The organism is Aeromicrobium sp. PE09-221 (genome assembly GCF_002174305.1).
Lineage (GTDB): Bacteria > Actinomycetota > Actinomycetes > Propionibacteriales > Nocardioidaceae > Aeromicrobium.
In genome coordinates, this window is the sequence record NZ_MIJB01000003.1 from 1 (window position 1) to 56,662 (window position 56,662).

Below are 56,662 nucleotides of genomic sequence, written 5' to 3' on the forward strand. Positions count from 1 at the left end.
AGCGCCGCCTGTCCGGGGGCGGGAGCATGATCGGGGGCCGGGGCGGTGCCGCCCCCGGACAGGCGGCGCTCGATGCGCTCGAGACGCGCTTGGAATCCCTCGACCGAATTGTCCGCCCCGGGCACGAGGATCCGCGCGCACATCAGCTCCAGCATCAGCCGCGGGGCGGTGGCCCCCCGGAAGTCCACGAGGGCGGTGCTGACGATATCCGCGGCACGGGTGAGCTCGGACGGCCCGAATCCCGAGGCCTGCTGCGCGAGACGCTCGCCACGATCCCCCGGGACATCGAGCAGGCCGGTCTCGATCGCCGTGGGAACAGCCGCCAGGATCACCAGATCACGCAGTCGCTGCAGGAGATCCTCGGCGAAACGGCGTGGATCCTGGCCGGACTCGATCACCTTGTCGACCACCGAGAACACCGTGCCGCCGTCACGAGCGGCGAAGGCGGAGACCGCTTCGTCGAGCAGCGAGTCCGGCGTGTAGCCGAGCAGCTGGACGGCCAGCTCGTAGGTGACCCCCTCGGGTCCGGCACCACCGAGCAGCTGATCGAGCACGCTCAGGGTGTCGCGCACCGAGCCCGCGCCCGCACGCACCACCAGCGGAAGGGCACGCGGGTCGAGGGTCACGCCCTCCGCGGAGCACAGCTGCATCAGATACTCGCCCAACTGCTTGGGCGGGACCAGACGGAAGGGGTAATGATGGGTCCGCGACCGGATCGTACCGATGACCTTGTCCGGCTCGGTGGTGGCGAAGATGAACTTCAAGTGGGGCGGCGGTTCCTCGACCAGCTTGAGCAGCGCATTGAAGCCCTGCGGCGAGACCATGTGGGCCTCGTCGATGATGTACACCTTGTACCGGCTGTTGACGGGCGCGAAGAACGCGCGCTCGCGCAGATCGCGGGCATCGTCGACACCGCCGTGGCTCGCAGCGTCGATCTCGATGACGTCGACACTGCCCGGTCCTCCGCGAGCGAGGTCCCGGCAGCTCTGGCACTCCCCGCACGGGTCGGCGATGGGTGCCTGCTCACAGTTGAGCGCGCGGGCCAGGATGCGCGCGCTCGTGGTCTTGCCGCATCCGCGCGGTCCGGAGAACAGATAGGCATGGTTGACCCGATTGGCCGCGAGGGCGTGACGCAGGGGGTCGGTGACGTGCTCTTGGCCGATGACCTCGGCGAATGTCTCGGGCCGGTAGCGACGGTACAGAGCCAGGGGTGCGTCCACGCCACGAGCCTAACCGCCCCCGGGGACACGTCCGGCGTGGACCGAGGCCGGCTCAGGGCAGGTGACGATCGAGCCAGTCGCCGAGGACCTCATAGGCGTGGTCGCGAGCCTCCTTGCGGGAGAGGAAGACATCGTGGCGGGCGCCCGGGATCGGCACTGAGGTGACCTCGTCGCCGAGGCAGCCGGCCCAGCGGGCGATCTGACGCACGTCGAGTACGGCATCCGCGGTCTCGACCTCCTCGGTGTACCGGCTCACGATGCGCGAGCGGTCCGAACGCAGGACGAGGGACGGCACCCCGATGTCGAGCCCGCGGTGCAACCGGGCCTGACCCCGGCGGACCGCGTTGAGCCAGCCGACGGTCACCGGGAAGCCGCCAAGGGGCTTCCACGCCAGCTCATAGTCCCACTCGCCGCCCCGGGACGTGTGCAGACTCGATCCGTAAGCCTCCGCCTCGGGCAGCTGGAGGACGAGTCCCGGACGCACCCGCGCGGCGAGCCGAATCGCCTGCGTGCCCACGCTCCGCATCCACGGCGCCCCCTGCAGGTCGAACCACGGACTGTTGAGCATGACCCCGGCGACCGGCGGGTCAACCCTGCCCGCGCGGCGGCGGCGATCCAGCCACAGCGGGACGATGAGCCCACCGGTCGAATGCGCCGCGAGGTACACCGGGAGGCCCGTCTCCTCGTGGACGATGCGCAGCGACTCGTCGAGCTCGGCATCGTAGTACGCGAGATCGGAGACATAGTGCGCGGTGTGCCCGTCGCGCAGCGAGCGGCCGCACTTGCGCAGATCCAGCGAGTAGAAGGCGACCCCCCGCTCGGCATAGAACTCGGCCATCTCGGTCTGGAAGAAGTAGTCGCTGAAGCCGTGCACGTATATCACCGCGGCGCGTGGCGAACCCGTGAACACCCGCCGTACCAGAGTCGCCGTGATCGTGCCCTCGCCGTCGGGATCGTCGCCGAGCTCGATGATGTGCCGCTCGTACGGCTTCCCGAGCAGGTCGGTGGTCCAGTCGACGCGCATGTCCGTTCCTTTCGCCGTCGCCAGGATAGGCTTCCGCGCCTCACTGCGGCGGCACTTCGTGGAACCGATGACGATGCATCGGGGTCGCTATAGCCGCCGTAACGCATCGGCTTCGGTCTCGTAGCGAACCGATGACGATGCATCGGGGTCGCCATGGCCGCCACGATGCATCGGCTTCGGTCCCGCCCCGCGCCGTCATGAGGACGGTGCCCGGGGAAGGGTTAGGGTGCGGACTGTGGCTGCCGTCGACATCGTCGTGCCCTACTGGGGCGACCCGGACCTGCTCGCGCTCACCGTGGACTCGGTGCTGGCGCAAGATGACGACGACTGGACGCTGACGATCCTCGACGACCACTACCCCGATCTCACCGCCTACGAGCGTTACCGCGAGCATCCGCGGATCAGCTATGTCCGCCACGAGGAGAACATCGGGATCACCGCCAACTTCGCCCAGGCGGCACAGCGGGCGACCGCCGACTATGTCTGCATCCCCGGCAGCGACGACCTCCTCGACCCCGGCTTCGTGCGCATCGTCAAGGGCGCGATCGAGCGACACCCGGGTGTCGACGTGGTGCAGCCCGGCGTGCGCGTAGTCGACGAGCACGGGGACCCCTCGCGGCCGCTCGTCGACCGGGTCAAGCGGCAGTTGCTCGCGCCGCGCGGGGAGACCGTGCTCGCCGGCCAGGATCTCGCGACGAGCCTGATCCGCGGCAACTGGCTGTACTGGCCCTCCTTGACCTTCCGGACCGAGACCCTGCGTCGTCATGAGTTCCGCGACGGGTTCCCGGTGATCCAGGATCTCGCGCTGCTGATGGACATCGCCTTCGCCGGCGGCTCGCTCGTCTATGTCCCCGAGCAGGCCTTCGTCTACCGACGCCATGAGGGGAGCGCCTCGATGGCCGCGCTCACGGGAGGATCGCGGTTCCGCGACGAGAGGCGCTATTACCGCCTCGCACGCCGACTGGCCGTCGAGCACGGGTGGAGACGCACCGCGCGGGCGGCCCGGGTGCGGATCTTCTCGCGACTGCATGCCGCGACAGTGCTGCCGGGGGCGTTGCTGCGCCGTGACCGCGCCGGCATCGCCTCCGCGGTCGCACACCTCGCGGGTCCGTGACCGGCGAGCGCGAGTGGGCGCGGTGGATCACGCACCTCTCGACACCCGCTGACACGTGCGTAGGTCACCGCCGGCCCGGACGTGGGGTGCGTAGGTCACCGCCGGCGACGGGCCTCGAGGGCGAGCCGGAGGAGCATGAGCCGGGCTCGCAACACCGGGACGATCGAGCGCGGCCGCGAGGTCGAGGCATTCGTCTCGTGGAGGCGGCGCCACACCACCACATCGTCGAGATGGCGGATCGAGCCGTCGACATTGGCGACCGTGGCGATCCACAGATCGTGGGACTCCGACAGATAGGGGGGCAACGGCAGCACCCGTTCCAGCACCTCACGGCGCAAGGCCATCGCCGAGCCGAAATAGGGGATCACGCCCGCCCAGATGCGCAGCAGATTCCTCCGGTGCTGCCCAGACGTGCGCGACCGCAGCAGCCAGGGGCGACGGCGTACCGGTGACGGCAGCGGCCGGTGACCGTCGAGGTCGACGACATTGCCCACCGCGACCTCGGCATCGGTCAGCGCCGCGACGAGCGCCTCGACACGCCCCGGAGGCCATACATCGTCCTGATCGCTCAGCACCAGATAGGCGCCGCGAGCCATCCCCATCGCCTGCCCGAAAGCGCCGACATAGCCGAGATTGCGTTCGGTCCGCCGGACCGCGATGCGGGGGTCGTCGCGCCGCGCGAGCAGTTCCAGGGTCCCGTCCGTGCTGCCGTCGTCGACCACGACGACCTCGTCGGCATCCCCCAGCTGCGCGAGGATCGAGTCCAGCTGTTCGTCGAGATAAGCCTCGCCGTTGTAGGTGGCCAGGCAGACGCTCACGCGAATCCGGTCATCCGCTCGCTCACCCATCGGTCCCCTCTCGCTGCGATGCCCCACCGTAGACTCCTCGATCATGGGACGGTCGATCACCACGAGGCTAGCGGCTTTCACCGGCGGCCCGGTCCTCGCGGCGATCGCACCGCTGCTGATCATCCCCGTCATCACCCGCGCTACGGGCACCGGCGGGTGGGCGAGCTTCGCTGCCGGGCAGAGCGTCGGCCTGATCGCCATGATCGTCCTGACCTTCGGCTGGGGCATCGTCGGACCCGTCCGGATCGCCCAGCACCCCGATCCCGCGGACCGGGCGCGGATCCTGCTCGAGAGCCTGGTGACGCGTGGCGTCGCCGCCGTGGTCGTCCTGCCCGCGTCCGCGCTCGTGGCCTCATGGGTGGCGACCCCGGACTACCGTCTCGCCGCCGCCGCGATCGCCGTGGCGACCGCCGTGGCGGGGTTCACTCCGGCCTGGTTCTGCATCGGTGCCGGCCAGCCGGGGCTGCTGACGGTCTACGACGTGCTGCCGCGGCTCGGTGCCGCCGCCGCGGGCGCGGCGCTCATCCTGGTGACCGGCGAGATCGCCTGGTACGCGGTGGTGCTCACCCTCAGCTGCGTCATCGCCTTCGGCTGGCACGCCTGGGCGACCCTGCGCGGCCACGATCTCAGGCGGCTCGAGGCCGGCGAGATCCGCGTCGCCTTGCGCCGACAGGTGCCGACCGCGGCGATCGACACCGTCTCGAACAGCTACGGCTCGACACCCACCCCGATCGCGACCGGCAGTCTGGCGACCTCCGCCGCCGACAGCTTCGCGTCCGCGAACACGATGTACCGCTTCGGGCTGATCGCCGTCGTCGCCTTCGGGAACGCCTTCCAGGGCTGGGTACTGGAACCCGATGCGGAGGATCCGCGGGCCCGGCACAGACTGGCGATCATCGCGCACGGTGCGCTCGGGGCGGCCGGAGGCATCGGACTTGCTGCACTGGGCCCATGGGCGAGCTCGATCGTCATGGGCGCCGACAATGCGGCGACCTGGACGGCCTCGGCGCTGTTCGGTGCCGCCTTCTTCGCGATCTCATCGACGACGCCGTTCATCCGCAATGTCATGATCCCGCACGGGCGGTATCGCTATGTCTTCGTCGTGACGTGCGTGTCCTCGCTGGTGGGTCTCTCGATCATGCTGGTCGGTGCCGCGATGAGCGCCATGGAGATCATCGCGGGGGGCATGGTGGCCGCCGAGCTGGTCATCATGGTCGCGATCGTCATCCCGGCGTGGCGCCTGCTCGCCGACAGCACTCGCGCCGCATAGGGCTTGACTCGCACAGGGCGGCGGCACGGCGTCCTTCACCCGATCGCGGCCGGTGCGGGTCAGGGGCGGCCGGTCGGCTCGAGGGCCCAGCGAACGTCTCGCAGGCCGGGTTCCAGCTCCGCGGGGATGCGGCCCATCGCCGACCCTTTGCGTCCGTCGCGCCATCCGCGCCGCGTCGCGGCCCAGACCGGGCCGCGAGGACGCGCATAGCGCAGCACCTCGACGAGGTGCAGGATCTCCATGACGGTCTCGACCGCGAGCCGGACGGGGAACCGCCGCCAGTACATACGATTGACGACCCGCCGGTTCCGCACCCGGTAGTAGTAGCGGAAGGGCGTGCTCAGTGTGATGATCGGCGGCAGCGGAGACCCGCGGAAGCCTCCCGAGAGGACCGGCCGGCGGTAGGCCGCGCCGAGGTGGTGGTGCAGCGCCACCCCGGGCGCCGCGATGGGCACCATCCCGGAGCTCAGCGCCCGCAGCTCCAGCTCCTCGTCGACGAGGTCGATGAAGAACTCCTCGCGCATCGCCCCGATATGCTCCCAGGTAGAACGAGGAAGCAGCATGCCGGACTGGATCGTGCGGATGGCGACGAGCGTGCCGTCCTCGGCCGTCCGGCTCACCTGCCGGATCGTCGCCCAGAACTCCGGCACGACGAAAGCAGGATCGACTGCGCCCCGTGCCGTGGCCCGGTCGAGCTCCGCCGACAGGCCGGCGACGAAGTCCGGCGAGGGCAGCGAGTCCTGATCGAAGGTCACGACCCGATCGGCGCCGCCGTCGAAGGCGGCCTGGATGCCGCGGTTCAATGCCGCCGCGATGCCCGCGTTGCGCGGCTGCCGGAGAAGCTCGACATCATCTCGACCCTCGAGGGCGGCGAAGACCTCGAGATCCGGTACGGGCGTGCCATCGTCCACCACGACGACACGGACGGTCTGGGCCGCGATCGCGTCGAGGTGCGTGAGCAGCGACGGGTCGGGGCCGAACACCGAGACCACGGCCCACGTGGCCTCATTCGTCATCGGGAACCGCCTCCGGATCGTCGGTGGGTGCGACCCCGTCGGTGCGCCGCTCGAACTCGGCGCGCAGCAAGGTGACCTCCTCGGCGACCCGCCGGATCTCATCCTCGGCCCGCGACAGCTCCCAGGAGAGATGGAGGCAGACCCCGAGCAGCATCGCGATACCCATCGCGAAGAGCAGATTCGACGGCACCTGCACGCCGGCGACGGAGGAGAGCCAGCCGAGCAGACCCGGCACGAGCTCCAGGATCAGCATGGCGACGCCGATGACGATCCAGAGGACCGCGTACTTCTCCTGCAGCTGCCGCCGCAGCAGCATCGTGACGACCGCGGCGATGAACAGCACTGTGAGCGCGGTGATGGCGAGGAGCATCAGAGGGTTTCCTCCCGAGCGCCCATGGGCTGACGCAGGACCGCGAACACCAGCGCGAAGACCGAGCGGAACAGGTAGACCATCGCCCCGATCGGATGCTGGCTGGGATTGCCGTGGCGCCGCTGGCGCATCTCGACGGGCACCTGGGTCACTTTCAATCCGACCCCGAGGGCCGCGACGAGTGAGTCGATCGTGTCACCGAGATACTCGGCCGGGTAGTAGGTGACGTATTGCCGGATCGCGCGTCGATTGGCCGCCCGGAATCCGGAGGTGACATCGGTGAGCCGCGTGCGCGCGAGCCGTGACAGAACCCACGCGAGCAGGACCATGGCCCATCGCCGAGGTCCCCGGACCGTGTATCCGCCGCGATCGGCGAAGCGCGCTCCGATCGAGATATCGGCCACCTCCAGGCCCTCGAGAACCCTCGCGATTTCGGTCGGATCGTGCTGCCCGTCCGCGTCGACCTGGATCGCGCGGTCGTAGTCGTGGCGCTCGGCGTAACGGAAGCCCGTCCGCATGGCGCCACCGACACCGAGATTGAAGGGGAGCTGGAGCACCACCGCCCCCGCGGCACGCGCCTCGCGCGCCGTGTGGTCGGTGGATCCGTCGTCGACGACGACGACGTCGAAATCGGGCGTCGCCCGGAGGATCTCGCGCACGGTGCTGCCGATATTGGCCTCTTCGTTCCAGGCCGGGACGATCACCAGCGTGCGCGGCACGGCTGAGGCTGTCATGTCGCATTAGAGCCTAACGGCGTCGCTCCACCGGCGCTGGACCGCCACCGATGAATCGTTCGATACTCTTCAGCGCTCGCAGATCGTGACTCGCTCGAGGGTGACATCGCCCTCACGCGCGATCTCCTCCACCACCGGCGGGCCGAGCCGGTTGAGCCCGCGGTACATCCAGGGATAGCGACCACGCTGGAAGTTCAGGACGTAGACATCGCCACCAAGGTCGTCGACGGCCTCACACACCCGATCGCGCACGCCTTCGTTGGCATCCGAACGGTTGAGCTGTGTGCGGATCGTCTCCTCGGACTCGTTGGCGATCACATACATGTACGCGGGAGCGACGCGGATACCGGTCAGCGCGTAGACGAAGGGGGTGCCCGAGCGGGGCTCACCCATCAAGAGGGCGTCCTCGGGTACCAGTTCTGGGAGGCGCTGGAGCATCGCCCACTCGTCAGCATCGAGCAGGTACGAACGGTCGGTGATCGTGTAGGCCTCGCGAGCCCAGTGCAGCGCCGGGTTCACGGCACGGCTGTAGGCGACCAACATCCCGAGCACGATGATGACCGCCAGCGCGACCCGCGCGACCCGTCCGCGGGTCCGAGCCGAGTCCACACCGAGGCGACGCGCTGCCCAGGTGACTGCCGCCATCCACCAGCGCGCCAGCGCGACGAAGCCGATGATCGCCGGGGCCATCGCGCTCACGGCGGTGAGGGCCACCACGCGCAGGTTGTCCTGGAAGAAGACCCCGGAGACGAACCAGCGGAGATCACCATCGGGCCCTCCCACCGTGATCACGAACATCGCGCCGATGACGGCCCAGACCGCGACGAAGGCGAACCGCCGCTTGAGCACGAGCAGGACGAGCCCCACGATGATCGCCACCGACACCGAGACGGGGATCGGGCTGAACACCTGAGAGTTGGTGACCAGCTCCCAGGCCGCACCCGGCAGCTCGCGATAGGGCGCCCAGGGCGACTCGTCGCGCGGCGGCCGCATCACGGACCACGCCGCCGCTGTGACGGCGACCAGCGCGAGGGTCACCACAGCGGCGGTCACCAGCGCACGACCCCGCTGCGAGGACCGGACCGCCCATTCGAAGGCCGAGACGGACGCGAGGATCACGGTCAGGAGAGCCCATACGAGGGCGGTGTTGGGGTGCGCCAGCAGGAGTCCGGGTAGCGACGCGCCCAGTACGAGGAGGGCGGTGCCGCGCGTGACCTCGGGCTGGACCCCGCGTACGCGCAGGAGGATGGCCGTGAGTCCCAGCATCACGGGCAGCAGCGACACACCGAGGAAGTTCGGATACAGCGTGCCGTAGTTGAGCAGGAGGAACGGGAAGGTGTGGAAGCAGCAGGCGAGTGCCGCACCTGCGACGACCGCCAGGATCCGGTGCCGGCTCACCACGAGCCCCAGGAACACGCAACCGCTCACCCAGCCGACCGTGGCGACGGCGATCATCAGCGCATTCGAGGCCTCGGGCAGGGTCACACCCGTGGTCTGGACGACGAGGGACAGGAAGCCGTGCCAGGCCGCCGGGTAGAGGCTCGCGACACCGTCGAGGCTCGCGAAGCCGGAGACGTGGAAGGCCGAGGCATTGCCGGTCTCGAGCGCGTAGCGGGTCGCGCCGAGGTGGAAAGCGTTGTCGAAGCGGATCGAGAAGGCCGACGGGGTTCCGGGGATCCGCGCCACCAGATAGGTCATGTAGAGCGATCCGAGGACCCAGGCGACCAGACCCGGCCAGGGCGAGGCTGGGCGACGGCGCCACGCCGGCGGACGCTCGAAGGCCCGCAGCCGCCGGACGAGGCGGTGCAGCGCCCACGCGACCAGGAGGAGGGCGGCCCAGGTCAACCCGACCGGCACGAGGCTCCAGCGCAGACCCACCCATGGCGCGAGGATGGCGGATCCGGCGACGACGGTCACGCTGATCGGCACGCCGGCCGCGAGGATGCCGAAACCGCGCACGCCGAGGACGGCCGCGAGCGTGGCACCGGGGAGCACCAGGAGGGCCGCCGCCACGATGACGGCCGGCCCCAGCATGATCCAGTCGAGCACGCGGGCGTCCTTTCGATGAGTGCCGGGTCCCCGGCAGGCGGCCCGGACCCGGCTCGCCGGCCCGCCCCGCCTGTCGAAGGTAGCCGACGCCGCCACAATGGAAGCCGTGGACACACCGAGGCGGACTCTGCGCATCATGGACCTCGCGCTCCGCGTCGGGGAGACACTCCTGGCCAATGGTGCGGGCACGGCCGATGTCCAGGCCACGATGTCCTCGATCTGCCACCATTTCGGCCTCCGTGGCGCCTATGTGGATGTCACCTATGTGATGCTCACGGTGATGCATCAGGAGAGCATCGATGACGTCCCCCTCGCGCTGCGCCGCAATGTGAATCACCGGGAGACCGACTTCGAGGACCTCACCGATGTCGATCACCTCGTCCGGCGGCTGCTCTCCGATCACGTCGACCTGGACGAGGCACGCCGTGAGATCGCCACCATCTCCACGCGCGGTCATACCCGTCCTCGCTGGTCCGTGATCACCAGCGGCGGCCTGCTGAGCGCCGGCGTCGCGTTCATGATCGGCGGAGACTGGATCGTCGCCCTCATCGCGACCCTCGCGGCCTGGCTCATCGAGCTGACACGCTGGCGACTCGCGCGCTATCGGCTGCCCGACTTCTACGTGCAGATCGCGGGAGGACTCTGCGCCTCGCTGCTCGCGGTCGGCACGGCGGCGCTGCATGTGCCCGTCAACCCCTCGCTCGTGATCTCGGCCAATATCGTCGTGCTGCTCGCGGGACTCGGCTTCATCGGCGCGATCCAGGACGCGTTGACCGGCTACTACCTCACCGCGGGGGCCCGGATCTTCGAGGTGATGCTGTCGACCGCGGGCATCATCGTCGGGGTCAGCGGCGGCATCATGGTGGGCGGCTGGCTGGGCGTCGACATCTCCAACTCGACGACCCTGCCTCCGCTGTCCCAGCTACTGGCGGTGACCCTCGGCGGTGCCGTCGCCGCGATGACCTTCGCCCATTCGACCCACGCCCCGTGGCGGACTCTGCTGCCCATCGGGTTGATCGCCGGTATCGCCGCGTCGATCTTCGTGGCGGGTGTCAATGCCGATGTCGACCGCGCCTTCCTCGCAGCGGTGGCGGCGGTGCTGATCGGCATCGTGAGCTACCCGGTCTCCCGCTGGTGCCGCGTGCCGGCGCTCGTCGTGGTGGTCTCCGCGATCGTCCCGCTGCTCCCGGGTCTGACGATCTACCGCGCACTCTCGCAGTTGGCGGAGAACAACCTGTCGGGCATCTTCCAGGGCATCACGGCCACAGCCATCGCGGTGGCCCTGGCCGCCGGGGTCATCTTCGGGGAGTATCTGGCGCAGCCGCTGGCCCGCGAGACTCGTCGGCTGGAGCGCCGGCTGGCCGGTCCGCGCCTCGTCGGGCCGTTCCGGGACAAGGGGCGCCGCCGCCCCCGCCGCGCCGAGCAGAAGGGCGGCCCACGGCTCCGCCGGCGCCCCCGTTGAGCGCACCCGACCACCGCGCTTTCGCGTGTCCGGAGCATCGGCTACCGTTCAGTAGCAAGCGCTCAGCCACGAGGGAGCACCACCATGAGATTGCAGTTGTCGCCCGAGGACGAGAAGTTCGCCGCGGAGCTCCGGGAGTTCTTCACGACTCAGATTCCCGAGGAGATCCGCGAGACGGTCCGGGCCCGCCGCGAGCTGTCCAAGGAGCAGATGGTCGAGAGCCAGCGCATCCTCAACGACGCCGGGCTCGCGGTGCCGCATTGGCCCGCCGAGTGGGGTGGCAAGGACTGGACCCAGCTCCAGCGTCACCTGTGGCATGAGGAGATGGCCCTCGCGTGCGTTCCCGCGCCGCTGACCTTCAACACCAATATGGTGGGCCCCGTCATCGCGGCCTTCGGCTCGCAGGAGCAGAAGGAGCGCTTTCTGCCCGCGACGGCCAGTCTCGACATCTGGTGGTCGCAGGGCTTCTCCGAGCCCGATGCCGGCTCCGACCTCGCCTCGCTGCGCACGGTCGCGGTCCGCGACGGCGACGAGTACGTGGTCAACGGGCAGAAGACCTGGACCACCCTCGGCCAGTACGGCGACTGGATCTTCACCCTGGTGCGCACCGACCCCGAGGCGCCGAAGAAGCAGCAGGGCATCAGCTTCCTGCTCATCGACATGACCACCCCCGGCCTCACGGTCCGCCCGATCGAGCTTCTGGACGGCGGACACGAGGTCAACGAGGTCTTCTTCGAGAATGTCCGCGTGCCGGCCGAGAACCTCGTGGGCGAGGAGAACAAGGGCTGGACGTACGCCAAGTTCCTCCTCGGCAATGAGCGCACGGGCATCGCCTCGGTGGGTGCCACCAAGCGCAATCTCGCGACGGTCAAGGAGCACGCGATCGCGCTCGGACTGCTGGAGGATCCCGCCTATGCCGGGCGGATCGCCGATCTGGAGAACGAGCTGCTGGCCCTTGAGCTGACGGCACTGCGTGTCGCGGGCAATTCCGCCGACGGCAAGCCCGATCCGGCCTCGTCGATCCTGAAGCTGCAGGGTTCTGTGCTGCAGCAGGCGGTCACCGAGCTCGCGGTCGACGTGGCCGGTCCCGCCTCGATCTCCTCGGGCGCAGGCGACGACAGCACCGTGCCCGAGTGGGCACGACTCGCCACACCGACCTACCTGAACTACCGCAAGACCTCCATCTACGGCGGGTCCAATGAGGTGCAGCGCACCATCATCGCCGGCACGATCCTAGGACTGTGATCTGACATGGACTTCAGCATCGACTCCGAACAAGAGGCTCTGCAGGGCGCCGTTCGTGGCCTCATCACCAAGGCCTATGACTCCTCGGAGACCCGCCGCGAGGTGGTCAAGGCCGAGCCCGGCTACGGCGAGGGGACCTGGCGCAAGCTCGCCGAGATGGGCATCCTCGGCCTTCCCTTCGACGAGAAGCTCGGTGGTATGGGCGCCGGCCCGGTGGAGGTCTCCCTGGTCGCCGAGGAGCTCGGGCGCGTGCTCGCCCCCGAGCCCTTCGTCGAGTCCGTCGTGCTCGCGGGCGGTCTGATCGCCGCAGCCGCCGACGAAGCACAGGCAGCCGAGCTGCTCACACCCCTCGCTGAGGGTGCCAGCCTGCCGATCCTCGCCTGGTTCGAGGCCGGGCGTCGTTGGGACGCCACGCCGGCCGCGGTGACGGCGGCCTCCTCGGGCGACGCCTGGACCCTGTCCGGAGTCAAGGAGCCGGTCCCGTGGGGCGCCAGTGCCGATGTGCTCATCGTCAGCGCCGCGACTGAGGCGGGCACCGGCTTGTTCCTGGTCTCCGCCGATGCCGACGGTCTCGAGCGAGGCGGCTACACGACCCACGACGGCCTTCGCGCGGCTCGCGTGAGCTTCGACGGCACGCCGGCCACACCGCTCGGCGATGTGAGCGCCGACCAGTCCGCGCTGCTGGGCCGGGCACTCGACGCCGCTCGGATCGCCTACGCCCACGAGGCCGTGGGCGCGATGGAGACCGCGCTGCAGACGACGGTGGGCTACCTCAAGACCCGCAAGCAGTTCGGCGTCACGCTCAATAGCTTCCAAGCGCTCACCTTCCGGGCAGCCGACATGTACACGGCGCTCGAGCTGGCGCGCAGCACCGCCGCATGGGCGACGATGGTCCTCGATGCCGCCACAGAGGGTGCCGAGGTCGATGTCACGGCGGCAGCGTCGCAGGCGGCCCTGCAGATCAGTCGCGCGGGACGTCACCTCGGCCAGGAGGCGATCCAGTTGCACGGCGGCATCGGCGTGACCGCCGAGTACAGCGTCGGTCACTACACCAGCCGCCTCACGGCGATCGAGCACCTCATCGGCGACGGCGCCTACCACCGGGCCCGGCTGGCAGCGGCCGTGTCCGATCACGAGGTGCTCGACCCGATCGGCTGAGCCCGCACCGCACTCCCGGAACTCGCGTGGGCGGTGAGCTGTCAACCACCCCGGCACTCCAGCCCTGGTTGATCACTCACCGTCTCGCCTGCCCTGCGACGCATCGGTGAGCAGTCAACTTATCGCCGCCAGCTCCCCGGTTGACCAGTTACCGCCCTGCCATGGGACCGGGCGACGGTGAGGAGTCAACCACCTCGCTGACCGGTTGATGCTTGACTGCTCACCGCCCGCGGAGCGGCAGGTTCAGTGGCGGTTGCGGCGGGCGAGGAGGAGCACCACGAGTCCGAGAACCAGTAGAGCGACCGCCACCAGCACGGCGATGAGGCCGACCTGAGTACCGGTGCCGGGCAGCCCAGCACCATCCACCGACATGGACGGACCGATATCGGCGGAGGCCGGAAGGGCTCCGCCGATCACCGCGAATGCGGCCATGAGGACGGCCATCAACCATCGCAGCGAACTGCGAGCCGAGAGCCGGCGAGGCACCGACGGATGGACGATCTGACCCACGGCGACCCCTGGGGAGCTAGAGCGGGACCGGTACATCGCCCCAGGCTACCTCGAACCTGCCGGGGTGGTTGCTTCATCCGCAGCACGGGAGACGACGAAGGGCCGCGCGCCCCCGGCACGGCCCTTCAGTCAGGGAGCGATCAGCTCAGGCTGAGCGGATCCTCATCGTCACCTCGGCGTCCGAGGAGGAGGTAGCCGATCCCCAGCAGCACGAGTCCGCCGAAGAACACGGGCGCGAGCAGCTCAGCGCCCGTCCTCGGCAGCAGGCCGCCGGGACCGGCTCCATCGTCGCCGCCGGGTTCGCCATCGCCGCCGTCGCAGTCCGTCGTGCACGCCGGGACCTGAGTGGCCGCGGTGTCGACGAGGCTGTTGCCGAGCAGCAGATCGGCGAGCTGCCCCTCCTCGCCCATCACGGCGAGCAGCTTCACCCGCAGCGCCGAGATCGACGCGGCGTGGTCGCTGAGCTGAACATCCCCGTTGTAGCGGGCAGCGTACTCGTTCGGGACGTTGACGAGGATCTGGGCGATACTCGCGAGCGCCTCGGTGAGCTGGTCGAGCGCACCCGCGAGCGGGGCGGCGAGCTGCTCGAGCGCGTTCTCGAGGTTCTCGCTGAGCAGGCCGAGCGCCTCGGCCAGCGGGCCGGTGAGCTGATCCAACGGGAGCTCAACGGGCGCGCCGCCGGGGGGTGTGACCGTGACCGTGAGCTGGCCGATGAGGTTCTCGACCGTGGTGACCAGCTGCCCCACCAGCTCGGGGAGCTTCTCCGCGAGCGCAGGGAGGATCGTGTTCAGCAGGTCGGTGTTCTCGGGCAGGTTGTTCAGGTCCATCCCGAGGCTCTTCAGCAGCGTCTCCAGATCCACGACGATCGAACCGGTAGACAGGTCGAAGGAGATGCCGCTGTCGGTCGTGGCCTCGATGCCCTCGCTGATGGCGTTCAGACCGGAGACCTCGATCTTGCCGAGATCGGGCAGCTCGGCACAGGCCGCGTCCGGAAGCTGGAGGATGCCCAGCAGGGTGCTGCACAGCGCGGTGCCGCTGATCTCCAGCGTCTCGGGGATCTGCGCCTCACCCGCGCCGAGCCCGTTCGAGAGTGCCGCGAGTGCGGGCACCTCGAGCACGAGCCGGGAACCGGCGAGCGAGTAGCCGCGCGACAGCTCGCTGCCGGCATTCTCGTAGCGGGCCTGCGAGGTGACCGCGCCGAGATCGAGGCGCAGGTCGGCGATGTATTCGGTGAGTGGCTCGAGCGCACCACCCGATAAGGCCAGCGTGGCATTGCTGGTGGCGGGCTGCGACCCTCCGCCGGCGTGGATGATGCCGTCCTTCGTGACGGCGCCGCTGGCCGCATAGGCCAGGCCTGCGGCGCCCGTCTGCGCATATGAGCCCACTGCGCCGATCTCGCTGCCGAGCAGCGTGTCGCCCACCGGGATCGTCAGACGGTCGACGGCTTGCAGCGGGCTCTCGGTGAACTGCTCGCCTCCCTCGGGGAACTGCGAGGAGGCTCCCTCCTCCTCGACCCCGTCGCCGACGATGTTCACCAGCTCGCCGAGAGCGTTCTTGCCGGCCAGGAACTGCGACTCTGCGTACGACGAGTAGGCGACGGCATCGTCTGCCGTAGCGGGGAGCGGCGCGAGGACGAGCGCCGCACCGAGGCTCGCGGCCACCAGGCCGGATCCGAGATACCTCATATGTGTGCCTTTGTACGAGAACGGAACTAGTGACCGTCTCAACGACGCGCTCGGTCGGAGGTTACGCGCCTCACATCGGGATCTCGGAGGGTCTAACCGTTCGTCTGGAGCACCGCCACGACCTTCTTGGCCGTCGCCTTGGCCGACCCGGGATTCTGACCGGTCACCAGGCTGCCGTCGGCGACCGTGTACGGAGCGAAGGGCAGCAGGGCCTTCTCATAGCGGGCACCGCGCTTCTTGGCCTCGTCCTCCGCGTTATAGGGCACGAGCTTGTCGACACGCGCGAGGATCTCCTCGCGCCAGGCGAAACCGGTCATCGCACGCCCGGCGATCAGATAGGAGCCGTCGGACAGCCGCGTGTTGAGCAGACCGCAGTAGCCGTGGCAGACCGAGGAGACGACCGCTCCGCGCTCGAAGAGCTCGCGCGTGATCCGCTGGAGGCCCTCGCTGTCCGGGAAGTCGTACATCACGGCGTGACCGCCGGTGAAGTAGATGGCATCGTAGCCGGCGGAGTCGACCTCCTCGGGACTCCGCGTGTTCTCCAGCAGTGCCATCTTGGCCGGATCGGCGCGCCAGGCCTTCGCCGTCTTGTCGTCATTGGGGAACTTCAGCGATCGCGGCTCCAGTGGAGAGGCGCCCCCGGCCGGGCTGACGATGGACTGCTCGTAGCCGTGCTCCTCGAACACCTCCCAGGCATGGGTCAGTTCCGACAGCCACAGTCCGGTGGGATGGGACGGATCGTCGTAGTGGCCGACATTGGTCACCACGTGCAGGATGCGCTTGGTCAAGGTCGAACCTCTCTCGGGATGTCGCCGTCGGCGGCTCGGTCCCAGTGTCGCTCACCGGAGCGGCGAGCGCCGTGTTCCCGCGAAACGGGACGGACGTGACGTGGAACGGTGTGAAGCATGCTGCTGGAGCGAGGCCTGGCGATGCCGGACTGCCAAGGGCAGATTCCGCCAGGTGTTGTGATAACTGCCTCTTGGCGAGGCGAGCCCCCGCCAACCCAGCCCACCACACACCAGCAAACGACAAGAAGCCGTGCGATAGCACGGCTTCTTGCGTCTCGGCGGAGGTAAACCCCCTCATCACTCACCCAACGAGAAAACCAGCGCGACCGTCGAATTCACGACGGTCGCGCTGGCTTCTCATTTCCCAGCGGAGGATAGGGGATTCGAACCCCTGAGAGCTTTCACTCAACCCGCTTTCCAAGCGAGCGCACTAGGCCACTATGCGAATCCTCCGCCGCCGATCGTACCGGGGTCGGTGACACGCGCTCGAATCGGCCCCACGGACGCGGCTGGAACCCGACACGTATGATGGGCGTCAGCCCCTCGCGTGGCGGCACATCACCCAACTCCCCCAGGGCAGGAATGCAGCAAGGGTCAGTGGTCCCTGCCGGGTGCGCGAGGGGTCCTTCACGTCTGCGGCCGCCACACCATCCCGACACTGGCGGGCGCCGAGGGCACGAATCCGAGGGACTCGTACAGTCGCCGTCCCGGCGCATCGGCCAGCAACGTCACATAGGCCTCGCGCGGCGCCCGCGCGAGGATGTCGTCGAGCAGCCACCCCACCACGCGACGGCCCAGACCACGGCGCTGGAATCGCGGATCGGTGGCGATATCGGCGAGGTGGAAGTACCAGCCGCCGTCCCCGATCGTCCGGCCCATGGCGACGACCTCGCCCGATCCCGCCTCGCGGACGTGACAGAAGGACCAGCTGCCGGTCAGCACCGCACTCCCCTGATCGGGGCGCTTCGGGGACAACCCTGACACCGCCCGCAACCGCAGGTACTCCTCCAGTGCGGGAGGTCCGGTCACCAGCTCCAGTCGCTCGTCCATGCGGACATCCTCCCAGCGCGCGGCACGCGAGCGACCGGGACCGGTCGCCTAGACTGACGGCGTGATCTTCCGACGCGTGGGGGACGGTCGGCCGTACCCCGAACACCATCTGACCCAGAGCGACTGGGCTCAGATATCGCCGACCCAGGTCCGTCTCGACGATCTCACCACCACCAAGAAGGAGCTCGACCTCGCCACCCTGCTGGACGAGGACTCCACCTATTTCGGCGACCTGTTCGCCCATGTCGTGAGTTGGCGCGGCGAGATGTTCCTCGAGGACGGCCTGCACCGCGCCCTGCGCGCCGCCCTTCAACAGCGCACCATGCTGCATGCTCGCGTCTACTCCCCCGGAGGCAAGAAGTCGTGAACCGGCTCCAGCAGTCCCTCGTCCTCGTAGGCACCGCCGTCGTCTTCGTCGGCGGTGCGGTCCTCGGCACCCGGCTCCTGCTCGCACCGACCGGGGCGGACTCCGATGACATCGCCACCTGTGAGACCCAGACGATCGCGGCGGGCGATCTCGTCCAGAGCAGCATGGTCACCGTCGACATCTTCAATGCCGGCGACACAGCGGGTCTCGCCAACCGGGTCCGTATCAATCTCGAGGACCGCGGCTTCCTCGGTGGGCGGATCGGCAACAGCGGCAGCGACGTCTCCCCCGCCAATGTCGCCATCCTCACCGAGAATCAGGACGATCCGACCGTCCAGCTGGTGGCACGCCAGTTCAACGGCGATGTCGAGTTCGCCGAACCCGATATCGACATCGAGGACGCCGTGACGGTCATCCTCGGGTCGGGCTACCAGGACCTCCGCGCGGATGCTCCCACGGAGATCGAGGCCGGTCAGGAGACCAGTGTGTGCGTGCCGACCATCGATCTCGAGAATCCCGAGGGCTGACCCCTCAGCGCACGAGCGCCGCGAGGCGACGGACAGCGAACTCGTAGCCCTGGATCCCCGCCCCCGCGATGACGCACGTCGCGATATCGGAGACGAAGGAGCGGTGCCGGAACTTTTCGCGGGCATGCACATTCGATACGTGCACCTCCACGACCGGCAGTCCGACACCGGTGAGCGCGTCGCGCAGGACGACCGAGGTGTGCGTGAGCCCGCCGGGGTTGATGACGATGCCCGCGCAGTCGACGCGCGCCTCGTGGATGGCGTCGATCAGCACGCCCTCGTGGTTGCTCTGGACCGCCCGGATCTCGACGTGCTCCTCTGCGGCGACCCGCTCGGCGAGCGCTACGGCATCATCGAGGGTCTCATGGCCGTAGATCTGCGGCTCGCGCGTCCCGAGCAGATTCAGATTGGGTCCGTTGACCAGCAGAAGTCGCTTCACGATGTCGGTTCTCCGTTCTGCCGCTGGGCGAGTCGCATAGGCGGGCTGGGAACACCGTAGCCGTCGCAGCCGCCGCCACGCACCGGCTGGGCACCCGAGGCGTGGGCGACGCCGGACGGAAGTCGATGCGTTTCGGTCGCCAGGGCAGCCGTGATGCATCGTCTTCGGGTGCGAGGCGGACGGAAGTCGATGCGTTTCGGTCGCTATGGCAGCCGCAATGCATCGTCATCGGTCCCGCCGGATGCGTCAGAGCGGGGCGCCGGCGGCACGGAAGACGGCCCGGAGCTGACGTTCGACCTCATCGGGTTGGTGACGGATGGCGTAGGACGAGAAGATCAGGAGCCGATCACCGGCGATGACGAGCTCATTGGACCGGCGCAGGTCCGCATCCCATCGGTCGATCTGCTGGTGTTGCGCGCCATGCACCTCGGCGGTGATCCTCCACCGCGCCCAATGGGCGTCAAGGTAATAGCGACCATCCGGCCCCTTACGGATCGCCTGACGCTCGGGGCGAGGGAAACCGGCCCGAGCACAGAGCTCGCCGAAGTCGACCTCGGGGAGCGAAGCGGCGCCGCCCGCGGCGTCGTGGATCGACTCGAGGATCAACCCGTGTCGACGGCACGGGCCACGGCGGGTCAGCGCGTCGTAGAGGCCGGCGGCGTTGATCAGCCCCTGCTGCACCGCCGCGATCACGTAGAGCCGGGCTGACCGATCGCTGACCGCCCATGCCGCCGCGTCGCACGCACTGCGCGCGACGCGGGTGCGACGGGGCGCGTGGAACGGATGGACGTCGAGGTCGGTCAACTCGGCGCTTCAATGGTACTCGACACCGTCGCGGTCCGGCCGGCGCGCGCCCTCGGGCAGCACCACCTGAATGGTCCGGGGTTCGGCGAGCGTCAAGCCGTCGCGGGCCAGCGCCGACGCTCCGGCGAGGGCCGCACGGGTGGGAGCCGCCGCAAGGGCGATCTCCTCCTGCTCGCTCGCGGAGAGCGCACCGTTGTGGGTAACGACGACGCCCCGCGCGGGACGCTGCCAGCGGCCGGCGGCGAGGGCGTGACGGACCTGTCCGCGCGTGTGGGTGGCGAGCAGATCGGCGATACGAGAGACGGCCATGCGACAACGCTGTCTACCCACCGACCCGCACACCACCTCCGTCATCGCTTCTGTGGACGACGTCAGCTCCCCCGCCCGCCTGTGGACAAATCGATGACGATGCGTTTGAGTCGCCAGGGCAACCACAACGCATCGACATCGGTCCCCGCCGGAGGCGGGCTCGGGTGGTCAGCGGCGGAGGCGGCGCCAGAGGACGACGAGAGCCAGCACGCCGGCCCCGAGGGCGAGGTACTTGCCGTAGGCCTTGACCAGGGCCGGCAGCAGCGTGGTGCCGAGGTCGAGGGGCTCGTCCTCCGCCTCGGACGCGGCCGACCTGCTCGCGGCGGCCGGCTGAGGGATCTCCTCCGTATTCTCCGTGCTCTCCGCCGCGGCGGGACCGAGCTTCGTTTTCAGGCAGTCGACGAACTGATCGAGCAGCTTGTCACTGACGTCCTGGATCATTCCCCGTCCGAACTGCGCCGGCTTTCCGGTGATCGAGAGCTCTGTCTCCACCCGCACCCGGGTGCCGTCGGGATCCTCACTGAGCGTGGCCACGACATCGGCGCCGGCCGTGCCGTTGCCGCGTTTGTCCTTGCCCTTCGCCTCGATCGACATGCGGTGGGCGGTCTCGTCCTTCTCCACGAAGGTCCCCGAGCCGTTGTACACGAGTGCGATCGGGCCGAGCTTGACCTTGACCGAACCCTCGAAACCGTCCTCATCGGCCGACGCGACGGTCGCCCCCGGGAAGCACTGCGCCACGGACTCGATGTCATTGAGTGCCGTCCAGGTCTCGTCGACCGTGGCCGGAACCGTGAACTCATGGGTCAGCTGCATCGCCATCTCAGACCTCCGCCGCCGCGAGCACCGCACGACGCGTGAGCACCGAGGCCAGATGCCGGCGGTAGTCGGCATCCCCGTTCAGGTCCGTCGGTGGGTTCGTGCCATCAGCCGCGGCGGCCGCCGCCTGCCGTATGACCTCCTCGCTGGCCGGCATCCCGACGAGGGCCTCCTCGACCGCCCTCGCCCGCACGGGGGTGACATCCATATTCGTCAGCCCGACCCGAGCCTCGGCGATGGCGCCCCCAGCGGTGCGCACGGCGGCCGCCACCGCGACGATCGGCCACTGATGCGCCACCCGCACGAACTTCTCATAGTGGCCACCCCAGCCCGTATGCTTCGGGATCCGCACCTCGACCAGGAGCTCGTCATCGGCCATCGACGTGGTGAAGAAGTCGTCGAAGAAGTCGTCCGCGGCGATCGTGCGGCGGCCGCCCGGACCCGCAACGAGGAACTCCGCGCCGAGCGCGAGCACGGGCGCACCCAGATCGCCGGCCGGATCGGCATGGGAGAGCGCCCCACCGAAGGTGCCACGATGTCGCACCTGCGCGTCGGCGAGGTGCTCGATGGCCTTGGCGATCAACGCCACGTGCTCCCTGACCAACGGATCGCTGCTGACAGTGTGGTGGGTCGTCGTCGCGCCGATCACGAGCGCGTCACCGTCATCGCGGATACCGCGCAGCGCCTCGATACGGCCCACGTCGATGAGCACCTCGGGGGCGTTGAGTCGCATCCGCAGCACCGGTAGCAGGCTCTGCCCACCGGCGATGATCTTGGCATCATCGCCGTGCTCGGCGAGGGCGGCGACCGCCTCGTCGAGCGTGGTCGGGGCCAGATAGTCGAAGTCGGCGGGGATCATCGTGACGCTCCTTCCGTCGCGGCGGCCGCTTGGATCGCCTGCCACACCCTCTGCGGTGTACAGGGCATCCGCACATCGTCGACGCCCAGGTGCCGCACCGCATCGACGACCGCGTTGACCACGGCGGGAGTCGAGGCGATCGTGCCGGCTTCGCCGACCCCCTTGGTGCCGAGCGAATTGGTCAGCGAGGGTGTCACGGTGTGACCGAGATCGAAGTCGATGGTGTCGGCCGCGGTCGGCAGCAGATAGTCCACGAAGGAACCGCTGACGAGGGTGCCGGCATCGTCATAGACGGCCTCCTCCCAGAGTGCCTGCGCGATGCCCTGGACCAGGCCGCCGTGCACCTGACCGGCCACGATCAGCGGGTTGATCACCGTGCCGACATCGTCGACGCAGGTGTACTTGCGCATCCTGACGGCACCGGTCTCGGTGTCGACCTCCATCGCACACAGATGGGTACCGTGCGGGTAGCTGAAGTTGACCGGGTCGTAGGTGGCATCGGAGTCCAGCGACGGCTCCATATCGTCCGGGAGATCGTGCGCGGCGAACACGGCGGCGGCGATCTCCCCGATCGCCATGCCCTGGCCCGTGCCGCGCACGTTGAAGCGGCCGGCGGAGAACTCGATGTCGTCGACCGAGGCCTCGAGCAGATGCGCGGCGACCAGCTTGGCCTTCGCGATCACCTTGTCGGAGGCCCTGACCAGCGCCTCGCCGCCGACCACGAGCGACCGGGACCCGTAGGTGTCCAGTCCCTTGGCGGCGATTTGCGTGTCGCCGTGCAGGACCTCCACGGCCTCGAACGGGACCCCGAGCCGGTCCGCGACGATCTGGCTGAAGGCCGTCTCGTGTCCCTGGCCGTGGGCCGAGGCGCCGGTGATCACCTCGACCGTCCCGGTGGCGAGCATGCGCACGGAGGCGTGCTCCCAGCCGCCGGCGCCGTAGTCGAGAGATCCCAGAACCCGCGACGGCGCGAGGCCGCACATCTCGGTGAAGGTGGAGACGCCGATGCCGAGCTGGACAGGATCGCCGCTCTCGCGGCGGCGCCGCTGCTCGGCGCGCAGCTCGGCGTAGCCGAACTTCTCCTTGGCGAGGGCGGTGGCGGCCTCGTAGTTGCCGGAGTCGTACTCCAGGCCGGCGACCGTGGTGAAGGGGAACTCCTCGTGCCCGATCCAGTTCTTCTCGCGCACCTCCAGCGGGTCGACGCCCAGTTCGGCGGCCAGCTCGTCCATCATCCGTTCGATGCCGAAGGTGGCCTCGGGTCGACCAGCACCGCGATAGGCGTCCGTCCATGTCTTGTTGGTGAGCACGGTCTGACACGCGAAGTGATAGGCGGGGAACTTGTAGATCGCGTTGAACATGAACGCCCCGAGTACCGGCACGCCACCGCCGACGACGGCGACATAGGCTCCGAGGTCGGCCAGCAGCTCGACCTTCAAGCCGGTGACGGTGCCGTCCTTCTCGGCGCTGAGGGTGAGCTTCTGCCACTGGTCGCGGCCGTGGTGACCCGCCACCAGCGATTCGGACCGGGTCTCGGTGTACTTGACCGGCTTACCGAGCCGCCGGGCCAGCGCCCAGACGACCCACTCCTCCGGCGTGGTCTGCAGCTTGCCGCCGAAACCACCGCCGACATCCGGCGCGATCACCCGGATCTTGGACTCCGGCACGCCCGTGGTGGCGGCGAGCGCGAAGCGCACGATGTGCGGGATCTGCGTGGCGGACCACATCGTGAGTTGCTCGCCGGTCGGATCGACCACGACCGAGCGCGGCTCCATGAAGGCCGGGATCAACCGCTGCTGGCGGAACTCCCTTTCGATGACGACGCCATCAGCGCGGGCCTTGGCGATGGCCTCCTCGACATCTCCGCCGGTGCCGGCATCGGCGGAGTCGAACACCCAGAGGGCCGATTTGTTGGTACCGAGGTCGGGGTGGGCGATGGGACCGCCGGTCTCGTCAGCGGTCGCGGCCTCCTTGAGGTCGAGCGCGGCCGGCAGTTCCTCGTAGTCGACGTCGACGAGCTCGGCGGCGTCCCGCGCCGCCGTCGCCGTCCTGGCGACCACGACCGCGACGATCTCTCCGGCGAAGGCGACGCGGTCGGCCGGCATCGGCGAATGCGCCGGGGTGACCTGGTCGGGCGTGATGGGCCAGGCGTTGATGCAGGCGCCCAGCTCCTCGCCGAAGTCCGCCCCGGTGAACACGGCGGTCACATTGGGTGAGGACGCCGCCTCACTGGTGTCGATGCCGACGATCCTGGCGTGCGCGAAGGGACTGCGCACCATCGCCACGTGCAACATGCCCGGCAAGGTGATGTTGTCGGTCCAGCGGGTGCGCCCGGTGATCAGGCGCTGGTCCTCCTTCCGGCGACGATCGCGACCGATCTCGGCGACGGGGGCCTCCTCGACGGCGGTCATGACCGCACCTCCTTTGCCGCGGTGCGTACGGCTTCGACGATGTTCTGATAACCGGTGCAGCGGCAGAGATTGCCCTCGAGGCCGATCCGGATCTGCTCCTCGCTGGGATCGGGGTTCTCGGCGAGGAGGTCGACCGACTGCATGATCATGCCCGGTGTGCAGTAACCGCATTGCAGGGCGTGGCATTCGTGGAACGCCCTCTGCACGGGATGGAGCTCGCCGTCGCTGGCGAGCCCCTCGATGGTGGTGGCCTCGGCTCCGTCGGCCTGCACGGCGAGGACGTTGCAGGACTTCACGCTCTGCCCGTCGAGGTGGACGGTGCAGGCGCCGCAGTTGCTGGTGTCGCAGCCCACCACGGTGCCCGTCTTGCCGAGGGTCTCGCGCAGGTAGTGCACCAGCAGGGTGCGGGGTGCGACATCGTCGCTGACCGTGGCTCCGTCGACGGTCATCGTGATCCTGGTCATGGGGCGCCTCCTGAGCGTCGTCAGTGTGATGTGCCTCACAGTAGAACGCGGCAGGTTGGCGAACGGTTGGCAAGGGAGCCCTTAGTCACCGCGAAGAGGTGACCCCCGCCTCCACCCCCCTGACCACGAGTGGTGCAGATTCGCCCCCGAAACGCCGATGTCAGGGCGAATTCGCACCACTCGTGGTCGGATATGCACCACTCGCCGTCACCGGGTCCACGGGGTCGCTCACCGCGGATGACGTGACCGAGCGACGGCGAGGCGAGCCTTCAACAGGGCACGGCTGGGATGGGGTGCCGAGCCCATGGCCCGTAGGCCCGCCTCGATGACCTCGCCGTCGTGGGGGACGAGCTCGCTGTATCGCACGACGGCCACCGGGTTCGGATCGGCGAGCAGCGCCTCACGTATCGCGACCGCGACGACCTCGCCCAGCTCCATCAACACCGGGGAGTCGGTCCCGGGCATCAGGTCACCACCGTAGGCGTGGACCGCCTCGCTGACCCGTCCGGCCCGGAGCAGGTCGAGCACGGTCTCGACATCGGTCTGCACGGGCATCATCAGCCGGTACGGCCGCGACGCCAACTGCCCGGCGAGAGCGCTGCGCAGGTGTGAGACCTCGACCTTCAAGGTGGAGAGCGTGACCGCGGCATCGCCGTAGAGCAGCGCGTGCAGCTGGTCGAGACTGAGGCCGTCGGGGTGCAGCGCGAGCAGGGCGAGGATCTCGGTCTGCCGCCGGCTGAGCAGCAGTCGCGTCCCGTCCAGCCGCACCGCGACGGCGCCGAGCAGGGTGAGATCCAGCCCCGGCTCTCCGAGCTCCGGCTCGTCCGCGGCGGCAGGAGCACCGCGCACCGGCAGAGCGGACTCGACGAGCCGGGCGAGCACCCGCGCCGTGGCCAGCCCGATCGGATGGGTGCGGTCCCAGGTCGTCGAGAGATCGATGACCCCGAGCTGCTCCCCCGTGACGGGGTCGTGCACCGGGGCCGCCCAGCACACCCAGTTGTGCACCATCGGCGCATAGTGCTCAGCGCTGAACACCATGCTCGGGGCGCCGAGCCGATTGGCCAGGTCGAGCGCATTGGTGCCGACGGAGCTGTCGTCCCAGCGACCCGCCGGAACGAAGTTGACGCTCTCGGCCTTGCGACGCATGACGCGACCCCCGTAGGTCCACAGGATCCGGCTCTCGGGATCGGTGATCGCGACGACGAGGTCGCCGTCCTCCGCGGTGCGGCGGAGCTCGGCCTCGATCCGTTCCACCGCGGCCTGCAGAGGCGACTCGCGCCAGTAGGCCAGCGCTTCGCCCTCGTCGGACAACGGCGCTTCCCCGATCCGGTCGACGGCGGCCCGCTCGGAGCGCCGCCAGCTGCTCAGGATCTCGGGCCGCACCAGGTCTTCGGCCGCGTCGCCCTGCTCGACGAAGGACGTCCAGGCGCGCATCGCCCGCACGCGCATCGCCTGAAGCTCCGCCTGCTCCATGGATCAACTCTAGCCAGATGTGGCCAGTTGTGGCCGGTTTCGATCCCCTGGGATGGGCCACAACTGGCGAGATCTGGGACGGAGTCGCGCGAGGCTAGCCCAGCAGGATGCCGGGGTTGAGGATGCCGGCCGGGTCGAGCTCGCGCTTGGCCCCGGCGAGCGCCGCGGCGAAGAGGTCGGGACGCTGGCGGTCGTACCAAGGCCGGTGGTCACGGCCGACCGCGTGATGGTGCGTGATCGTGCCGCCCGCCGTGTTGATCGCCTCGCTCACCGCGGCCTTGATCTCGTCCCACTGCTCGACCGTGCTACCCCACGTGCCCGCGGCGTAGATCCCGAAGTAGGGGGCGGGTCCGTCGGGGTAGACGTGCGTGAACCGGCAGGTGACCACGCCGGGCAGTCCGAGCGAGCGCATCGCCGCCTCCGCGGCGGTCGTGACCGCGGCGCGTAACTCGTCGTAGCGATCCCAGGTGCACGCGGTCTCGAAGGTCTCGACGATCATGGACCGCGCCGCGAGCGCGTCGCGCTGGTAGGGCATGCGCAGGAAGGCCGATCGCCAGGCATCCGATGCTCCGCTGCGGGCGACTGCGTCGGCGCTGCCGGTGTAGCGCGGTGGCTCGGCGAGGACGCCGCCCTGGTCCCGGCAGATCTCGACCGCACGCTCCATCCACGGCTCCAGCGGATGGTCGGCGGATTCGAAGCCCAGCACGAGGATCGCCGAGGACGCACCCGCGTTGATGGTCGCCTCGGTTGCGTCGAGGAAGCGACAGTTCGCCGGTTGCAGTCCAGACTGGGTGATCGCGCGCACCGCCCGCACACCGGCGGCCTCGTCGGCGAAGGAGACGGTGGCAGCGGCACGCCAGCGCGGGCGTTCCCGTATCCGCATCCAGGCCCGCGTCACGATGCCGAGCGCGCCCTCGGACCCGAGGATCAGCCGATCCGGTGAGGGCCCCGCTCCCGACCCCGGCAGCCGTCTCGACTCCATCGTGCCGCTGGGCGTGACGGTCCGGATCGACTCGACGAGGTCGTCGATGTGCGTGGACCCGGTGGCGAAGTGGCCGCCCGCACGAGTCGCGATCCACCCGCCGAGGGTCGAGAACTCGAAAGACTGCGGATAGAAGCGCAGGGTGTGGCCGTGGGGGCGCAGCTGCGCCTCCAGCGCCGGACCGAGCACCCCGGCCTCGATCAGCGCCGACTGGCTGGTGTCGTCGACCTCGAGCACCCGCGACATCGTCCGCAGGTCGAGGCTCACCGCTCCCGCATCGTGGTCGAAGCGCGGTTCCACGCCTCCGACCACCGAGGTCCCTCCGCCGAAGGGCACCACGGCGATGCCCGCCTCGGAACACCAGTCCAGCAGCGCGACCACATCCTCCTCGCTCCGCGGCCGGGCGACGAGATCCGGCACGTGCTCGACCTGCCCGAGCAGGGCCCGCACCACATCACGGAAGGCCTGGCCGTGCGCGTGCGCCAGCCGGTCGACATGATCATCGGAACAGAGGTGTGCGAGGCTCGCCGGAGCCTCGACCCGCGAGGCCGGCACGGCGATGCTGCGCGGCTCCGGAGGCTCATGTGCAGTCAGATCGGCTCCGGGAAGGAGCTGAGCGACGGTCGCCGCCAGGTCGTCGGCATCGGACCGACTCAAGGCGTCCTCGGTCGTCCCCCATCCCCACCACGAGCGGCCCATCGCCCACCTCCTGATCTGACACATGAGTAAGTTACGTAGGCGTCAGTCCACCGTAGACTGGCGTCATGCGCAAGCCCCCTCCTCCACGTGTGGGCACGAAGGGCGTCCCTAGGGCCGACCGGGAGGCCGAGATCCTCGATGCGGCCTGTCGCGAGTTCGGCGAGCAGGGCTACCGGCACGCATCCGTCGCCCGAATCGCCGCCGCCTGTGAGATCTCGCGGGCCCTGGTCTACGAATACTTCGGATCGCGCGACGGGCTGCACGCGGCCTGCGCCCGCTTCATCGGCGATCCGCTGGTGGCCGCCGTCACCGCCGCGCAGACCAGCGCGGACCCTGATGAGCGCGCCCGGGCGACGATCACCGCGATCCTGACTCGCCTGGAGGAGCGCCGCTTCGACTGGCAGGTGATCTACGACCCGACCGTCCCGCCGGATGCCGCCGGCCACGATCTCCTCCAGGACTATCGCGCGGCACTGAACCGCCTGGGAGCCGAGGGGGTGCGCGCCGTGAGCGACACCACCGACGATCTGGACCTCAGTCTGCTGACCCAGCTCTGGTATGGAACCGTCACGTCGACCATCGCGTGGTGGCAACGCCATCCCGAGGAGACCGCCGCCTCGCTCGCCGAGCGGTGGCAACGGCTCCTCGCGATGCGGTGACGGGGAGAGGCCCCATCGTCACCGCTCCCGGACCGCACGGGTCGTCGCAGCTAAGGTGGCAGCGTGAGTGCTGACGAGGGTCGCGGACGCATCGCGCGTTGGATGCTCCCCGGGGGTACGGAGCCCGATCCCCGGTTCACGCTCGCCAACGAACGCACCTTCCTGGCCTGGATCCGCACGGCGCTCGCCTTCATCGCGGCGGGCGTCGCCCTCGAGGCCTTCGGCGGCGACCTCTTCCACGACGACCTCCGGCTGGCGGCCTCTCTCACCGCCGTGGTCATCGGCCTCGTCATAGCGGTGACATCGCTCTTCCGCTGGCGCCGGGTCGAATCGAGCCTGCGGCACCAGACACCCCTGCCGTGGCCGGCTCTGTTGCCGCTCTTGGCACTCGGCACCGCCCTCGCGGCCGGTGTGGTGCTCGGCCTGGTCCTCGCCTGACGGTGATGGTGAGATGACCGCGGAGACACAGCCAGAGCGCACCACGCTCGCCTGGTCGCGCACCACGCTGGCGCTGCTCATGGTGAGCGCCCTCTTCCTGCGATGGCTGCCGACCGCCGGCTGGATCGCCATCCTCCCGGTGGTGGTGAGCGCCCTTTTCGCGCTCGCGATCGTGACAGCGCGGCGGCGCGAGCCGATGCCGCTGATCGAGACGGCGGCCGACCTCGCCATCGCCCGCATCACGCTGACCACCTTCGCGACCGCGCTGCTCGCGGTGACCGCCCTCGTCACCGTGTCGTTCGCCTGACCGCTGGCCCTCCCCGACTGGACCGCAATGTGACATCATCGATGTCATGGTCAACCCACCCGCCTTGAGCGACGTCACCCACCGCGACGTGCTGGTCGGCGAGGTCCGGCTGCATATCGCCGAGGCCGGCACCGAGCATGCGGGGCCCACCCTGGTGCTCGTACACGGCTGGCCGCAACACTGGTGGATCTGGCGTGAGGTCCTCCCTCGATTGGCGCAGCGGCATCACGTGGTAGCCGTGGACCTGCGCGGACACGGCTGGAGCGAAGCGGTGTCGCCCGAGGCCGGAGCCTACGACAAGCGCGTCATCGCCCGCGAGCTGCTCGAGCTGTGCGACGTGCTCGAATTGGACCGGCCCGTGCTCGTCGGGCACGACTGGGGCGGGTGGGTGTCGTTGCTCGCCGCCTCCATCGCACCCGGACGAGTGCGCGGTGTGGTCGCGACCGCGATCATCGCCCCTTGGGCGCCGATCCCGTGGCGCGACCTATGGCGCTTCGGTTATCAACTCATCGCCGGCGGACCGCTCGGCTACGCCGCCCACCGACGGTTCAAACAGCGCTTCCTGCGTCTGGTCTTCAAGCTCGGCGCAGGCGGTGGCCGCCGGCTGACCACCGATGAGAAGAAGGTCTATCTGACCCGCTACCGCGACCCGGCCCGCGTACGGGCCGGCGTCGCCATGTATCGACAGTTCCTCCTCCATGAGATGCCCGATCTCCGGCGCGGCCTCTACACGAGCCGGCCGCCCGCCGATCTCCCGGTGCTGCTGCTGCCGGGGCGCGACGATGCCGTGCTGACGCCGCGCCTCGTGCGCCGTGCCGAGGGACCCTCCGTCGAGGTGAGGACGATCGAGAACGCGGGGCACTGGGTGCCCGAACAGCGGCCGGACGCGCTGGCCGAGCAGATCGAGGGTTTCGTCGCGGCCCTGGCAGACTGAGCGGGTGCTGTCGCCCGGCGTCTGGATCCCCCTCGCAGTCGCCATCGGGCTGTTCACGGTCAGTGTCGTGCGGGAACCGCGGCGTCTGCGCCCCGCCCTGTACCTGCTGATCGCCGTCCAGCTGGGCGTCCTCTCCCTCCTGGGAGATGTCCTCGACCTCGCGTCGCGCTGGGGTGATGACCTCACCGCCGCATGGATCCTGCTCGGGCTGCTGCTCGTCGGCGTCCTGACGGTGAGCATCCTCGGGGTGTTCCTGGTGGTGAACGGGGTGACGATGCTTCGCCGGGAGGGGCGCGGCCCAGCCACGTTCGTCTCCCTCGCACTGGGTCTGGTGGTCGTGGGCTATGTCGCCCTCGCGGCGACCGCCGTGTCGGGGACCGCGCCGCGGGCGATCGCGTGGACCTTCTTCCTCGGTCTCCCGTTGCTCTATCTCGGCTGGGTCTTCACGGCCTTCCTGCTGTACTCCTCGATCTATCTGTGGTGGAACCGTCGCTGGGGAAGGCCGGTTGACGCGGTGATCGCCCTGGGCGCGGGGTTACGCCGCGGCGAGGAGATCACCCCGCTGCTCGCATCCCGGCTCGACCGAGCCCGGGTCGTTGCCGAGCGCTCTCGCTCCGCGGGTCGAGATCCGGTCATCGTCGTCTCGGGGGGACAGGGCCCCGACGAGCGCATCAGTGAGGCCGAGGCGATGGCGCGCTATCTGTCGGACCAGGGGGTTCCGGAGACTCACCTGCTGCGCGAGGACCGATCGACAACGACCGAGGAGAATCTCGCCTTCTCCGCCCGTGTCCTCGCCGACCGGGCGCCCCGACGGGTCGCGGTAGTGACGAATAACTACCACGCCTTCCGTGCCGCCACGCTGATGCGCGGCGCGGGCCTGCCCGGCTACGCGGTCGGATCGCCCACCGCGCGGTACTTCTGGCCGAGTGCGACGGTCCGGGAGTATCTAGCTCTCTTGCGCGATCATCGCTGGATCAACGGCGTCATCCTCGCGGTGCTCTCGCTGCCGATGTTGTGGTCGATCGGCTACGCCCTGCTCGACGGCGTCCGCAGGTGAAGTCTCCCGCACCGCGCGCCCGCGGGCGGTGACTTACGCACCTCTCGAGCTCGTCGGCGGTGGGCTACGCACCTCTCGACCCGATTGAGAGGTGCGTAGGTCACCGCAGCCACGTGCGGGATCACGACCGACCGTGTGGGCCGGTGCGATGATGAGACGGTGAGCCTCGACTCCTTCATCGCCGGCCTGCCGAAGGCCGAGCTGCACGTCCATCACGTGGGCTCGGCGTCACCGCGCGCCGTCGCCGAGTTGGCCGCCCGCCATGCCGGCGACACTCCGGTGCCGACTGACCCGGGACAGCTCGCCGAGTACTTCACCTTCACCGATTTCGCGCATTTCATCGAGGTGTACCTCTCGGTCGTCGACCTGCTGCGCACCCCCGAGGACATCTGGACCCTGACCTACGAGGTCGCCCGCGATCTCGTCGGCCAGAACGTGCGCTACGCCGAGCTGACGATGACGCCGTACACCTCCATCGTGCGGGGCATCGCAGCCGAGGCCTATGTCGAGGCGATCGAGGACGCCCGACGTACTGCCGAGCGCGACCTCGGCCTGACGCTGCGCTGGTGCTTCGACATCCCCGGCGAGTCCGGCATCGAGGCCGCCGATGTCACCCTCGACACCGCGCTGCGGCTCCGGCCCGAGGGGCTCGTCTCGTTCGGCCTGGGAGGTCCGGAGATCGGCGTGCCGCGACCCCAGTTCGCCCCGCACTTCGAGCAGGCGGTGGCCGTCGGACTCCACTCCGTCCCGCATGCGGGTGAGTCCACCGGCCCGGAGACGATCTGGGACGCGGTCCGACACCTGCGCGCCGAGCGCATCGGCCACGGGATCACGGCGGCCGAGGACCCGGAGTTGCTGGCGCATCTCACCGAGAACCACATCGTGCTCGAGGTCTGCCCGACATCCAATGTGCGCACGCGCTCCACGCCCTCACTCGACGAGCATCCGCTCCCGGCGATCGTCGCCGCAGGCGTGCCGGTCACCATCAACTCCGACGACCCGCCGATGTTCGAGACGACGCTGAACCATGAGTACGCCATCGCCGCGGACCTGCTCGGATTGGACCGGCGCGGGATCGCCGACCTCGCGCGCGCCGCGGTCGAGGCGAGCTTCGCACCCGAGGAGGTCCGGTCGGGACTCCTGCACGAGATCGCGTCCTACGCGGGTTGATGACCCGCCTGCAGTGGTACACGCTGACGATCGCCGCGTTCGCGCTGGTGGCCTGCGGCGGGGAGGAACAGGGCGTCGGCGCTCTGCGGGGCGGCGTGGTCGACTACCAGCTCGGCGGCGCCTACGAGCCGGACGACGAGGTCACGATCGTGGTCCGCGATCGCACCGACGAGCCCGACCCGTCGCGCTACTCGATCTGCTATGTCAATGCCTTCCAGACCCAACCGGACGAGCGCGACACGATCGCACGGGAGCATCCCCAGCTGCTGCTGACCGGGCCCGATGGACCGGTGACCGACCCGGACTGGCCCGATGAGCAGCTCTTCGACCTGTCCACGTCCGAGCTGCGGAATGAGGTGCTCGGGATCGTCGAGCCGTGGATCGCCGGATGCGCCGAGGACGGCTTCGCGGCGGTCGAGGCCGACAACCTGGATGCCTGGACCCGCTCGCAGGGTCTCTACACGCGTGAGGATGCCGAGGCCTTCTCCGAACGGCTCACGGAGCTGGCCCATGAGCACGGGCTCGCGATCGGCCAGAAGAATGCCGCGGAGGTCGACGGGCCCTCGCTCGGCTTCGACTTCGCCGTCACCGAGGAGTGCGCCGTCTTCGACGAATGCCGCACCTTCTCCGATCTCTACGGCGAGCGGGTCATCGAGATCGAGTACACCGATAACGGCCGCGAGGCCTTCGTCGAGGCCTGCCGCGACCGCTATGACGAACACCCGATCACTCTGTGCGACCGCGACCTGGTGCGGGCCGGCGAGAAGGGCCACGTCTTCGAGACCTGCTGAGTGAGCGTCAGCCGTCGATGCTACTGCCGATAACGCGCATCGTCGCGAGGACATCACCGGATACAGACGCGCCATGAGGGCGCTGAGCTCATCGGCCCGCCCACGCGTGAGCGCGGCAGGATCGGCGAGCCGGCGCTCGTCGCGTAGCCGATCGAGCAGCGCGGAGTCGCGGAGACCGAGCGCATGGGTCGTGACGGCGATGGGCTCCAGTCCGAGCCGGCGGAGGACGACATTGGCCGCGAGATTGTCGCTCACCGCGCCGATCAGGGTGCAGAGATCAGCGCCAGCCCAGGCCGGGAGCGACGTGGGTGAGGATCGAGTCCAGCACGTGGGCGTTGTAATCCACGCCGAGGGTGTTCGGCACGGTCAGCAGGAGCGTGTCGGCCGCGGCGATCGCCTCATCCTCGCGCAGCTGCTCCACGAGGGCATCGGGCTCATCGGCATAGGAGCGCCCGAAGACCGAGCGGGTGTTGTCGATGTACCCGAACTGATCGGCACGGTCACCGCTGCCGAGGAAATAGCGACGGTCCAGATCGCTGGTGATCGCGAAGATCGACCGCGAGACCGAGACCCGCGGCTCGAAGCCGTGATCGTGCTGGGCCCACTCCTCGCGGAAGGCGTCGATCTGCTTACGCTGCTGCACGTGGAAGGGCTCACCCGATTCGTCGTCCTTCAGCGTCGAGCTCATCAGGTTCATGCCCTTCTGGGCGGCCCAGCGTGCGGTCGCATCGGACCCGGCGCCCCACCAGATGCGCTCACGCAGACCCTCCGAGTACGGCTCGATACGCAGAAGGCCGGGCGGATTGGGGAACATCGGCCGCGGATTGGGCTCGGCGAACTGCCGTCCGGTGAGCACGTCCAACGCGACCTCGGTATGGCGCCGTGCCATATCGGCGTCGGACTCGCCCTCGGCGGGCTGATAGCCGAAGTAGCGCCAGCCGTCGATGACCTGCTCGGGTGATCCGCGGCTGATGCCGAGCTGGAGACGGCCGCCGGCGATGAGGTCGGCAGCGCCGGCGTCCTCGGCGAAGGCGAGCGGATTGGCGTAGCGCATGTCGATCACGCCTGTGCCGATCTCGATGCGCGAGGTGCGGGCACCCATGGCGGCGAGCAGCGGGAAGGGCGATCCGAGCTGGCGTGCGAAGTGATGCACGCGCACGTAGGCGCCGTCGACACCGATCTCCTCGGCCGCGACCGCCAGCTCGATCGACTGATTCAGCGCATCGGCGGCGGTCCGCACCTGAGAACCGGGGGCCGGCTGCCAGTGCCCGAAGGACAGGAATCCGATCTTCTTCGTCACATGAGGAACAACGGAACGAGCGCGTGCGGTATTCCGCAGGCGGCGGTGTCGCCCACGGACCATCTCCAGGAGCTCGGCGAGCGCCTCCGTCCGGTTCTCGATGATCAAGCCAGGAAAAGCGCGAGCTCTCTTCCGGGATCCGGGATCGTTCCTGCGCGGGAAGCGCCGCCCACTGCGCGGCGAGTCGTTCGGCGTCCGGGGTGTCGAGGTCGTGGCGCACACGCGTCACTCCGCCAGCGCGTCTGCAGCACGCAGGACAGTGCCCCGGCGGTCACGCACAGCAGCACGGGAGCCAGGTAAGGTTGCCACTCCGACATATTCCAGTCCGCCGCCTTGCTCGGCATCAGGATCATCGCGATGACTCCGGCGACGACGCTGATGGCCGCGGCCGCCACTCCATTCGGGAGTTCGGCCAGCCCTTCCGCACCCACACGACGTGCATGAGGACGAGACCGACGAGGGCGATCGCGAATCCGATCGCTGTGAACGGGTAGCGCGAACCTCGCGTCGAAGTCGTACGTGATGCGCGCTACGAAATGGCTTCATCGACCAGCACGAGGCCGCGGCACCGGCGGCCTATCCCGCCATGCATCATCTGACCCGGCTGATGAGACAGGCCGGCGACGCGGACCGTCTCCATCTGTGGGCGGGAACCGGGTGGCGGCACGCAGAGCTCCGCGGCCGATGTCATCGCGCATGTGGCCCACGCACTGTCACCTTCGGGACGACTCATCCGGAGCACGCCACGTCGGGTCATCGACGGATCCGGGCGATGCCCCTGACGGCGCGTTCCAGCAGCTCGGGTGTGGTCGCGTAGTTGAGCCGAGCGTGCCGCTCGCCGCCGGGACCGAAGGACAGTCCGGAGCTCAGCGCGACCCGTCCGCGCTCGAGAATGGGTGCGGCAGGGTCATCGCCGAACAGACCGCCGAAGTCGAGCCAGGCGAGGTAACACCCGTCTCCGCCCGCCCACCCGACATCGGGGAGGTGCTCGTCGAGCAGCTCGCGCAGGAGTCGCCGGTTCTCGGTCAGGTCCGCGACGACCGCATCGAGCCAGGCGTCTCCATCGGTCAGGGCCGCGGTTTGCGCGACCAGCCCGAACTGGCTCGCCCCGAAGGTGACGACAGGAGGGATGGCCGCCAGCTCGTGGACGGCATCGGCGCCGGCAATCAGCAGACCGGCCTTGAGACCGGCGAGGTTGAAAGCCTTCGATGCCGACGTGGCCACGAAGGCGGACGCGCTCCCACGGACGGCGAGGTAGGGCACGAAGCCGTGCGGCACTAGCGGGGCGTGGATCTCGTCCACCACGACCCGGGCTCCCCGTTCGGCGGAGATACGTGCGACCGCCTCGAGCTCGTCGCGAGTATGCACGGCACCGGTCGGATTGTGCGGGCTGCACAGCAGATGGGCGGCGCCGGGTCCCAGCCCGGCGAGGACCTCGTCGAGACGATCGAGATCGAGTCGGCCATCGCGACCGAGGGGTGCGGTCTCCACTCTCCGACCGGCCCACTCGATGACCTCGTAGAAGGGCGGATAGACCGGCGGATTCACCACGACGGCGGCACCTGGTTCGGTGACGAGCCGGATCGCCGTAGCCAACCCGGTGAGCACGTCGGCGACCTCGATGACCGCATCGTCGGTCACAGCCCACTGCCACCGCCGCCGCGCGAACTCGGCGAAGGCCTCCCGATAGGGACCCACCACGCCATACCCCGCATCGCCGCGCGCGACGAGCTCGCCGAGGGCCTCGCTGACGGCTGCGGGAGGGCGTGCGTCCATCTCGGCGATCCACAACGGCAGCACGTCCTCGGGGTACTGCGACCATTTGACGCTCGTGCGATGGCGGAGGTCGGCTTCGGTGAACTCACGCAGCGGATGCATGGGACCCATCTTCACCGGTCCGACCGCGAGAGGCCGGGGCGCAGGGCGGTGGCGAGCCCCCGCGGGCCGCCGAACGCACCACACGAAGGCGACGATATGATCCGCTTGTATCACACACGACTTCGGAGGGAAACCCCCATGAAACGACACCAGCGCCTCGCTGGAGCCGCCGCCGCTACCGTGCTCGCGACCTTCGGCCTGGCTGCCTGCGGCAGCGACGATGCCGACGAGCCCGAGAGCTCCGAGACCACCCCGGTCGAGGAGACCGAGGAGACCGAGGCCGCCCCGGCCGCCGAGGGCACTCCGTCGTGGGCCGCCGAGCCGACCGAGGGTGGCGAGCTGATCTCCACCATCGAGGCGGGCGATGTCACGGTCGAGGTGTACCAGATGGGCACCGCGCCGGCTCCCAAGGACGGCAACTGGGTCGACCCCGACACCAACGAGCCGCTGATCGCCGAGGGCGATGACCTCGTCTTCCTCAACTATGTGGTCACCAATAACGGCGACCCGATCGATCTCGGCTCCAGCCTCGTCGACGTGTCCGCACGCTACGACGACTGGGAGTACATGCAGGGCATGGGCGGCATCACCGACTCGGCGCTGGCCGAGGAGATGGGCATCGTCACCAGCCCCATCGCCGAGATCGCCGACCCAACCGTCTACACGCTCGGCACCGGTGAGAGCTATTCCTTCGGCGAGAACTTCCACTACCAGGCCGATTCGCCGATCACCTTCGATGTCACGATCACGCCGGTCGACGAGAACGGCGACCTGATCCACGACGACAAGATCGAGGCCGAGGGTACGGGCACCGTCGCCTGATCTCCTCCCTACGAGGCCCGGACCACCCCGTGGTCCGGGCCTTCGTCATCTCCGCGCAGGTGCGGCATCGGTTCCTGTCCCCGCGATAGACTGCTACGTCGACGGAGGTGAGCGCGGTGGAAACGGCACGAGAGCGTTCGCCGGCGACCAAGCGCGAGCACATCACCGGACACGCCTTCACCCTCGTGCAGTTGAGGTACTTCGCCGCGGCAGCCGAAGAGGGCACCATGACCGGCGCCTCGAAAGTGCTCATGGTGTCTCAGTCAGCGATCTCCACGGCGGTGGCACAACTCGAACACGAACTCGGCGTCCAGTTATTCGTCCGTCATCATGCCCGCGGCTTGACGCTGACGACCGCCGGGGAGGACTTCCTGCGCGAGGTACGTCCCTTCCTGGCTCATGCGGCCGATCTCGAGGATTCGACCCGAGGGGTCGGCCGTGCCGTGGTGGGCGACCTCGTCGTGGGCTGTTTCGCCACTCTCGCACCCTTTCGACTCCCACGGGCCATCGCCGCATTCGAGGAGCGATACTCCCGTGCCCGAGTACGCGTCATCGAGGGCCAGCACGCACAGCTCAAAGACTCACTGCGCGAGGGCCGCTGCGAGGTCGCGCTCATGTACGGCTATGACGTCGACGATCTCCATCACGCGGTCATCGACTCGCTCGATCCGTACGTGATCGTACCTACGGATCACCGGCTCGCCGGTCGCGGATCCGTATCGCTGGAGGAGTTGGTCGAAGAGCCCATGGTGCTGCTCGACCTTCCCCACACCCGGGACTACTTCCTCTCGCTTTTCCGCGCTCGTGGTCTCAGCGAGCCCACCGTGCGGTTCCGCAGTCCCGGCTTCGAGACCGTGCGCTCGATGGTGGCGCACGGACAGGGCTTCGCGCTGCTCAACCAGCGACCCGCCAACGACCTCACCTATGACGGTGCCGCTGTTACAGCCGTGCAACTTTCTGATGACATCCGCCCGCTCGACATCGTGGTGGCGTGGAGCGGAGCCACGCGCCGTACCCGGCGCGCGCAGGCATTTATCGACTTGATGCGTCACGGCTGAGCTTCTGCATTGGCATTGCCGATACAAGAAGCCAATTAATCTTGTTTTACAGATCCCATGGCTCAACTCACTATGGACTGAGCATTGCCCACGTCACATCAGCGGAGTTGACCATGCCCCAGGAAAATCGCGATCGCGAGAGCCGCGTCGACGACGAGTCGACCCAGGCCGGCCTACGCAAGAGTCTCGTCGCAGGCTCCGTAGGTGTCTTCGTCCACTGGTTCGACTGGGCGGTGTACGCCTACCTCGCTACGACGATGGCGAAGATCTTCTTCCCCGAGCAGGACGGCAGCGCCGGCCTGCTCTCGGTCTTCGCCGTGTTCGCCATCGCCTTCTTCGTCCGTCCCGTCGGGTCGGTGCTGTTCGGCTACATCGGCGACCGCTACGGCCGGAAGAAGACCCTGTCGATCGTCATCATCACGATGGCCGCCGGGACGCTCATGCTCGGCCTGCTGCCCTCCTACGACTCGGTCGGCATCCTCGCACCGATCCTGCTGGTCGTCGCGCGCATCATCCAAGGGCTCGCCGCCGGCGGCGAGTTCGGTTCAGCCGCCGCATTCCTGGCGGAGCATTCCCCCGCCAAGCGTCGCGGCTTCGGTTGCTCCTGGATCGAGTTCGGCTCGGTGCTCGGCTTCCTCGCGGCGTCCTTCGCCGTCTGGCTGCTCCACGCCGTCCTCACCGACGCCCAGGTGCTCGAGTGGGGTTGGCGGATCCCCTTCCTGCTGACCGTGCCCATGGCCTTCGTCGGCCTCTACATCCGCCTGAGGATCGAGGACACCCCCGAGTACCGGGCGCTCGAGAAGCTCCAGACCGTGGCCGAGCAGCCTGTGCGTGAGGTCTTCCGCAGCAATGGCAAGCAGTTCGCCCAGACCGTGGGCATCGAGACCTTCATGAACGCCACGTTCTACATCGTCCTGGTCTATCTGCTGACCTATCAGGAGGAGATCGTCGGTCTCACCTCCACCCAGGCCGCGTTGCTGTCCTCCGTGGCCTCGCTGGTCGCCATCGGCATCATCCCGTTGTCGGGCATGGCCTCGGACCGCGTCGGACGCAAGCCCATCCTCCGGGCTGCCGGCGTGCTCCTCACCCTGGGTGCCGTTCCGCTGTTCATGCTCATGCGGACCGGCACGCTCAGCGCGGGCTTCATCGCCACCTTCGGCTTGGCGGCCATCCTCGCCCTCATCCTCGGCACCCACGCCTCCACCGTCGCCGAGTTGTTCCCGACCCGCACGCGCCAGAGCGGACTGTCGATGGCCTACAGCGTCGCGGGTGCCTTCTTCGCCGGCACCCTGCCATATATCAACACCTATCTGATCGATGTCACCGGCAACGACCTCGTCCCGGCCTTCTCCCTCGTGGTGATCGGTCTCATCGGCCTCGTCACCGTCGCGACCATTCCGGAGACCAAGGGGTCGGATCTGCTGCACGCCTCCGACCGCGCCGGGTCCTCGAGCCCCGATAACGAGGTCGTCGCGCGGCCTTAGTCGCTCGATCATCTGTAAAACAGATGCAATAGGCCGGGATCATGTGTTGGACGAATAGCATGGTCCCGGCCGATGCTGTAACCACATCCACATCCGCCGCACCGGCGAGACGAAGCCGGCGAAGGGAGTCCGAAGACATATGGCCGCACACGAGGTGCCCGCCACCACGCACAGCATCGTCGCGGGAGGACATACCCGTATCCGCCCGTTCAACACGCGCGATACGTACCCGGAGCAGAACCTGGACAACGACCTCTGCCAAGCGGTCGTCGCCGGTGACACGGTCTACGTCCGTGGACAAATCGGCCAGAACCTCGACACCAGCGCGTCGGTCGGCATCGGCGACGTGGAGGCGCAGACCGAGCAAGCGATGAGCAATATCGAGATGCTCCTGCACGAGGCCGGCAGCAGCATGGAGCACCTCGTGAAGCTGACGATCTACCTCATCGATCCGCGCTACCGCGAGACCGTCTACCGCACGATCGGCCGGTGGACCAAGGGCGTGCACCCCATCTCCACCGGCCTCATCGTGTCGGCCCTGGCGCGCCCGGAGTGGCTCGTCGAGGTCGACGCGATCGCCGTAATCCCCGAGGGGGCGCAGTGACCTTCTCCGTCCTCGGCACCGATGACACCGGTGCGGTCGGCATGGCCGTCACATCCTCGAGTCCAGCGGTCGCGGCACGATGCGTCCACCTGCGCCCCAGGATCGGCGGTGCTTCATCACAGAATGTCACCGACCCCCGCCTCGGTCCCGCGCTGCTCGACGCCCTGGAAGCGGGGGCCGAGCCGGAGAAGGCGCTCCAGAGCGTGACCCGTGATCGCGAGCACATCGAGCATCGCCAGCTCACCGTTCTCGCGGCAGGTGGCGAGGGAGCCGCCTATTCCGGGGCCGCGTCGCTCGGCACCCATCATGACGCCACGGGCGCCCATGTGGTGGCCGCCGGCAATATGCTCGCGACCCCTGAAGTGATCGATGCGGTCGTCACGGCCTTCGAGACATCGTCAGGCGAGCTGGAGACACGCCTCCTCACCGCACTCGAAGCGGGACTGGCCGCCGGCGGCGAAGCAGGTCCAGTGCACTCAGCGGGCCTGTCCGTGGTGCGCGACGTGGACTGGCGGGTCACCGACCTGCGCGTGGACTGGCACGACGAGCCCATCGCCGAGCTGGGCCGCCTGGTCGAGCGGTGGATGCCGCAGCGCGACGACTATGTGACCCGGGGCCTCGACCCCACCCAGGCACCGTCCTACGGAGTACCCGGCGATGAATGACCTCACGGGCCCCCGCGAACGAGTGGCGGCGCAGGTTCGCGCCGATACCGAGCGGCTCATCGCGTTATCGGAGCGGTTACACGCCCATCCGGAGATTGCCTGGCAGGAGCACCGCGCCGCCCGCTGGGTCGCCGAGCCGCTCGCCGACGCCGGATTCTCGGTAACGGAGAAGTATCTGGGCCTCGAGACGGCATTCCTCGCCACCTACGGCTCAGGGCCGTTCCGTCTCGGCCTCTGCGCGGAATACGATGCGCTGCCCGGCCTCGGGCATGCCTGCGGCCACAACCTCATCTCGGCGATCACGGTCGGCGCCGCGCGTGCCCTCGCCCCGGTGGCCGATGAGCTCGGACTCACCATCGAGGTCTACGGCACGCCCGCGGAGGAGGGCGGCGGAGGCAAGATCGAGATGCTCGACCGGGGCGCGTTCGCAGGTCTGGACCTGGCGATGATGGCCCATCCGGCCCCTGTCGACGTCGCGGAGGCTCGTCCCTTCGCCGTCTCGCATTCCCATGTCTCCTACCGGGGGAAGTCGGCCCACGCCGCCGCCTACCCCGAACAGGGCGTTAACGCCGCAGATGCCTTCACAGTGGCGCAGGTGGCCATAGGCCTGTTGCGTCAACAGCTGCCCCCATCGGTGCGGGTACACGGTGTCATGACCAATGGCGGCGAGGCGCCCAATGCCATTCCGGCGCATACCGAGGGCCGCTGGTACGTGCGCGCGGAATCGCTGGCTGAGCTTGCCGAGGTGGAGTCGAAGGTATGGCGGTGCTTCGAGGCCGGTGCGATCGCGACCGGAGCGGAGCTCACGATCGAGCCCGAGAGCAAACCGTATGCGGAGTTCCGTACCGATGAGGCGGCCCTCTCGGCCTATGTGGCGAATGCACGGCGCCTGGGCCGCGAGTTCGTGAGTGGTGCGGTGGCAGCACGGATGAACCGTGCGTCGACCGATATGGGCAATGTGTCCCAGCTGGTGCCCGCGATCCATCCCTATGTGGGCATCAACTCGGGCTCGGCGTCGAATCACCAGCCTGAGTTCGCCGCACACTGCATCGGCCCCGATGCCGAGCGGGCGCTGTTCGACGCGGCCACCGCTCTGGCCTGGACCGCACTCGACACCGTCTCCGGCTGACCCCTTCTCGGTCTCCGGCCGAGCGGCGTCCGCCACGGACATGACGGAGGGGGAGGGATCGCTACTACGCGATCCCTCCCCCTCCGGTCACCGTGGGTCAGTGCCGGGAGCGACGATAAGCCAGGTAGCCGCGCTGGGTGCCGATGTGATCGGCGATGTGCTTGGCATCGTGCCACACGCCCCAGATGAAGCTGGACCCTCGACGCGAGAGCCAGGGCAACCCGACGAAGTAGACGCCGGGCTCCGCGGACACCCCGCGCCGGTGCGAGGGCCGCCCGGACTCGTCGAGGGCGCCGACCTGCAACCACGAGTAGTCGGTGGCGAAGCCGGTGGCCCAGAGGATCGTGGTGACACCGGCCGCCCGGAGATCCAGTTCGCGCACCGGCTCGGTCATGCACGCCGGATCGGGGAGGAACTCACGCGCCTGCGGCTCCTCGGGAAGATCAAGGCCGTTGCGTTCGAGGTACGCATCGGCAGCATCGAGAAGCTCGAGATACTTGGCATCACCCTCGGCGATAGTGCGAGCCAGGTCGTCGGCGAAGCCGAGAGTGCCGTCACGGTAGGTGCCGGTGAGGCCGACGAGGGTGATCCCCTTGGCCGCGAGCTCACGGAAGTCGACCGTCCGTCCGCCGTGAGCGCCGCTCACCGCGATCGTGACGTGTTCGGCACCCTTGGGCGGGGTCTCGGCATCCCAGCGACCGAGCACACCGAGCCACCAGCAGAAGTCGCGATCGCGGTAGCTGCGTGGTGGACGGTCGTGAGGCCCCACCGAGAGGTAGACCTCGCGTCCGGCAGCCCTCAGCTCGTCGGCGATCTGCACGCCGGACGACCCGGCACCGACCACGAGCACGCCGCCTTCCGGCAGCTGATCGGGGTTTCTATAGGAGCTGGAATGCAGTTGGTGCACAGGGGCGTCGCGGGGCACGATCGGCGGGATCACCGGCTTCTGGAAAGGGCCGGTCGCGGCGACGACGAAGCGTGCGGTATAGGTGCCGTCGCTCGTCTCCGCGGTGAAGCCCGGGCCACCGGGGTTGCGACGCACCGAGGTCACCTCGACCCCCGTGCGAATCGGCGCGTCGAACTTCTGCGCATAGTCGGCGAAGTACTGCGCCACCTGCTCCTTCGGCGCGAAATCATCGGGCCCGACCTCGGCGAACTCCATGCTCGGGAATCGGTCGTGCCAGGCCGGTCCATTGGCCACCAGCGAGTCCCAGCGCTCTGAGCGCCAACGCTCGGCGATGCGTCCCCGTTCGAGCACGACATGCCGCACTCCGCCGGAGCTCAGGTGCTCGCTCATCGCGACACCGGCCTGACCGCCGCCGACGACGAGGACCTCCACGTCGTGCTTCGACATCTTTCACCTCCACTGTGCCCATACCGCTCGGCGTGGGCTCGACCGCGCTTTCCGCGCTTGCATCGATTCTCGGAGCCCTCACTAGAAGTGTCCAACAGATACTACTGAGCTTTTGCATCGCTTCAGCAGATACAGTCTCGGCTTCCCGCGATCATCGGTCTTTGTGCTGGCGGTGGAGTTCGTGACACTCCTTGGACCGACGCTCCTGCTCCTGGTGCCGTTGACGGGACGGTGTGGACGCTCATCTCCCTGGACAACCACGATTTCTCGGCGCCACCAGGTCCCGTCGCGATGCGCGTCCTCGCGGCCCGGTCTGGGCCCTTCTCTACTGGACGCATCGGTGAACGGGCCGGGCGGTCGCGTGGGTGGGCGGCAAGATCCCTTGTTCACTCCCACCCACGCGACCGGTCACGGGGCCGTGACCTCCATGCTCTCGGCGGCATCACCCAGCCGGTTCGTCTCGAGGGTCCTCAGGAATCCGGGGGCGGACGGATCGATGACCTGGATGAGGGAAGCGCGCGAGGGCGGCTCGGCGTCCTCGCCGTAGCTCACGTCCGGGACCAGCCCGAGCAGGTCGACCAGACCGAGGGAGTGCCGGGCCTCGCTGATGCCCTCGCGAGAGAGGTCTCCCTCCTCGATCGCCTTCTCCAGGATCTTCGACTGCAGCATGGCGACCGCGTAGCCGTAGCTGAAGTAGACACTCGGGTTCTGTGCCGGGGCGTACGTGTCGCGATCCTCGATGAGCTGCTTCATGCCCTCGGAGTCCTCGTCGCCCCAGGGCGCGGCGAACATCGTGACGATGGTTCCTTCGAGCGCCTGGGCGACCGGGGTCGGCGTGCCGTCGGGGGTGCCGTCACTGGTCATCAGCTGCTCGATGAAAGCCGGTCCGAAGAACAGCCACTGGGGCGTGAAGCCCTGACTGGCCGCGGTGCCCACGATCGGGCCGGACGCCGACGGAAGTCCGACGACCACCACGACATCGGCACCGGAAGACTTGAGGCTCTGGACCTGCGCGGTGAAGTCGGTGTCGCCGGCCTTGTACGCCTGGCGGCCGGCGTCCTCGAACTCGTACTCGTCCAGGGCGGCCTCGAAGCCGCGGATGCCGTCGGCTCCGAGCTCGTCGTTCTGGTAGACGATGCCGACCTTGAGGTCCTTCTCGCCACCCTCTGTCACGTAGTCGATGCCATTGGCGACGTCGAGGGAGTACGGCGTGCCGAGCGGAGCCAGCGTGGGATCCACGCTCCAGATGGAATCCATCGACTGCGGCGTGCTGATGAGGTCGTCGCGCGCCAGAAGGCCCTGGATGGCCTTCGTGGTGGGGCTGCCGAAGGAGGTCAGCAGCGCCGACTGGTCCTTGAGCTCGTTGTACGACTGGACGTGGAGCTGGGTCTGGTAGCCAGCATCCTTGTCGTCGAAGTCCACCGTCCACCCATCGATCCCGCCGCGATCGTTGAACGCTTCCCAGAACACACGCATGCCCTCGACGTTGTTCTTGCTCAGCGCTGCCGCTGGACCGCTGGTGGCCGAGATCGACCCGATGGTGATGACCTTGTTGTCGACGTCGACGCCCGGACCGCCGGAGACGTCACCCATCGGCGTGCTTGCGTGCGTGGGTTGAACGCGCCGAGGGTCAGGTTCTCCGCGACGGTGAGGTCGGTGAAGATCCTTCGTCCCTCGAGCGACCTTGCCCCGGAGGAAGGACAGGAGACCACCGAGAGAACGGAGGATCGTCGACTTGCCGGCTCCGTTGGCTCCGAGCAAAGCCACGGACTCGCCGGCATCGACAGTGAGGTCGACATGCTGGACTCCGACGACGGATCCCCCATAGGTGACCCGCAATCCGGCAACGCTGAGTAGCGCGTCCGACCCGTGGTCGGCGCGCTGATGACCGCGCATCAGGTCAGTCCTGAGGGAGTGGCGCGAGTTCGCCGGAGACGATGGATTCGCGGAGGCGGAACTTCTGCAGCTTGCCCATGGCGTTGGTGGGGAGCTCGTCGGCGACGTACCAGGCCTTGGGCGTCTTGTGCGGTGCCAGGTGCGTGCGGACGAAGTCGTGCAGCTCCTGCCCTGTGGGCGTCACATCGGAGGAGAGGGAGACGACGGCGGCGACGGACTCGCCCCACCGTTCATCGGGAACGCCGACGACGATCGCGGTCGCGATCGCCTCGTGCTGGATCAGGACGTCCTCGACCTCGCGCGGGTAGATGTTCTCGCCACCCCGGATGACCATGTCCTTGAGTCGTCCGGTGACACGCAGGTAACCCCGCTCGTCGAGCGTGCCGAGGTCGCCGGTGTGCAGCCAGCCGTCGGCATCGATGGTCTCGGCGGTCTGGTCGGGCATGTTGTAGTACCCCAGCATCTGCTGGTAACCCCGTGCGCAGATCTCGCCCACCTCGCCCAGGGCGACGACCTCGCCGGTCAGCGGGTCGAGAACCGCGATCTCGACGTTCCACAGCGGCCGCCCCACGGTGTGGCACTTGTCGTCGGTGCTGTCGTCGGGACTGGTCTGGGCGATGATCGGGCTCAGCTCGGTCTGGCCATACACCGTAGTGAAGCGGACACCGAACCTGTCTTCGACGGCCGTCACCACGTCCGGCGGGACCGTGTCGCCTCCGGAGAGCACGACCTCGAGTCGCGAGAAATCGTAGCTGTCGAAATCGGGGTGAGCCAGGAGTCCACGCAGCATGGCCGGAACCCCGAGGTAGTGGTCGGCACCCCATGTCACGATCGAGTCCAACACCAGCGTGGGATCGAACAGCTCGCAGAGCACGAGAGTGCCGCGCTGGGTGATCGTGCCCAGGCCGGCCATACCGCAGCCCGCGGTGTGGAACAGCGGCATCGCAGAGACCCACACCGTGGCCTCGGAGCTTTGAGCGCGACGGTGGATGTAGCTGGCGTTGGTCAGCATGGCGCGGTGGCCGAGGCGGGCGCCCTTGGGGAAGCCCGTCGTGCCGGAGGTGTACTGCAGCTGGGCTGCGGAGCCGGGATCGACCGTAGGCAGGTCGCGATCATCGCTGTGGTTGTCGCGGATCTGATCGAGCCAGCCTTCGAAGGGAATCTGCTCGCGGACGCCCTTGAGCTGGGGGAGGACCTCGTTCAGGATGGCGCCCATGTCGGTGCCGCGGAAACCGGCCGCGTAGGCGATGCCGACGGAGTCGGACTGGTCCAGGAGGTACGCCAGCTCGGCGCCACGCAGGGCGGGATTGGCCGTGACGAGGACGAGTCCGGCGAGGGCCGCGCCATGTTGGAGCACGACCCACTCCGGCACGTTCGGGGCCCAGACGGCGATGTGCTCACCGGGCTCGAATCGCTCCAACAACCACTGCGCGGCGTGCTCGGCGTCGGACAGGAGCTCGGCATAGGTCCAGGTGCGCGGTTCACGCTCGGGCGCGACGGACACCAGGGCGGTCCGGTCAGGAACCTCAGCGGCGACCCGGCGCAGCAGATCCCCGATGCTGAGGTCCAGGATCGGAGCAGACTCGTCCGGCGCGACCAGGGAGGTCGTCAGCATCGTCATCTCAGATCTCCTGACCGTGGATGTGGGAGAGGAAGGAGTGGGGGTGGGACACGTGGGGCATGGGCACGGTCGCTCCTTGCAATGTCTGGGTCTTGGGCACGGACGGAATCCGCATCGTATGGCAGGGGTCACACTTTCACAGACCGGCTGGACTGTCAAAGAGTTGTGAAGAATTCTTTCCCGCCGCGCCCCACGATGGCCCCGTGCCGTTGACAGTCCATCTGGACTGTGAAACTCTCACGTAGTTCACGCCACGCCAGGGCACCCGCCTGGCCGATCCTGGAAGGTGTCCATGACACGCGACTTCTCGACGCTCACCTACGAGGTGCGCGACCGCAAGGCCTACATCACCCTCAATCGTCCCGATCGCCTGAACGCCATCACCCACGAGATGGGCGAGGACATCCGCGCGGCGGTCACCGCCGCGGACCACGATCCCGACGTGCGCGTCATCGTGATCCAGGGCGCCGGTCGCGCGTTCAGCTCCGGCTACGACCTCAAGATGTACGCCGAGGGCCGCGAGTCCCATCAGGGCGAGGTCTGGGATCCGATCCAGGACTTCCAGATGATGAAGACCAACACCGATAACTTCTTCACGCTGTGGCGGTCGCTGAAGCCGACCATCGCCAAGGTTCGCGGTTTCGCGGTCGCCGGCGGCAGCGACATCGCCCTGTCGGCCGACCTGCTCGTCATGGCCGAAGACGCGCGCATCGGCTACATGCCCTCGCGCATCTGGGGTTGCCCCACCACCGCGATGTGGGTCTATCGCCTCGGCGCCGCCCGGGCCAAGCGCATGCTCCTGACCGGTGACACCATCGACGGGAACAAGGCCCTCGAGTGGGGACTGGCCATCGAGGCCGTCCCCGAGGCCGACCTCGATGACGCCGTCGAAGCGCTCGCCGATCGCATGGCCGGTGTCCCGATCAACCAGCTCGTCATGCAGAAGCTCATGGTCAACCAGGCGTACGACAACATGGGCCTGCAGAGCACGCAGACCATCGCCACCCTCTTCGACGGCGTGACCCGGCACTCCCCCGAGGGTCGTTGGTTCGTGGACTTCGCACAGAAGCACGGGTTCGATGCCGCCGTGAAGTGGCGCGACCAGGGTCGCTTCATCCCCGACGGCGGGGGCGACCTGCCCAGCGACGCCGACATCGCCGGCCTCGACGGTCAGCAGGCCTGACCTCGCCACGGCCCCTGGAGCACGCCGTCACGTGCGCTCCGGGGGCCGTCCCGGCGAACCGGGGAGAAGCCCATCCCATGGTCCACCTCGACGGCACTACCGCGATCGTGACCGACACGAGCAAGGCGATGTCGTCCCACCTGACCAAGAAGCCCTGAAGGGAGCGGAGTGACTATGACTCTGCAAGACAAGAATGTCGTCGTCACCGGCGCAGGACGAGGGATCGGGCGCGCGATCGCCGAGGCCGCCGCCGCCCAGGGTGCCCGTGTCGTCGTCAGCGACGTCGACCAGGCCGCCGCTACCGAGGTGGCCGACACCACGGGCGGGATCGCCATCGCCGCCGACCTCAGCAAGGCGGCCGAACCCGAGCGGCTCGTGCTCGAGGCCATCGCGACCCTGGACCGCATTGACGTGTTCTTCGGTAACGCCGGTGTCGATCTCGGCGCGGGATGGCAGGTCGAGGACCGGCTCTGGGACGTCGCCATGGGCGTCAACCTGATGGCTCACGTCCGCGCCGCCCGCGAGCTCATCCCCCACTGGCTGAAGGCCGGCGGCGGGCACTACGTCGTGACCGCCAGCGCGGCCGGACTGCTCAGCATGGTCGGCAACGCTCCGTACTCGGTCTCCAAGCACGCGGCCGTCGCCTTCGCCGAGTGGTTGTCGATCTCCTACGCCAGCCGGGACATCAAGGTTCAAGCCATCTGTCCCCAGGGAGTCAACACTCAGATGCTCCAGGACTCCGGAGCCGTCAAGGATCTGCTTTCCCACGACGCCCTGCTCGAGCCCCGTGACGTGGCAGGCCAGGCCATCGCAGCGCTCAGCACCGATGCCTTCTACGTGCTGCCGCATCCTTCCGTCGCGGACTACGCCCTCGCTCGGGTTAGGACACCGGACGCATGGCTCACCGGCATGAGCCGCCTTAGTGATCGAGTATTCGGCGATGCCTGAGACGGTGGACCCGAACAGCCCACTCGAGCTGGAGATGCGGGGACCCGAGTCCTCCGGACGCATCAGCATCGAGATGACCCGGACTCTCGCGGCCCTCCACCCGCTCGACCCACACACGGCGGGGCTCGGAGGCTTTGGCCGATCCGAGGGATTCCTCAACCGACAGCCCAGGCTCTGGCGTACTCAGATGGGTGCCTTTCGACCCCGCACTCCCGCCGAGCCACCCGACGGGTTCGGATCCAACCTCGGGCCGGCGCATCTCGAGCTCACCGCCATGACCCAACCCGCCAGAACATGACGACGCACGGCCCGATCAGCTCACAGTTCGAGCACCTCATGGTCGAAGAGGTCGACGACGCGATCGTCCTGATCACGCTCGACCGACCTCCGGTCAACGCTGTCAATCACACGATGTACCGCGAGCTCGCCACCGCCTTCGGCGAGATCGCGACGCCGCAGACCGGTGCGCGAGCGGTCGTCGTGACAGGTCGCGGTCGCCACTTCTGTGCCGGGAACGATCTTGCAGAACTCGCCGAGTTCAACGCGCGCAATGCCGAGGAGCGTCTCAGCCGACTTCGCCGGGTGTTGTGGAGCGTCTACGACTGCGACCTTCCTGTCATCGCTGCGGTGCATGGCGGTGTCGTCGGGGCCGGCGTGGGTATCGCCGCCTCGAGCGACGCCATCATCGCCACCGCAGACGCGCGATTCTCCATTCCCGAGCTCGCCGCCGGCCTGATCGGCGGTGCCAGCCACATGCGCCGCCTCGCGCCTGATCTGGCCGTCCGGCGGATGGTACTGACCGGCGAGCCCATCGACGCCAGCACACTCCGTCATTGGGGGTCCGTCGAGCGCGTTGTGCCCCGCGACCTCCTGATCCCCACCGCCGTCGACCTCGCCAGAACGATGACCAAGCACCCGCCCGACATGCTCAAGGCCGCGAAGCGCGCCATGCGAGTCACCGAGTACGCCGACCTCAAGACCGGATATCACAGCGAGCACCTCCACGCTCTCGAGGTCATCGAAGACCGCCAGGGCCCACAGGCATGACCGAGACGCCCATCGAGGTCGCCGAGGGGGTCCACCTCATCCGCCTTCCCGTCCCGCTGCACGGGCTCACCAGCGTCAACGTGTACGCCATCGAAGGCGACGACGGGATCACGATGATCGACGGAGGATAGGACTCCGACGAGGGCCTGGCCGATCTGACGGCAGCGCTGAGAATGATCGGACACGCCGTGCAGGACGTACGCCGATTCCTGGTCACGCACGTCCACGGTGACCACTACTCGCTGGCATCCCGTGTCCGCTCGATCACCGGTGCCGAGACGTACCTCGGCGAAGGGGAACGTCAGTCGCTTCGCGCGATCACTGAAGCCGATATCGACGAGCGCATGCGCCAGGCACTCCGAGACGCCGGGGCTCAGACTCTCGCCGACAGCTGGGAGCCGCACGAGCTCGGCACACCGGACTCATGGGCAGATCCCTCGGCCTGGATCAAGGACGGTCACGAGATCGACCTCGGAAATCGAACATTGCTGACGGTCACCACACCTGGCCACACCCTCGGACACTGCATCTTCGTCGATCCCTCCACGGCGCTGACTTTCACCGGCGATCACGTACTGCCCAGGATCACCCCGTCGGTGGGCTTCGAGGCCTTCATCAGAGACAACCCTCTGCGGGACTACATCCGATCGCTGCAGCGACTGCTTACCCGTCCCGACACGCGGCTTCTTCCTGCTCATGGAGACCCATGCGACTCCACGCATGCGCGGGTCTCAGAGCTACTGGCCCATCATGAGTCACGGCTGGCCGAGACGCTGGCAGCCGCGGCGGGAGCGGGCCCGAGTACTCCCTTCGAGATCGCCGCACGGCTCACGTGGACGCGACGACGGCGGTCGTTCACGGCGTTGGGTCCGAACGACGCCTCACTCGCGACGATGGAGACCCGAGCACATCTCGAAGCACTGTGCGATCGCCTGCTGGTGCACAAGGTGTCGACCGACGCTCGCGATGCCTATGCCGTTGCCTGACCCCGCGCGGCCGCTCGATCAAACAGCACCCTGATGTTCGCGCAACATCGACTCGAACCAGTGATCCACGATCTTGCGTGCTCCACTGCGATCGGGACGGAACACCCGAGTCACCTCGATACCGCGCAGCATCGCCATCAACGACTCGAACGCCACCCACGAGTCCTCCGAGCTGTCGAAGGCCGAGTATCGATCGAACACCCCTCTCAGCGCGGCACCCAACTTCCGTTCCGCGGGCTGGAGCGCTGCCAGGAGATCGGGATCGGTCCGGGCAGCCGTCCACAGCTCCATGGCCGCTTGGAAAGGTGGGCCACTCTGCGCCTCAACGATCGCGTCCACCACCCGCCGCAGCGCGTCATCTGATCCATCAACCTCTTCGGCGACCTGCTGGATCGCAGCCAGGCGAATGTCGGCGATGTGATGGATCGCCGCGACGAACAGCTCGGCCTTCGAACCGAAGTGGTGCAGCAGGGCGCCCCGGGACACCCCGCAGCGGTCCTGGATGCGCTGCGTCGTGGTGCCGGCATAACCGTGCTCGACGAGACTCATCATCGCCGCATCGAGAAGCGCAGCACGAGTACGAGCGAGCTGCTCCTTGCGAGTGACTGCGGCCATGGCTGAACTGTATCGTCGTGAGGGCCGACACAGCGAGGGCCGCGTGATCGTGCTCACCGAGCACGATCACGCCCGACGGGCTGCAGATGCTCGAGCTGCCCTCGGCGTGACCGGCGAGGACGTGCGCGCCGCGACCGAGCCACCCGTGCTCCGACCGTCCGATCCTCACACGCGCCAGGCATACTGAACGGCACGATGTCCCGACCGCGAAGGCTCGCATGTCCATCTCCATCGACCACCTCGACGCCCAGATCATCGCGCTCCTCAGCGAGAACGCCAGACGCGGCCCGGTCGAGCTCTCCGCGGCGCTCGGCGTGGCCCGCAACACCGTCCAAGCCCGCATCCGTCGCCTGGAGGAGTCGGGCGTGCTCGACGGCTTCACCCCGCGGGTCTGCCTGCCTCGGGCCGGCGTGGGCGTTGAGGCCTTCGCCGCGCTCGCCCTGGAGCAGGGCCGGCTGGACGACGTGATCCGCGAGCTGCGGGAGATTCCGAATATCCTCGAGATCCACGCGACGACGGGCCGCGAGGATCTCCTGGCTCGCGTCGCCACGCAGGACAACGCCGCCCTGCAGACCCTGATGCAGCGCATCCTGGCCATCCCCGGTGTGAGCCACTCCAACACGACCCTGTGCCTCACCACGCCGCTGTCCTACCGGGTACAACCCCTGCTCGACCAGGTGACGCGGGCGGCGGGCTGGGGGCGTTCCACCCCGCGGCCTGACCTCGGGACCGGCAAGGGGTGACATGCCGCCCAGCCCGGTTGACCGGCCCCGGGCCGTGAGTCAGACGCCGAGACGCTCGACGAGCGCGGCGCGCTCGGCGTCGTACGTCCGAACCGAGCGCAGCTTGACGTCCTCGTAGCCTCGCACATGGTCGGGCAGCTCGGCCAACCGCACGACATCGTCATGGTTCTCGACGTCAAGCACCTCGAGGCACGCGTCGATCGTCCGCTCGTACTCCTCGACCAGACGGCGCTCCACCCGCCGCACCTCGGCACGACCGAACGGATCGAGCCGCGTGCCGCGCAGCCAGCGCATCCGGACAAGCGACGAGAACACCGGACCGAACCAGGGTCCGAGCGTCAGCTTGCGCCGCATCCCCATCGCGCGCAGCGTCGGCGGATGCAGACGCCACGCGACTCGGGCATCCGTTCCGAACGTCGCGGCCACCTCGGCGTCGACCTCGTCAGCGCGCGCCAGACGGGCAACCTCGTACTCGTCCTTGTACGCCATCAGCTTGTAAGCATACGTGGCGACGGCCTCGGCCAGCACGGTCGAGCCCCCGACCCGGTCGCGCTCGGCGACGCGTACCCGCTCGACCAGCTGCTCGTAGCGTAGCGCGTACCGCGCGTCCTGATAGGCGACGAGGTCGTGACGGCGCACGCGCACAAGCCGTTCGAGTTCCGAGCCGGCCTCGGCCTTCACGACCGTGCTGACCGGCGTCACGACGGGAGTCGAGACCTCCCGCAACGACCCGAGCAGCGCGTCGAGGGCCGGACGGTCTGCTACCCACTGTCGCCCACGGCGAAACGCCTGGACGTTGGTTTCGACGGCGACCCCGTTGAGGGCGATCGACTCCTCGAGCGCGGCGGCAGAGACCGGCAGCCGTCCCGACTGATACGCGATGCCCAGCAGGAACATGTTGACGAACTGCTCGGCCCCGAACAGGCCCTCGGCGTAACTGCGCGCGTCGAACGTCAGCACCCGGTCGGCCGACGTGCGGTCGAGGATTGGGGCCAGGGCGTCGTCGACGTCCGGGAACGATACCGACGGGTCGCTGACCATGGCCCCGGTCGGGACGGGTGACGTCGAGACGACGGCGGTGCCGGTCGGGGACAGGACGCCCACGTTGCGCGGATCGGCCGCGACGAGCAGGTCGTAGCCGAGGTAGAGGTCGCACCCGCCGGCGGCGATCTTGTTGCCGCCGGCGATCGGCTCGTCCGAGACCTTCACGTCCGACACGACAGCGCCACCCTTCTGCGCGAGACCGGTCTGGTCGAGCGTCCGCACGTGCCGGCCCGACAGGACCGCGGCGATCGCCAGCACCTGCGATGTCGTGACGACGCCCGTGCCGCCGACGCCCATCAGGCGCGTCGTGTGGACGTGCCCGAGCTCGGCCAACACCGGATCTGGCAGCTCGTCGACGGTCAGCGACGCCAGCGCGGCCCGGCGCGTCGGGCCCGACCGTGGGGTGACCGTCATGAAGGCCGGGCAGTCGCCCGACAGGCACGTCAGGTCGGTGTTGCACGAACTCTGGTGGATCGTCGTCTTGCGTCCGAACTCCGTCTGCACCGGGTGTACCGAGAGGCAGTTCGACTTCTCGCCACAGTCACCGCACCCCTCACAGAGGCGCTCGTTGATCATGACCGCCTCGGTCGGCTTCGGGGCCTTGCCGCGCTTGCGCTTGCGGCGCAGCTCCGTGGCGCACTCCTGCTCGTGGATCAGCACCGTGGTGCCGGGCGTCGCCGCTAGCACCTCCTGCGCCTCGGCGATGCGCTCGCGCGGCCACACGTCGAGATCGCGCGGCAGCCCCGTGCGACGCAGGGCCTTGACCTCCGAGGTCGTGACGATGATCCGCGCCACGCCCTCCGACCGCAGGTTCTGCACCATCGCCGCGACGTCCATCTCGCCGACGGCGTCCTGACCGCCCGTCATCGCGACCGTGGAGTTATAGAGGATCCGGTAGGTGATGTTGTGGCCCGACGCCACCGACGCGCGGATCGCGAGGCTGCCCGAGTGGTGGAACGTGCCGTCGCCCAGGTTCTGCACGAAGTGCGGCGCGTCGACAAACGGGGCCATCCCGATCCATTGGGTGCCCTCGCCGCCCATCTGGGTCAGCCCGACCACGTCGCCGACCTGCTTGGGGTCCATCAGCAGGACCATCGCGTGGCAGCCTATGCCCGCGCCCTGCACCGAGTCAGGCGCCGGCCGGGTCGACGTGTTGTGCGGGCAACCGGAGCAGTAATAGGGCGCGCGCTGGATCAGCGGCAGATGCAACCGCTCGCGCGCGAAGGCGCGCGTCCGCTCGTCGAGCCACGCGGTCACGCCCGGCAGGCCGTCGACGTGCTCGAGTCGCTTGGCCAGCCCGAGCGTCACGGTGTCGACGTCGAGCTCCCCGTGCGCCGCGAACAGCGCGCTGCCATCCGGAGCGCTCTTGCCGCTCACGGTCGGCGTCAAGGCGCTGCCGTACAGCGCGTCGCGGATCATCGTCTCCACGAACGCGCGCTTCTCCTCCACCACGACGATCTCGTCGAGACCCACCGCGAAGTCCCGGATCTGCTGCGGGTCGAGAGGCCAGAGGACGTCGAGCTTCAGGACGCGGACACGGTCGGAACGCTGGTCGTCGCCGGCCAGGCACAACCGAGTGAGCGCCTCGCGCACGTCGAGATAGGTTTTGCCGGACGTCACGATGCCGACCGTCGCGTCGGCCGGTCCGGTGGCGCGGTTCAGGTCATTGAGGCGGATGTAGTCGGTCACGATCCGCATGCGCGTCGTCATGAAGTCGCGCTCAAGCGGGCCGAGCGTGGGCTGGAGCAGCTTTGCCGTCGGCGTGTGCTGGCACGCACCGACGGGCATGACCGGCTCGATCGCGTCGGCGAGCAGGTCGACCGAGGCCGAGCCGTCCGCGACCGAGGTCACGATCTTGAGTGACGTCCACAGGCCCGACGCGCGCGACATCGCGACCGCGTGCTGGCCCAGGGTCAGGATCTCGGCAGGATCGGCGGGGTACAGCACGGGCATGCCGAGGTCGGCCAGCGCATGCTCCGAGGCACACGGGACGGTGGAGGACTTGGCCGCCGGGTCGTCGCCGACGAACGCGACAGCACCACCCCGCGGATGAGTGCCCATGAGGTTGGCGTGTCGCAGGGCGTCGGTGGCCCGGTCGAGCCCGGGCGCCTTGCCGTACCAGTACCCGACGACTCCCTCGACCTGCGACTCGAGCTCGCCGATGAGCTGCGAGCCCTGCACGGCGGTGGCGGCGAGCTCCTCGTTGAGCCCCTGCTCCAACACGATGTCGTGCGCCTCGAGCAGCTTCGCCTGCCGCATCAGCTCGAGGTCGTAGCCGCCCAGCGGCGATCCCTCGTACCCGCTGATGAACGTGCCGATGCTCGCGCCGGCAGCACGGTCGGCACGCGCCTGATCGATGGCCACACGCGCGAGGGCCTGGATCCCGGTCAGGTGGACCCGGCCTGATCGACGCTCATAGCGGTCGTCGAGCGAGAAGTCGTGCGGGGCGAGCTCGCCGACCCGCTCGGGCGTGGTGGTCATACGCCGACACCCGCCAGGTGGCACTCCTCGGCCGCTGCCCTCAGTCGCGCCTCGGCCACCTGGTCGGCGGCGGCTCCCGGGGTGATGGCCTGCTCGCCGGAGAGGCGCAGGATCCCCTCGACGGTGTCGAAGATCGACTCGACCTGCTGGCGGACGTCGGCCCGCGTGAGTCGCTGGCGCTCACCGGCGACCTGGATCAGACCGCCGGCGTTGGCCACGTAGTCGGGCACCCAGCGGATGCCACGGCGCGTCAGCAGCAGCTCGACGTCGGCCGTGGAGAGCTGGTTGTTGGCGGCACCGCACACGATCTGGGCCTGCAGGCTCTCGGCCGTCGAGGGCGTCAGGGTGGCGCCCATCGCGCACGGTGCGTACACGTCGACCGGCACACGCAGCACGTCGTCGACCAGGTCGACATCGGGAAAGTCGACCTCGACCCGCTGTCGCGCCTGCGCGGAGACGTCGGTCGCGACCACGCGCGCGCCGGCAGCCACCAGGAGCGACACGAGGTGGTAGCCGACCTTGCCGAGTCCTTCCACGCCCACAGACCGGCCGTCGAGGGTCTCACTGCCCCAGACGTTCTGAGCCGCTGCGCGCAAGGAGGAGAAGACGCCGAGCGCTGTCATGGGCGCGCTGTCGCCGGAGCCACCGACGGCCTCGGTGCGAGCCACGACGTGCGCGGTGGAGCGGCCGATGACGTCCATGTCCTGCGACGTCGTGCCGACGTCACCGGCGGTGATGTAGCTGCCGCCGAGGCTCTC

Annotated in this window: 55 protein-coding genes, 1 tRNA gene and 1 other RNA gene (1 of these 57 cut by a window edge); 28 read left to right on the plus strand and 29 right to left on the minus strand. The window is 68.7% G+C overall.

Annotation, left to right across the window (positions count from 1 at the left end):
• Nucleotides 1-1,220, minus strand: a 1,220-nt coding sequence (locus BHE97_RS01160) for a DNA polymerase III subunit gamma and tau (RefSeq protein WP_140399925.1), incomplete at its 3' end; no start/stop codon positions are given.
• A gap of 52 nt (nt 1,221-1,272) precedes the next feature.
• Complete coding sequence (locus tag BHE97_RS01165; protein ID WP_087622193.1) at nt 1,273-2,244, minus strand: alpha/beta hydrolase; 972 nt, start codon at nt 2,242-2,244, stop codon at nt 1,273-1,275.
• A 235-nt stretch (nt 2,245-2,479) separates the two neighbouring features.
• On the opposite strand from BHE97_RS01165, the gene BHE97_RS01170 reads away from it, so the two are divergent.
• Nucleotides 2,480-3,358, plus strand: coding sequence for a glycosyltransferase family 2 protein (locus tag BHE97_RS01170; RefSeq protein WP_087622194.1), 879 nt, complete (start codon nt 2,480-2,482; stop codon nt 3,356-3,358).
• Between the two features lie 95 nt (nt 3,359-3,453).
• Here the strand turns inward: BHE97_RS01170 and BHE97_RS01175 are convergent, their stop codons facing one another.
• Complete coding sequence (locus BHE97_RS01175; RefSeq protein ID WP_170931184.1) at nt 3,454-4,206, minus strand: glycosyltransferase; 753 nt, start codon at nt 4,204-4,206, stop codon at nt 3,454-3,456.
• Nucleotides 4,207-4,249: 43 nt separating this feature from the next.
• On the opposite strand from BHE97_RS01175, the gene BHE97_RS01180 reads away from it, so the two are divergent.
• Nucleotides 4,250-5,476, plus strand: a complete 1,227-nt coding sequence (locus tag BHE97_RS01180; protein WP_087622195.1) for an oligosaccharide flippase family protein — start codon at nt 4,250-4,252, stop codon at nt 5,474-5,476.
• Between the two features lie 59 nt (nt 5,477-5,535).
• On the opposite strand, the gene BHE97_RS01185 is transcribed toward BHE97_RS01180, so the two are convergent.
• The 4 genes from BHE97_RS01185 to BHE97_RS01200 all read right to left on the minus strand — a co-directional run bounded on the left by BHE97_RS01185 (nt 5,536) and on the right by BHE97_RS01200 (nt 9,645).
• Entirely contained in the window at nt 5,536-6,492 is a 957-nt protein-coding gene (locus tag BHE97_RS01185; RefSeq protein WP_170931185.1) for a glycosyltransferase, read from the minus strand.
• A complete protein-coding gene (locus BHE97_RS01190) occupies nt 6,482-6,862 on the minus strand; it encodes a DUF2304 domain-containing protein (protein WP_087622197.1) in 381 nt (126 codons plus the stop codon). The genes BHE97_RS01185 and BHE97_RS01190 overlap by 11 nt, the downstream gene beginning before the upstream one ends.
• Nucleotides 6,862-7,596 carry a glycosyltransferase family 2 protein gene (locus BHE97_RS01195; protein WP_087622198.1) on the minus strand — a complete coding sequence of 245 codons (735 nt, stop codon included), beginning with the start codon at nt 7,594-7,596 and terminating at the stop codon, nt 6,862-6,864. Before BHE97_RS01195 ends, BHE97_RS01190 begins: the two co-directional genes overlap by 1 nt.
• Nucleotides 7,597-7,665: 69 nt before the next feature.
• Nucleotides 7,666-9,645, minus strand: a complete 1,980-nt coding sequence (locus tag BHE97_RS01200; protein ID WP_087622199.1) for a DUF6541 family protein — start codon at nt 9,643-9,645, stop codon at nt 7,666-7,668.
• 106 nt (nt 9,646-9,751) lie between these two features.
• Here BHE97_RS01200 and BHE97_RS01205 point away from each other — a divergent pair, with 106 nt between their 5' ends.
• The 3 genes from BHE97_RS01205 (at nt 9,752) to BHE97_RS01215 (ending at nt 13,510) form a co-directional block, all read left to right on the plus strand.
• Nucleotides 9,752-11,107: a threonine/serine exporter family protein gene (locus BHE97_RS01205; RefSeq protein ID WP_236757473.1), complete on the plus strand. Its 1,356-nt coding sequence runs from the start codon at nt 9,752-9,754 to the stop codon at nt 11,105-11,107.
• Between the two features lie 84 nt (nt 11,108-11,191).
• Entirely contained in the window at nt 11,192-12,352 is a 1,161-nt protein-coding gene (locus BHE97_RS01210; RefSeq protein WP_087622201.1) for an acyl-CoA dehydrogenase family protein, read from the plus strand.
• A 6-nt stretch (nt 12,353-12,358) separates the two neighbouring features.
• Nucleotides 12,359-13,510 (plus strand): acyl-CoA dehydrogenase family protein, encoded by a 1,152-nt coding sequence (locus BHE97_RS01215; protein WP_087622202.1) that lies wholly within the window; start codon nt 12,359-12,361, stop codon nt 13,508-13,510.
• A gap of 243 nt (nt 13,511-13,753) precedes the next feature.
• Here the strand turns inward: BHE97_RS01215 and BHE97_RS01220 are convergent, their stop codons facing one another.
• The 4 genes from BHE97_RS01220 to BHE97_RS01235 form a co-directional block, all read right to left on the minus strand.
• The gene (locus tag BHE97_RS01220) at nt 13,754-14,020 is read right to left on the minus strand and encodes an LPXTG cell wall anchor domain-containing protein (protein WP_087622203.1); all 267 of its coding nucleotides are present in this window, start codon (nt 14,018-14,020) and stop codon (nt 13,754-13,756) included.
• A 140-nt stretch (nt 14,021-14,160) separates the two neighbouring features.
• Nucleotides 14,161-15,705, minus strand: a complete 1,545-nt coding sequence (locus BHE97_RS01225) for a choice-of-anchor G family protein (protein ID WP_087622204.1) — start codon at nt 15,703-15,705, stop codon at nt 14,161-14,163.
• Nucleotides 15,706-15,797: 92 nt separating this feature from the next.
• A complete protein-coding gene (locus BHE97_RS01230) occupies nt 15,798-16,493 on the minus strand; it encodes a type 1 glutamine amidotransferase domain-containing protein (RefSeq protein ID WP_087622205.1) in 696 nt (231 codons plus the stop codon).
• Between the two features lie 368 nt (nt 16,494-16,861).
• Nucleotides 16,862-16,946, minus strand: a tRNA-Ser gene (locus BHE97_RS01235).
• A gap of 84 nt (nt 16,947-17,030) precedes the next feature.
• On the opposite strand from BHE97_RS01235, the gene ffs reads away from it, so the two are divergent.
• Nucleotides 17,031-17,121: signal recognition particle sRNA small type (gene ffs / locus BHE97_RS01240), an RNA gene on the plus strand.
• Here the strand turns inward: ffs and BHE97_RS01245 are convergent.
• Nucleotides 17,121-17,543 carry a GNAT family N-acetyltransferase gene (locus BHE97_RS01245; protein ID WP_087622206.1) on the minus strand — a complete coding sequence of 141 codons (423 nt, stop codon included), beginning with the start codon at nt 17,541-17,543 and terminating at the stop codon, nt 17,121-17,123. The two genes, ffs and BHE97_RS01245, sit on opposite strands and share 1 nt — an antisense overlap.
• Nucleotides 17,544-17,604: 61 nt before the next feature.
• Between BHE97_RS01245 and BHE97_RS01250 the strand changes: the two genes are divergently transcribed.
• Nucleotides 17,605-17,910 carry a type II toxin-antitoxin system VapB family antitoxin gene (locus BHE97_RS01250; RefSeq protein ID WP_087622207.1) on the plus strand — a complete coding sequence of 102 codons (306 nt, stop codon included), beginning with the start codon at nt 17,605-17,607 and terminating at the stop codon, nt 17,908-17,910.
• On the plus strand, nt 17,907-18,437 hold the full coding sequence (locus BHE97_RS01255; protein ID WP_087622208.1) for a LytR C-terminal domain-containing protein: 531 nt from the start codon (nt 17,907-17,909) through the stop codon (nt 18,435-18,437). The genes BHE97_RS01250 and BHE97_RS01255 overlap by 4 nt, the downstream gene beginning before the upstream one ends.
• Nucleotides 18,438-18,441: 4 nt before the next feature.
• Here the strand turns inward: BHE97_RS01255 and aroQ are convergent, their stop codons facing one another.
• The 9 genes from aroQ to BHE97_RS01300 form a co-directional block, all read right to left on the minus strand.
• Nucleotides 18,442-18,879 (minus strand): type II 3-dehydroquinate dehydratase, encoded by a 438-nt coding sequence (gene aroQ / locus BHE97_RS01260; protein ID WP_343286110.1) that lies wholly within the window; start codon nt 18,877-18,879, stop codon nt 18,442-18,444.
• Between the two features lie 243 nt (nt 18,880-19,122).
• Nucleotides 19,123-19,680 (minus strand): hypothetical protein, encoded by a 558-nt coding sequence (locus BHE97_RS01265; RefSeq protein ID WP_087622210.1) that lies wholly within the window; start codon nt 19,678-19,680, stop codon nt 19,123-19,125.
• Nucleotides 19,681-19,689: 9 nt separating this feature from the next.
• Nucleotides 19,690-19,989, minus strand: coding sequence for a hypothetical protein (locus BHE97_RS01270; RefSeq protein ID WP_087622211.1), 300 nt, complete (start codon nt 19,987-19,989; stop codon nt 19,690-19,692).
• 168 nt (nt 19,990-20,157) lie between these two features.
• Nucleotides 20,158-20,808, minus strand: a complete 651-nt coding sequence (locus tag BHE97_RS01275) for an SRPBCC family protein (RefSeq protein ID WP_236757475.1) — start codon at nt 20,806-20,808, stop codon at nt 20,158-20,160.
• 1 nt (nt 20,809) lies between these two features.
• On the minus strand, nt 20,810-21,664 hold the full coding sequence (locus tag BHE97_RS01280; protein ID WP_087622212.1) for a xanthine dehydrogenase family protein subunit M: 855 nt from the start codon (nt 21,662-21,664) through the stop codon (nt 20,810-20,812).
• Nucleotides 21,661-24,072 carry a xanthine dehydrogenase family protein molybdopterin-binding subunit gene (locus tag BHE97_RS01285; RefSeq protein ID WP_087622213.1) on the minus strand — a complete coding sequence of 804 codons (2,412 nt, stop codon included), beginning with the start codon at nt 24,070-24,072 and terminating at the stop codon, nt 21,661-21,663. Before BHE97_RS01285 ends, BHE97_RS01280 begins: the two co-directional genes overlap by 4 nt.
• Complete coding sequence (locus tag BHE97_RS01290; protein ID WP_087622214.1) at nt 24,069-24,536, minus strand: (2Fe-2S)-binding protein; 468 nt, start codon at nt 24,534-24,536, stop codon at nt 24,069-24,071. Before BHE97_RS01290 ends, BHE97_RS01285 begins: the two co-directional genes overlap by 4 nt.
• A 228-nt stretch (nt 24,537-24,764) precedes the next feature.
• Nucleotides 24,765-26,009 (minus strand): histidine kinase, encoded by a 1,245-nt coding sequence (locus BHE97_RS01295; RefSeq protein ID WP_087622215.1) that lies wholly within the window; start codon nt 26,007-26,009, stop codon nt 24,765-24,767.
• Between the two features lie 94 nt (nt 26,010-26,103).
• Entirely contained in the window at nt 26,104-27,690 is a 1,587-nt protein-coding gene (locus BHE97_RS01300; protein WP_201791260.1) for an FAD-binding oxidoreductase, read from the minus strand.
• A gap of 65 nt (nt 27,691-27,755) precedes the next feature.
• Between BHE97_RS01300 and BHE97_RS01305 the strand changes: the two genes are divergently transcribed.
• The 7 genes from BHE97_RS01305 to BHE97_RS01335 all read left to right on the plus strand — a co-directional run bounded on the left by BHE97_RS01305 (nt 27,756) and on the right by BHE97_RS01335 (nt 33,046).
• The gene (locus BHE97_RS01305; protein ID WP_087622217.1) at nt 27,756-28,349 is read left to right on the plus strand and encodes a TetR/AcrR family transcriptional regulator; all 594 of its coding nucleotides are present in this window, start codon (nt 27,756-27,758) and stop codon (nt 28,347-28,349) included.
• 63 nt (nt 28,350-28,412) lie between these two features.
• Nucleotides 28,413-28,787, plus strand: coding sequence for a DUF202 domain-containing protein (locus BHE97_RS01310; protein WP_201791261.1), 375 nt, complete (start codon nt 28,413-28,415; stop codon nt 28,785-28,787).
• 13 nt (nt 28,788-28,800) lie between these two features.
• Complete coding sequence (locus BHE97_RS01315) at nt 28,801-29,094, plus strand: DUF202 domain-containing protein (RefSeq protein WP_087622218.1); 294 nt, start codon at nt 28,801-28,803, stop codon at nt 29,092-29,094.
• 46 nt (nt 29,095-29,140) lie between these two features.
• Nucleotides 29,141-30,028, plus strand: coding sequence for an alpha/beta hydrolase (locus tag BHE97_RS01320; RefSeq protein ID WP_087622219.1), 888 nt, complete (start codon nt 29,141-29,143; stop codon nt 30,026-30,028).
• 4 nt (nt 30,029-30,032) lie between these two features.
• Nucleotides 30,033-31,085 (plus strand): YdcF family protein, encoded by a 1,053-nt coding sequence (locus BHE97_RS01325; protein WP_087622220.1) that lies wholly within the window; start codon nt 30,033-30,035, stop codon nt 31,083-31,085.
• Between the two features lie 159 nt (nt 31,086-31,244).
• Entirely contained in the window at nt 31,245-32,255 is a 1,011-nt protein-coding gene (locus tag BHE97_RS01330; RefSeq protein ID WP_087622417.1) for an adenosine deaminase, read from the plus strand.
• The gene (locus BHE97_RS01335; protein WP_087622221.1) at nt 32,255-33,046 is read left to right on the plus strand and encodes an endo alpha-1,4 polygalactosaminidase; all 792 of its coding nucleotides are present in this window, start codon (nt 32,255-32,257) and stop codon (nt 33,044-33,046) included. The genes BHE97_RS01330 and BHE97_RS01335 overlap by 1 nt, the downstream gene beginning before the upstream one ends.
• Before the next feature lie 277 nt (nt 33,047-33,323).
• Here BHE97_RS01335 and BHE97_RS01345 read toward each other — a convergent pair whose 3' ends face one another.
• Together BHE97_RS01345 and BHE97_RS01355 are read right to left on the minus strand one after the other, a co-directional pair.
• On the minus strand, nt 33,324-34,346 hold the full coding sequence (locus BHE97_RS01345; protein WP_236757476.1) for an LLM class flavin-dependent oxidoreductase: 1,023 nt from the start codon (nt 34,344-34,346) through the stop codon (nt 33,324-33,326).
• Between the two features lie 753 nt (nt 34,347-35,099).
• Nucleotides 35,100-36,224, minus strand: a complete 1,125-nt coding sequence (locus BHE97_RS01355; RefSeq protein ID WP_201791262.1) for an aminotransferase class I/II-fold pyridoxal phosphate-dependent enzyme — start codon at nt 36,222-36,224, stop codon at nt 35,100-35,102.
• A 138-nt stretch (nt 36,225-36,362) separates the two neighbouring features.
• On the opposite strand from BHE97_RS01355, the gene BHE97_RS01360 reads away from it, so the two are divergent.
• The 6 genes from BHE97_RS01360 to BHE97_RS01385 all read left to right on the plus strand — a co-directional run bounded on the left by BHE97_RS01360 (nt 36,363) and on the right by BHE97_RS01385 (nt 41,986).
• Nucleotides 36,363-37,046: a hypothetical protein gene (locus BHE97_RS01360; RefSeq protein WP_087622223.1), complete on the plus strand. Its 684-nt coding sequence runs from the start codon at nt 36,363-36,365 to the stop codon at nt 37,044-37,046.
• Between the two features lie 116 nt (nt 37,047-37,162).
• Nucleotides 37,163-38,104, plus strand: a complete 942-nt coding sequence (locus BHE97_RS01365) for a LysR family transcriptional regulator (protein ID WP_236757477.1) — start codon at nt 37,163-37,165, stop codon at nt 38,102-38,104.
• Nucleotides 38,105-38,217: 113 nt separating this feature from the next.
• A complete protein-coding gene (locus tag BHE97_RS01370; RefSeq protein ID WP_087622224.1) occupies nt 38,218-39,588 on the plus strand; it encodes an MFS transporter in 1,371 nt (456 codons plus the stop codon).
• Between the two features lie 139 nt (nt 39,589-39,727).
• Complete coding sequence (locus BHE97_RS01375) at nt 39,728-40,192, plus strand: RidA family protein (RefSeq protein WP_087622225.1); 465 nt, start codon at nt 39,728-39,730, stop codon at nt 40,190-40,192.
• Complete coding sequence (locus tag BHE97_RS01380) at nt 40,189-40,857, plus strand: DUF1028 domain-containing protein (RefSeq protein ID WP_087622226.1); 669 nt, start codon at nt 40,189-40,191, stop codon at nt 40,855-40,857. The genes BHE97_RS01375 and BHE97_RS01380 overlap by 4 nt, the downstream gene beginning before the upstream one ends.
• Nucleotides 40,850-41,986 carry a M20 family metallopeptidase gene (locus tag BHE97_RS01385; RefSeq protein ID WP_087622227.1) on the plus strand — a complete coding sequence of 379 codons (1,137 nt, stop codon included), beginning with the start codon at nt 40,850-40,852 and terminating at the stop codon, nt 41,984-41,986. Before BHE97_RS01380 ends, BHE97_RS01385 begins: the two co-directional genes overlap by 8 nt.
• Before the next feature lie 97 nt (nt 41,987-42,083).
• Here BHE97_RS01385 and BHE97_RS01390 read toward each other — a convergent pair whose 3' ends face one another.
• From BHE97_RS01390 to BHE97_RS01400, 3 genes are all read right to left on the minus strand, one after another.
• Nucleotides 42,084-43,340 carry an NAD(P)/FAD-dependent oxidoreductase gene (locus BHE97_RS01390; RefSeq protein WP_087622228.1) on the minus strand — a complete coding sequence of 419 codons (1,257 nt, stop codon included), beginning with the start codon at nt 43,338-43,340 and terminating at the stop codon, nt 42,084-42,086.
• Nucleotides 43,341-43,748: 408 nt separating this feature from the next.
• Nucleotides 43,749-45,236, minus strand: coding sequence for an ABC transporter substrate-binding protein (locus BHE97_RS01395; protein ID WP_087622229.1), 1,488 nt, complete (start codon nt 45,234-45,236; stop codon nt 43,749-43,751).
• Nucleotides 45,237-45,240: 4 nt separating this feature from the next.
• Complete coding sequence (locus BHE97_RS01400) at nt 45,241-46,857, minus strand: AMP-binding protein (RefSeq protein WP_087622230.1); 1,617 nt, start codon at nt 46,855-46,857, stop codon at nt 45,241-45,243.
• A gap of 292 nt (nt 46,858-47,149) precedes the next feature.
• Between BHE97_RS01400 and BHE97_RS01405 the strand changes: the two genes are divergently transcribed.
• From BHE97_RS01405 to BHE97_RS01425, 5 genes are all read left to right on the plus strand, one after another.
• Nucleotides 47,150-48,040 (plus strand): crotonase/enoyl-CoA hydratase family protein, encoded by an 891-nt coding sequence (locus BHE97_RS01405; protein WP_087622231.1) that lies wholly within the window; start codon nt 47,150-47,152, stop codon nt 48,038-48,040.
• 174 nt (nt 48,041-48,214) lie between these two features.
• Nucleotides 48,215-48,988, plus strand: coding sequence for an SDR family oxidoreductase (locus BHE97_RS01410; RefSeq protein WP_087622232.1), 774 nt, complete (start codon nt 48,215-48,217; stop codon nt 48,986-48,988).
• Between the two features lie 294 nt (nt 48,989-49,282).
• A complete protein-coding gene (locus BHE97_RS01420; RefSeq protein ID WP_087622234.1) occupies nt 49,283-50,035 on the plus strand; it encodes an enoyl-CoA hydratase-related protein in 753 nt (250 codons plus the stop codon).
• Nucleotides 50,032-50,166 carry a hypothetical protein gene (locus tag BHE97_RS20935; protein WP_272896887.1) on the plus strand — a complete coding sequence of 45 codons (135 nt, stop codon included), beginning with the start codon at nt 50,032-50,034 and terminating at the stop codon, nt 50,164-50,166. The genes BHE97_RS01420 and BHE97_RS20935 overlap by 4 nt, the downstream gene beginning before the upstream one ends.
• A 57-nt stretch (nt 50,167-50,223) precedes the next feature.
• Complete coding sequence (locus tag BHE97_RS01425) at nt 50,224-51,021, plus strand: MBL fold metallo-hydrolase (RefSeq protein ID WP_236757478.1); 798 nt, start codon at nt 50,224-50,226, stop codon at nt 51,019-51,021.
• Between the two features lie 18 nt (nt 51,022-51,039).
• Here BHE97_RS01425 and BHE97_RS01430 read toward each other — a convergent pair whose 3' ends face one another.
• Entirely contained in the window at nt 51,040-51,636 is a 597-nt protein-coding gene (locus BHE97_RS01430) for a TetR/AcrR family transcriptional regulator (protein ID WP_087622236.1), read from the minus strand.
• Here BHE97_RS01430 and BHE97_RS01435 point away from each other — a divergent pair.
• Together BHE97_RS01435 and BHE97_RS01440 are read left to right on the plus strand one after the other, a co-directional pair.
• On the plus strand, nt 51,635-51,823 hold the full coding sequence (locus BHE97_RS01435) for a hypothetical protein (RefSeq protein ID WP_087622237.1): 189 nt from the start codon (nt 51,635-51,637) through the stop codon (nt 51,821-51,823). The two genes, BHE97_RS01430 and BHE97_RS01435, sit on opposite strands and share 2 nt — an antisense overlap.
• A gap of 31 nt (nt 51,824-51,854) precedes the next feature.
• A complete protein-coding gene (locus tag BHE97_RS01440) occupies nt 51,855-52,379 on the plus strand; it encodes an Lrp/AsnC family transcriptional regulator (protein ID WP_087622238.1) in 525 nt (174 codons plus the stop codon).
• A gap of 39 nt (nt 52,380-52,418) precedes the next feature.
• Here BHE97_RS01440 and BHE97_RS01445 read toward each other — a convergent pair whose 3' ends face one another.
• Nucleotides 52,419-55,904 (minus strand): indolepyruvate ferredoxin oxidoreductase family protein, encoded by a 3,486-nt coding sequence (locus tag BHE97_RS01445; RefSeq protein WP_087622239.1) that lies wholly within the window; start codon nt 55,902-55,904, stop codon nt 52,419-52,421.
• Nucleotides 55,901-56,662: the 3' portion of a Glu/Leu/Phe/Val dehydrogenase gene (locus BHE97_RS01450; protein WP_201791263.1), read on the minus strand. 429 nt of this gene lie beyond the right edge of the window; only the last 762 of its 1,191 coding nucleotides appear in the window; its start codon lies off the right edge, out of view — the gene reads right to left on this strand; its stop codon occupies nt 55,901-55,903. Before BHE97_RS01450 ends, BHE97_RS01445 begins: the two co-directional genes overlap by 4 nt.

Excerpts from the sequence above, each read along its gene's own strand:
- BHE97_RS01165 (WP_087622193.1), bottom strand. The coding sequence starts at position 2,244 with ATGCGCGTCGACTGGACCACCGACCTGCTCGGGAAGCCGTACGAGCGG.
- BHE97_RS01175 (WP_170931184.1), bottom strand. The coding sequence starts at position 4,206 with ATGGGTGAGCGAGCGGATGACCGGATTCGCGTGAGCGTCTGCCTGGCC.
- BHE97_RS01180 (WP_087622195.1), top strand. The coding sequence starts at position 4,250 with ATGGGACGGTCGATCACCACGAGGCTAGCGGCTTTCACCGGCGGCCCG.
- BHE97_RS01185 (WP_170931185.1), bottom strand. The coding sequence starts at position 6,492 with ATGACGAATGAGGCCACGTGGGCCGTGGTCTCGGTGTTCGGCCCCGAC.
- BHE97_RS01190 (WP_087622197.1), bottom strand. The coding sequence starts at position 6,862 with ATGCTCCTCGCCATCACCGCGCTCACAGTGCTGTTCATCGCCGCGGTC.
- BHE97_RS01195 (WP_087622198.1), bottom strand. The coding sequence starts at position 7,596 with ATGACAGCCTCAGCCGTGCCGCGCACGCTGGTGATCGTCCCGGCCTGG.
- BHE97_RS01210 (WP_087622201.1), top strand. The coding sequence starts at position 11,192 with ATGAGATTGCAGTTGTCGCCCGAGGACGAGAAGTTCGCCGCGGAGCTC.
- BHE97_RS01215 (WP_087622202.1), top strand. The coding sequence starts at position 12,359 with ATGGACTTCAGCATCGACTCCGAACAAGAGGCTCTGCAGGGCGCCGTT.
- BHE97_RS01225 (WP_087622204.1), bottom strand. The coding sequence starts at position 15,705 with ATGAGGTATCTCGGATCCGGCCTGGTGGCCGCGAGCCTCGGTGCGGCG.
- BHE97_RS01245 (WP_087622206.1), bottom strand. The coding sequence starts at position 17,543 with ATGGACGAGCGACTGGAGCTGGTGACCGGACCTCCCGCACTGGAGGAG.
- BHE97_RS01270 (WP_087622211.1), bottom strand. The coding sequence starts at position 19,989 with ATGGCCGTCTCTCGTATCGCCGATCTGCTCGCCACCCACACGCGCGGA.
- BHE97_RS01275 (WP_236757475.1), bottom strand. The coding sequence starts at position 20,808 with ATGGCGATGCAGCTGACCCATGAGTTCACGGTTCCGGCCACGGTCGAC.
- BHE97_RS01280 (WP_087622212.1), bottom strand. The coding sequence starts at position 21,664 with ATGATCCCCGCCGACTTCGACTATCTGGCCCCGACCACGCTCGACGAG.
- BHE97_RS01285 (WP_087622213.1), bottom strand. The coding sequence starts at position 24,072 with ATGACCGCCGTCGAGGAGGCCCCCGTCGCCGAGATCGGTCGCGATCGT.
- BHE97_RS01290 (WP_087622214.1), bottom strand. The coding sequence starts at position 24,536 with ATGACCAGGATCACGATGACCGTCGACGGAGCCACGGTCAGCGACGAT.
- BHE97_RS01295 (WP_087622215.1), bottom strand. The coding sequence starts at position 26,009 with ATGGAGCAGGCGGAGCTTCAGGCGATGCGCGTGCGGGCGATGCGCGCC.
- BHE97_RS01300 (WP_201791260.1), bottom strand. The coding sequence starts at position 27,690 with ATGGGCCGCTCGTGGTGGGGATGGGGGACGACCGAGGACGCCTTGAGT.
- BHE97_RS01305 (WP_087622217.1), top strand. The coding sequence starts at position 27,756 with ATGCGCAAGCCCCCTCCTCCACGTGTGGGCACGAAGGGCGTCCCTAGG.
- BHE97_RS01315 (WP_087622218.1), top strand. The coding sequence starts at position 28,801 with ATGACCGCGGAGACACAGCCAGAGCGCACCACGCTCGCCTGGTCGCGC.
- BHE97_RS01320 (WP_087622219.1), top strand. The coding sequence starts at position 29,141 with ATGGTCAACCCACCCGCCTTGAGCGACGTCACCCACCGCGACGTGCTG.
- BHE97_RS01335 (WP_087622221.1), top strand. The coding sequence starts at position 32,255 with ATGACCCGCCTGCAGTGGTACACGCTGACGATCGCCGCGTTCGCGCTG.
- BHE97_RS01355 (WP_201791262.1), bottom strand. The coding sequence starts at position 36,224 with ATGCATCCGCTGCGTGAGTTCACCGAAGCCGACCTCCGCCATCGCACG.
- BHE97_RS01360 (WP_087622223.1), top strand. The coding sequence starts at position 36,363 with ATGAAACGACACCAGCGCCTCGCTGGAGCCGCCGCCGCTACCGTGCTC.
- BHE97_RS01370 (WP_087622224.1), top strand. The coding sequence starts at position 38,218 with ATGCCCCAGGAAAATCGCGATCGCGAGAGCCGCGTCGACGACGAGTCG.
- BHE97_RS01375 (WP_087622225.1), top strand. The coding sequence starts at position 39,728 with ATGGCCGCACACGAGGTGCCCGCCACCACGCACAGCATCGTCGCGGGA.
- BHE97_RS01385 (WP_087622227.1), top strand. The coding sequence starts at position 40,850 with ATGAATGACCTCACGGGCCCCCGCGAACGAGTGGCGGCGCAGGTTCGC.
- BHE97_RS01390 (WP_087622228.1), bottom strand. The coding sequence starts at position 43,340 with ATGTCGAAGCACGACGTGGAGGTCCTCGTCGTCGGCGGCGGTCAGGCC.
- BHE97_RS01395 (WP_087622229.1), bottom strand. The coding sequence starts at position 45,236 with ATGCGCGGTCATCAGCGCGCCGACCACGGGTCGGACGCGCTACTCAGC.
- BHE97_RS01400 (WP_087622230.1), bottom strand. The coding sequence starts at position 46,857 with ATGACGATGCTGACGACCTCCCTGGTCGCGCCGGACGAGTCTGCTCCG.
- BHE97_RS01405 (WP_087622231.1), top strand. The coding sequence starts at position 47,150 with ATGACACGCGACTTCTCGACGCTCACCTACGAGGTGCGCGACCGCAAG.
- BHE97_RS01410 (WP_087622232.1), top strand. The coding sequence starts at position 48,215 with ATGACTCTGCAAGACAAGAATGTCGTCGTCACCGGCGCAGGACGAGGG.
- BHE97_RS01420 (WP_087622234.1), top strand. The coding sequence starts at position 49,283 with ATGACGACGCACGGCCCGATCAGCTCACAGTTCGAGCACCTCATGGTC.
- BHE97_RS20935 (WP_272896887.1), top strand. The coding sequence starts at position 50,032 with ATGACCGAGACGCCCATCGAGGTCGCCGAGGGGGTCCACCTCATCCGC.
- BHE97_RS01435 (WP_087622237.1), top strand. The coding sequence starts at position 51,635 with ATGGCTGAACTGTATCGTCGTGAGGGCCGACACAGCGAGGGCCGCGTG.
- BHE97_RS01430 (WP_087622236.1), bottom strand. The coding sequence starts at position 51,636 with ATGGCCGCAGTCACTCGCAAGGAGCAGCTCGCTCGTACTCGTGCTGCG.
- BHE97_RS01440 (WP_087622238.1), top strand. The coding sequence starts at position 51,855 with ATGTCCATCTCCATCGACCACCTCGACGCCCAGATCATCGCGCTCCTC.
- BHE97_RS01445 (WP_087622239.1), bottom strand. The coding sequence starts at position 55,904 with ATGACCACCACGCCCGAGCGGGTCGGCGAGCTCGCCCCGCACGACTTC.